The 55673-nt window shown below is 73.9% G+C and carries 54 protein-coding genes (1 of these 54 cut by a window edge); 26 read left to right on the top strand and 28 right to left on the bottom strand.

All coding sequences use genetic code 11. The features are described from left to right. Positions 1–166 precede the first annotated feature (166 nt). From ACWEFJ_RS21625 to gabT, 4 genes are all read right to left on the bottom strand, one after another. Positions 167–1057, bottom strand: coding sequence for a DUF4231 domain-containing protein (locus ACWEFJ_RS21625; protein ID WP_378089798.1), 891 nt, complete (start codon positions 1055–1057; stop codon positions 167–169). Continuing rightward, positions 1054–1689 carry a hypothetical protein gene (locus ACWEFJ_RS21630; protein ID WP_378089796.1) on the bottom strand — a complete coding sequence of 212 codons (636 nt, stop codon included), beginning with the start codon at positions 1687–1689 and terminating at the stop codon, positions 1054–1056. The genes ACWEFJ_RS21625 and ACWEFJ_RS21630 overlap by 4 nt, the downstream gene beginning before the upstream one ends. A 141-nt stretch (positions 1690–1830) precedes the next feature. Beyond that, positions 1831–3261 (bottom strand): aldehyde dehydrogenase family protein, encoded by a 1431-nt coding sequence (locus ACWEFJ_RS21635; RefSeq protein ID WP_378089794.1) that lies wholly within the window; start codon positions 3259–3261, stop codon positions 1831–1833. Continuing rightward, the gene (gabT, locus tag ACWEFJ_RS21640) at positions 3258–4517 is read right to left on the bottom strand and encodes a 4-aminobutyrate--2-oxoglutarate transaminase (protein WP_449714814.1); all 1260 of its coding nucleotides are present in this window, start codon (positions 4515–4517) and stop codon (positions 3258–3260) included. The genes ACWEFJ_RS21635 and gabT overlap by 4 nt, the downstream gene beginning before the upstream one ends. A gap of 81 nt (positions 4518–4598) precedes the next feature. Here gabT and ACWEFJ_RS21645 point away from each other — a divergent pair, with 81 nt between their 5' ends. The 4 genes from ACWEFJ_RS21645 to ACWEFJ_RS21660 all read left to right on the top strand — a co-directional run bounded on the left by ACWEFJ_RS21645 (position 4599) and on the right by ACWEFJ_RS21660 (position 8608). Beyond that, the gene (locus ACWEFJ_RS21645) at positions 4599–5873 is read left to right on the top strand and encodes a PucR family transcriptional regulator (protein ID WP_449714815.1); all 1275 of its coding nucleotides are present in this window, start codon (positions 4599–4601) and stop codon (positions 5871–5873) included. Between the two features lie 55 nt (positions 5874–5928). Then, positions 5929–6390, top strand: a complete 462-nt coding sequence (locus ACWEFJ_RS21650) for a hypothetical protein (protein ID WP_378089788.1) — start codon at positions 5929–5931, stop codon at positions 6388–6390. A 64-nt stretch (positions 6391–6454) separates the two neighbouring features. Beyond that, the gene (locus ACWEFJ_RS21655) at positions 6455–6940 is read left to right on the top strand and encodes a hypothetical protein (protein WP_449714816.1); all 486 of its coding nucleotides are present in this window, start codon (positions 6455–6457) and stop codon (positions 6938–6940) included. Between the two features lie 285 nt (positions 6941–7225). Continuing rightward, positions 7226–8608 (top strand): protein kinase domain-containing protein, encoded by a 1383-nt coding sequence (locus ACWEFJ_RS21660; RefSeq protein WP_449714817.1) that lies wholly within the window; start codon positions 7226–7228, stop codon positions 8606–8608. Between the two features lie 199 nt (positions 8609–8807). On the opposite strand, the gene ACWEFJ_RS21665 is transcribed toward ACWEFJ_RS21660, so the two are convergent. From ACWEFJ_RS21665 to ACWEFJ_RS21690, 6 genes are all read right to left on the bottom strand, one after another. Then, complete coding sequence (locus ACWEFJ_RS21665; protein ID WP_449714818.1) at positions 8808–9764, bottom strand: LLM class F420-dependent oxidoreductase; 957 nt, start codon at positions 9762–9764, stop codon at positions 8808–8810. Between the two features lie 8 nt (positions 9765–9772). Then, positions 9773–10420, bottom strand: a complete 648-nt coding sequence (locus tag ACWEFJ_RS21670) for an HAD family hydrolase (protein WP_378089780.1) — start codon at positions 10418–10420, stop codon at positions 9773–9775. A gap of 387 nt (positions 10421–10807) precedes the next feature. Next, positions 10808–11542 (bottom strand): alpha/beta fold hydrolase, encoded by a 735-nt coding sequence (locus ACWEFJ_RS21675; protein ID WP_449714819.1) that lies wholly within the window; start codon positions 11540–11542, stop codon positions 10808–10810. Positions 11543–11619: 77 nt separating this feature from the next. After that, positions 11620–12540 (bottom strand): anti-sigma factor RsbA family regulatory protein, encoded by a 921-nt coding sequence (locus tag ACWEFJ_RS21680; protein ID WP_378089777.1) that lies wholly within the window; start codon positions 12538–12540, stop codon positions 11620–11622. Between the two features lie 66 nt (positions 12541–12606). Continuing rightward, entirely contained in the window at positions 12607–13092 is a 486-nt protein-coding gene (locus ACWEFJ_RS21685; RefSeq protein ID WP_449714820.1) for a GNAT family N-acetyltransferase, read from the bottom strand. A gap of 10 nt (positions 13093–13102) precedes the next feature. Further along, positions 13103–13474 carry a hypothetical protein gene (locus ACWEFJ_RS21690; RefSeq protein WP_378089773.1) on the bottom strand — a complete coding sequence of 124 codons (372 nt, stop codon included), beginning with the start codon at positions 13472–13474 and terminating at the stop codon, positions 13103–13105. A 49-nt stretch (positions 13475–13523) separates the two neighbouring features. Here ACWEFJ_RS21690 and ACWEFJ_RS21695 point away from each other — a divergent pair, with 49 nt between their 5' ends. Then, on the top strand, positions 13524–13688 hold the full coding sequence (locus ACWEFJ_RS21695; RefSeq protein WP_378089771.1) for a hypothetical protein: 165 nt from the start codon (positions 13524–13526) through the stop codon (positions 13686–13688). Positions 13689–13940: 252 nt separating this feature from the next. Here the strand turns inward: ACWEFJ_RS21695 and ACWEFJ_RS21700 are convergent, their stop codons facing one another. After that, positions 13941–14735: an SDR family NAD(P)-dependent oxidoreductase gene (locus tag ACWEFJ_RS21700; RefSeq protein ID WP_378089770.1), complete on the bottom strand. Its 795-nt coding sequence runs from the start codon at positions 14733–14735 to the stop codon at positions 13941–13943. 100 nt (positions 14736–14835) lie between these two features. On the opposite strand from ACWEFJ_RS21700, the gene ACWEFJ_RS21705 reads away from it, so the two are divergent. From ACWEFJ_RS21705 to ACWEFJ_RS21730, 6 genes are all read left to right on the top strand, one after another. Further along, on the top strand, positions 14836–15765 hold the full coding sequence (locus tag ACWEFJ_RS21705; RefSeq protein ID WP_449714821.1) for a Ppx/GppA phosphatase family protein: 930 nt from the start codon (positions 14836–14838) through the stop codon (positions 15763–15765). 11 nt (positions 15766–15776) lie between these two features. Beyond that, entirely contained in the window at positions 15777–16424 is a 648-nt protein-coding gene (locus ACWEFJ_RS21710) for an STAS domain-containing protein (RefSeq protein WP_449714822.1), read from the top strand. 47 nt (positions 16425–16471) lie between these two features. Continuing rightward, positions 16472–16912, top strand: a complete 441-nt coding sequence (locus ACWEFJ_RS21715) for a DUF4383 domain-containing protein (RefSeq protein WP_378089764.1) — start codon at positions 16472–16474, stop codon at positions 16910–16912. After that, positions 16896–17534 (top strand): hypothetical protein, encoded by a 639-nt coding sequence (locus ACWEFJ_RS21720; RefSeq protein ID WP_449714823.1) that lies wholly within the window; start codon positions 16896–16898, stop codon positions 17532–17534. The genes ACWEFJ_RS21715 and ACWEFJ_RS21720 overlap by 17 nt, the downstream gene beginning before the upstream one ends. A 172-nt stretch (positions 17535–17706) precedes the next feature. Then, positions 17707–19272 (top strand): S8 family serine peptidase, encoded by a 1566-nt coding sequence (locus ACWEFJ_RS21725; RefSeq protein ID WP_449714824.1) that lies wholly within the window; start codon positions 17707–17709, stop codon positions 19270–19272. Between the two features lie 84 nt (positions 19273–19356). After that, positions 19357–20883 carry a S8 family serine peptidase gene (locus ACWEFJ_RS21730; protein WP_449714825.1) on the top strand — a complete coding sequence of 509 codons (1527 nt, stop codon included), beginning with the start codon at positions 19357–19359 and terminating at the stop codon, positions 20881–20883. Between the two features lie 16 nt (positions 20884–20899). Here the strand turns inward: ACWEFJ_RS21730 and ACWEFJ_RS21735 are convergent, their stop codons facing one another. The 7 genes from ACWEFJ_RS21735 to ACWEFJ_RS21765 all read right to left on the bottom strand — a co-directional run bounded on the left by ACWEFJ_RS21735 (position 20900) and on the right by ACWEFJ_RS21765 (position 28877). Continuing rightward, complete coding sequence (locus ACWEFJ_RS21735) at positions 20900–21259, bottom strand: DUF2203 domain-containing protein (RefSeq protein ID WP_378089756.1); 360 nt, start codon at positions 21257–21259, stop codon at positions 20900–20902. Positions 21260–21415: 156 nt separating this feature from the next. Continuing rightward, positions 21416–22579 (bottom strand): glycoside hydrolase family 6 protein, encoded by a 1164-nt coding sequence (locus ACWEFJ_RS21740; RefSeq protein ID WP_449714826.1) that lies wholly within the window; start codon positions 22577–22579, stop codon positions 21416–21418. A 215-nt stretch (positions 22580–22794) separates the two neighbouring features. Then, positions 22795–23685 carry an aminotransferase class I/II-fold pyridoxal phosphate-dependent enzyme gene (locus ACWEFJ_RS21745; RefSeq protein ID WP_449714827.1) on the bottom strand — a complete coding sequence of 297 codons (891 nt, stop codon included), beginning with the start codon at positions 23683–23685 and terminating at the stop codon, positions 22795–22797. 121 nt (positions 23686–23806) lie between these two features. Beyond that, positions 23807–24406, bottom strand: coding sequence for a hypothetical protein (locus ACWEFJ_RS21750; protein WP_449714828.1), 600 nt, complete (start codon positions 24404–24406; stop codon positions 23807–23809). Further along, positions 24403–26994 carry a tyrosine-type recombinase/integrase gene (locus tag ACWEFJ_RS21755; protein WP_449714829.1) on the bottom strand — a complete coding sequence of 864 codons (2592 nt, stop codon included), beginning with the start codon at positions 26992–26994 and terminating at the stop codon, positions 24403–24405. The genes ACWEFJ_RS21750 and ACWEFJ_RS21755 overlap by 4 nt, the downstream gene beginning before the upstream one ends. Continuing rightward, positions 26991–28214, bottom strand: a complete 1224-nt coding sequence (locus tag ACWEFJ_RS21760) for a tyrosine-type recombinase/integrase (protein ID WP_449714830.1) — start codon at positions 28212–28214, stop codon at positions 26991–26993. The genes ACWEFJ_RS21755 and ACWEFJ_RS21760 overlap by 4 nt, the downstream gene beginning before the upstream one ends. A gap of 48 nt (positions 28215–28262) precedes the next feature. After that, positions 28263–28877 (bottom strand): hypothetical protein, encoded by a 615-nt coding sequence (locus ACWEFJ_RS21765; RefSeq protein WP_449714831.1) that lies wholly within the window; start codon positions 28875–28877, stop codon positions 28263–28265. Between the two features lie 108 nt (positions 28878–28985). Here ACWEFJ_RS21765 and ACWEFJ_RS21770 point away from each other — a divergent pair, with 108 nt between their 5' ends. Continuing rightward, complete coding sequence (locus ACWEFJ_RS21770; RefSeq protein WP_378089750.1) at positions 28986–29552, top strand: Rho termination factor N-terminal domain-containing protein; 567 nt, start codon at positions 28986–28988, stop codon at positions 29550–29552. Positions 29553–29642: 90 nt separating this feature from the next. Here ACWEFJ_RS21770 and ACWEFJ_RS21775 read toward each other — a convergent pair whose 3' ends face one another. Continuing rightward, positions 29643–30689 (bottom strand): cellulose-binding protein, encoded by a 1047-nt coding sequence (locus tag ACWEFJ_RS21775; RefSeq protein ID WP_449714832.1) that lies wholly within the window; start codon positions 30687–30689, stop codon positions 29643–29645. 130 nt (positions 30690–30819) lie between these two features. Here ACWEFJ_RS21775 and ACWEFJ_RS21780 point away from each other — a divergent pair, with 130 nt between their 5' ends. Beyond that, positions 30820–32040, top strand: a complete 1221-nt coding sequence (locus ACWEFJ_RS21780; RefSeq protein ID WP_449714833.1) for a glycosyltransferase family 4 protein — start codon at positions 30820–30822, stop codon at positions 32038–32040. Further along, positions 32037–34157, top strand: a complete 2121-nt coding sequence (locus ACWEFJ_RS21785; protein ID WP_449714834.1) for an amylo-alpha-1,6-glucosidase — start codon at positions 32037–32039, stop codon at positions 34155–34157. Before ACWEFJ_RS21780 ends, ACWEFJ_RS21785 begins: the two co-directional genes overlap by 4 nt. A gap of 299 nt (positions 34158–34456) precedes the next feature. Here the strand turns inward: ACWEFJ_RS21785 and ACWEFJ_RS21790 are convergent, their stop codons facing one another. Beyond that, positions 34457–34786 (bottom strand): MerR family transcriptional regulator, encoded by a 330-nt coding sequence (locus ACWEFJ_RS21790; protein WP_449714835.1) that lies wholly within the window; start codon positions 34784–34786, stop codon positions 34457–34459. A gap of 619 nt (positions 34787–35405) precedes the next feature. Here ACWEFJ_RS21790 and ACWEFJ_RS21795 point away from each other — a divergent pair. Then, the gene (locus tag ACWEFJ_RS21795; RefSeq protein WP_449714836.1) at positions 35406–35621 is read left to right on the top strand and encodes a hypothetical protein; all 216 of its coding nucleotides are present in this window, start codon (positions 35406–35408) and stop codon (positions 35619–35621) included. Positions 35622–35625: 4 nt separating this feature from the next. Here the strand turns inward: ACWEFJ_RS21795 and ACWEFJ_RS21800 are convergent, their stop codons facing one another. From ACWEFJ_RS21800 to ACWEFJ_RS21815, 4 genes are all read right to left on the bottom strand, one after another. Then, on the bottom strand, positions 35626–36429 hold the full coding sequence (locus tag ACWEFJ_RS21800) for an alpha/beta hydrolase (RefSeq protein WP_449714837.1): 804 nt from the start codon (positions 36427–36429) through the stop codon (positions 35626–35628). 189 nt (positions 36430–36618) lie between these two features. Beyond that, positions 36619–36825 (bottom strand): hypothetical protein, encoded by a 207-nt coding sequence (locus tag ACWEFJ_RS21805; RefSeq protein WP_378091352.1) that lies wholly within the window; start codon positions 36823–36825, stop codon positions 36619–36621. Between the two features lie 16 nt (positions 36826–36841). Beyond that, positions 36842–38203: a HAMP domain-containing sensor histidine kinase gene (locus ACWEFJ_RS21810; RefSeq protein WP_378091350.1), complete on the bottom strand. Its 1362-nt coding sequence runs from the start codon at positions 38201–38203 to the stop codon at positions 36842–36844. Continuing rightward, positions 38203–38880, bottom strand: coding sequence for a response regulator (locus ACWEFJ_RS21815; RefSeq protein ID WP_378091348.1), 678 nt, complete (start codon positions 38878–38880; stop codon positions 38203–38205). The genes ACWEFJ_RS21810 and ACWEFJ_RS21815 overlap by 1 nt, the downstream gene beginning before the upstream one ends. A gap of 630 nt (positions 38881–39510) precedes the next feature. On the opposite strand from ACWEFJ_RS21815, the gene ACWEFJ_RS21820 reads away from it, so the two are divergent. The 4 genes from ACWEFJ_RS21820 (at position 39511) to ACWEFJ_RS21835 (ending at position 43383) form a co-directional block, all read left to right on the top strand. Beyond that, entirely contained in the window at positions 39511–39792 is a 282-nt protein-coding gene (locus tag ACWEFJ_RS21820) for a metal-sensitive transcriptional regulator (RefSeq protein WP_378091346.1), read from the top strand. Positions 39793–39820: 28 nt separating this feature from the next. Then, positions 39821–40027: a heavy-metal-associated domain-containing protein gene (locus ACWEFJ_RS21825; RefSeq protein WP_378091344.1), complete on the top strand. Its 207-nt coding sequence runs from the start codon at positions 39821–39823 to the stop codon at positions 40025–40027. 139 nt (positions 40028–40166) lie between these two features. Next, positions 40167–41102, top strand: a complete 936-nt coding sequence (locus tag ACWEFJ_RS21830) for a hypothetical protein (protein WP_378091342.1) — start codon at positions 40167–40169, stop codon at positions 41100–41102. Further along, a complete protein-coding gene (locus ACWEFJ_RS21835; RefSeq protein WP_449714838.1) occupies positions 41095–43383 on the top strand; it encodes a heavy metal translocating P-type ATPase in 2289 nt (762 codons plus the stop codon). The genes ACWEFJ_RS21830 and ACWEFJ_RS21835 overlap by 8 nt, the downstream gene beginning before the upstream one ends. Before the next feature lie 73 nt (positions 43384–43456). On the opposite strand, the gene ACWEFJ_RS21840 is transcribed toward ACWEFJ_RS21835, so the two are convergent. Next, a complete protein-coding gene (locus ACWEFJ_RS21840; RefSeq protein ID WP_449714839.1) occupies positions 43457–43981 on the bottom strand; it encodes a hypothetical protein in 525 nt (174 codons plus the stop codon). 524 nt (positions 43982–44505) lie between these two features. On the opposite strand from ACWEFJ_RS21840, the gene ACWEFJ_RS21845 reads away from it, so the two are divergent. Both ACWEFJ_RS21845 and ACWEFJ_RS21850 read left to right on the top strand, forming a co-directional pair. After that, the gene (locus tag ACWEFJ_RS21845) at positions 44506–44871 is read left to right on the top strand and encodes a hypothetical protein (RefSeq protein ID WP_449714840.1); all 366 of its coding nucleotides are present in this window, start codon (positions 44506–44508) and stop codon (positions 44869–44871) included. A gap of 79 nt (positions 44872–44950) precedes the next feature. Then, the gene (locus ACWEFJ_RS21850) at positions 44951–45808 is read left to right on the top strand and encodes a hypothetical protein (RefSeq protein WP_378091334.1); all 858 of its coding nucleotides are present in this window, start codon (positions 44951–44953) and stop codon (positions 45806–45808) included. 214 nt (positions 45809–46022) lie between these two features. Here the strand turns inward: ACWEFJ_RS21850 and ACWEFJ_RS21855 are convergent, their stop codons facing one another. Next, positions 46023–46568 carry a hypothetical protein gene (locus ACWEFJ_RS21855; RefSeq protein WP_378091330.1) on the bottom strand — a complete coding sequence of 182 codons (546 nt, stop codon included), beginning with the start codon at positions 46566–46568 and terminating at the stop codon, positions 46023–46025. A 234-nt stretch (positions 46569–46802) separates the two neighbouring features. Between ACWEFJ_RS21855 and ACWEFJ_RS21860 the strand changes: the two genes are divergently transcribed. From ACWEFJ_RS21860 to ACWEFJ_RS21875, 4 genes are all read left to right on the top strand, one after another. After that, a complete protein-coding gene (locus ACWEFJ_RS21860) occupies positions 46803–48809 on the top strand; it encodes a GTP-binding protein (RefSeq protein WP_449714841.1) in 2007 nt (668 codons plus the stop codon). Positions 48810–48841: 32 nt separating this feature from the next. Then, the gene (locus ACWEFJ_RS21865; RefSeq protein WP_378091326.1) at positions 48842–49282 is read left to right on the top strand and encodes a MarR family winged helix-turn-helix transcriptional regulator; all 441 of its coding nucleotides are present in this window, start codon (positions 48842–48844) and stop codon (positions 49280–49282) included. A gap of 189 nt (positions 49283–49471) precedes the next feature. Beyond that, the gene (locus tag ACWEFJ_RS21870) at positions 49472–49615 is read left to right on the top strand and encodes a hypothetical protein (protein ID WP_378091324.1); all 144 of its coding nucleotides are present in this window, start codon (positions 49472–49474) and stop codon (positions 49613–49615) included. Positions 49616–49617: 2 nt separating this feature from the next. Beyond that, a complete protein-coding gene (locus ACWEFJ_RS21875) occupies positions 49618–50634 on the top strand; it encodes a TerC/Alx family metal homeostasis membrane protein (protein WP_378091357.1) in 1017 nt (338 codons plus the stop codon). 28 nt (positions 50635–50662) lie between these two features. Here the strand turns inward: ACWEFJ_RS21875 and ACWEFJ_RS21880 are convergent, their stop codons facing one another. Continuing rightward, positions 50663–51529, bottom strand: a complete 867-nt coding sequence (locus ACWEFJ_RS21880; protein WP_449714842.1) for an alpha/beta fold hydrolase — start codon at positions 51527–51529, stop codon at positions 50663–50665. Between the two features lie 96 nt (positions 51530–51625). Here ACWEFJ_RS21880 and ACWEFJ_RS21885 point away from each other — a divergent pair, with 96 nt between their 5' ends. Continuing rightward, positions 51626–55108 carry a BTAD domain-containing putative transcriptional regulator gene (locus tag ACWEFJ_RS21885; protein ID WP_449714843.1) on the top strand — a complete coding sequence of 1161 codons (3483 nt, stop codon included), beginning with the start codon at positions 51626–51628 and terminating at the stop codon, positions 55106–55108. A 144-nt stretch (positions 55109–55252) separates the two neighbouring features. On the opposite strand, the gene ACWEFJ_RS21890 is transcribed toward ACWEFJ_RS21885, so the two are convergent. Continuing rightward, a protein-coding gene (locus ACWEFJ_RS21890) for a response regulator (RefSeq protein WP_378091318.1) crosses the window boundary here: on the bottom strand, positions 55253–55673 show its 3' portion. The gene runs 251 nt beyond the window's last position; only the last 421 of its 672 coding nucleotides appear in the window; its start codon lies off the right edge, out of view; its stop codon occupies positions 55253–55255.

Genomic DNA, 55673 nt, shown 5'->3' on the forward strand with positions numbered 1-55673 from the left:
CCAGTTGTCCGGACCTAGTTGGCGGACCGCAGGTCAGCGATGCCCCGACCCGCCAAGTTTCGCCGGACAGGACAGCTTGTCCCGTTCCGGGCACGGCGTGCGGGTTCGCGCACGCCGACGAAGGCGGTAGCCGGGTCGGCGTGGAACCTGTCGGCCGGACCGGGTGTCAGGTCGACGGCCGGGTGCGGGACGCCCGCCACATCGTGTGCTCGCGGCTCACGGCCTCCTCCGCGTCGGCCACCTCGCTGGCCCACGCCGCCTCGTCCTCGACCAGCTCCAGCCGGCTGCGCACGATCGCCAGCTCGTTGGCCGCGAACGTGTAGGCCCGCGCGAGCGTGGACAGCTGGCGCAGGCTGATCCACGCCGTGCCGGCCGCGATCACCGCCGCCACCACGCCCGCCAGGTCGAACCGCACCGCGCCGACCGCCTTCGCCAACGCCGCGCAGATGCCGACGACCTCGATCGTCAGCAGCCCGGCCCGCCACCACCCGGCCAGCCGCTCGTTGCGCGCCGCCTTGTCGGTGTACCAGTGCTGCTGGTCCGCGATGCGCGCCTCCAGGTAGGCGGCCTTGCGCTCGGCGAACGGCGCGGCCCGCAGCGCGCGCATCCCGTCGGTGACCACGGGCCGCTCCGACGGCCGGATGCTGGTCGCCGGGGCGTCCTCCAGCAGCTTGTGCATCTGGAGGATGAACCGGCGCTCGTTCTCGTGCTCGTCGCCGACCCGCTCGAACGGCAGGCCGCCCACGCTGTACTTCCACGCCAGGCTCTTGGCCGACTCGGCCAACGCCCGCCCGTCGTACCAGCGGTCCTCGGGGCGCGCGGACTTCAGGTTCAGCTCCGTGACCGACACCGCGGCCAGCGCGACGGCGGTGCCGATCGCGGCCACGTCGATCCGGCCCACCAGGAACGACACCGCGCCGCTCGCGGCGGCGAGCACGGCCAGCACCAGCCGCAACCGCACGGCCCGGACGTAGCGGCGCTGGCCGTCCAGCGACGCGCTGTCCGCCGCCTCGAACAACCCCGGCAGGTCGTCGTTCCCCAGGCCCCTCGCCGTCATCGCCGGCCCTCCGGTAGGAGCACCCGTTCGACGTGCGCGCGCAGCTCGTCCGCGCCCAGCACGGTGGTGAGCGGCGAGGTGGCGATCGCGGTGGAGCGCTCGTCGGCCGACTCGGCGATGGCGTCCGCGGTGCGGCCGCTGCCTCGCAGCACCACCAGCGGCCGGTTGCGGCCCAGGCTGTGCTCGGCGTCGTCGAACGTGATCGGGCCGCCGTTGACCAGCACCGTCAACGACGGCAGCGGCCCGGCGACCAGGTCGGCCACGTCGGCCAGCCACGGCGACTCGTCGCCCCACGCGCCGCCGGGCACCAGCACCAGGTGGGTGTGGTTGGGCTCGAACGCGGCCACGTCCACGGCGACCTCGGCGGCCACGCCGATCAGCGGGAACGCCCCGTGCGCCGCCGCCCGCGCCCGGCCCACCGCGCGCATCACGCCGACGTCCGTGCCGCCGTCCACCACCACCGCGCCGCACTCGTCCAGCACCGGCACCAGCCCGCGCAGCACCGCGACCAACGCCTCCTGGTCCGCGCCGCCCATCCCGCCCGCACCGCCGACCAGCACCAGCACCGGCCGGCCGAGCGGCAGCCCGATCCGGCGCAGCTCGGCCTTCGACGTCACCCGCACCCTGTCCACGATGGGCGAACCTACCGGCGCACGGCACGCGGCACCGCACCCCGGCACGTCGGAGTGCCGCCCCGCCACGGCACCCCGCCACGGCGGCTCGGCTCGGCTCGGCTCGGCGTCCGGCCGATCCGGCGCGGGGCCGACGACGCGCTACAACTCCAGGTCCGTCAGCACGAGCACGCGCTGCTCGGTCAGGTCCTCCATGGCCGCGCGGACGCCCTCGCGGCCGGTGCCCGACTCCTTGACCCCGCCGTAGGGCATCTGGTCGGCGCGGAAGCTCGGCACGTCGCCCACGATCACCCCGCCGACCGCCAGCCGCTTGGCCGCCCGGAACGCCAGCCGCACGTCGTGCGTGAACAGGCCCGCCTGCAAGCCGAACCGGGACGCGTTGACCCGGTCGAACGCCTCGTCCGCCGACGCCACCGGCTCCAGCACCACCACCGGGCCGAAGACCTCCTCGTCCACCACCTTGCACGCGGCCGGCACGTCGGCCAGCACGGTCGGCTCGTAGACCGCGCCGGACCGCCGGCCGCCCGTCAGCACCCGCGCGCCCGCCGCCACGGCCTCGTCCACCCACGCCTCGACCCGCCGCGCGGCCGCCTCGTTGATCAGCGGGCCGACGTCGGTGGCCGGGTCCGCCGGGTCGCCCGTGCCGAGCTTGCGCACGTGCGACACCACCGCGTCCGCCAGCGCCGGGTACACGTCCTCGTGGGCGTACACGCGCTGCACGGAGATGCACGACTGGCCGCCCTGGTACATCGCGAACGTGGCGATCCGCTGCGCCGCCCGGTCCAGGTCCGTCCAATCGGGACAGACCACGGCCGCCGCGTTGCCGCCCAGCTCCAGCACGACGTGCTTGCGCGGCACCCGGTCCAGGATCGAGTAGCCCACCGGGCCGGACCCCGTGAACGACACCACCGGCAGCCTCGGGTCCTCGGCCAGCGCGCCCGCCACCTCGTTCGGCACCGGCAGCACCGACCACGACCCGGCCGGCAGGTCGGTCTCGGCGAGCAGCCCGCCCAGCAGCGACGCCACCAGCGGGGTCGCCGGCGCGGGCTTGACCACGATCGGCGCGCCCACCGCCACCGCGGGCGCGACCTTGTGCGCCACCAGGTTCAGCGGGAAGTTGAACGGCGCGATGCCCAGCACCGGGCCGCGCGGCGCGCGGCGCACCAGCGCCAGCCTGCCGTTCGCCGCCGGGTCGGTGTCCAGCCGCTGCAACTCGCCGGAGAACCGGCGCGCCTCCTCGGCGGCCCAGCGGAACGTGGACACCGCGCGCGTCACCTCGATCCGCGACCACTTCACCGGCTTGCCCGACTCGGCGGTGATCAGCGCGGCCACCTCGTCGGCGCGCTCGGCGAGCCGGCGGGACACGTGGTCCAGCGCCGCTGCCCGCGCGTGCGCGGGCAGGTCGGCGAACTCGCCCGCCACGGCGTGCGCGGCGGCGACGGCGCGTTCCACGTCCTCCGCCGAGGCGTGGGAGGTCACGCCCGCCACCGCGCCGTCGTGCGGGGTGCGGATCTCCACCAGGTCGTCGCTCGTCGCGGGCTGCCCCGCGACCCAGTACGGCGTCGTCGTCACTCGATGGCTCCTTCAAGCACGTCCAGGCCCTCGGCCAGCAGCTCGTCCGGGATGACGAGCGGCGGCAGCAGGCGGATCACGTTCCCACGGGTACCGCAGGTCAGCACGACCACGCCCGCGGCGTGGCAGGTGGCCGCGACCCGGGCCGCCACCTCGGCCGAGGTCAGCTCCACGGCCAGCATCGCGCCCCGTCCGCGCACCTCGACCACGGTGCCCGGCGACAGGGCGCGCAGCCGGGGCAGCACGGCCGCCTCGATGCGCCGGGCGGCGGCGTCGAGCCGCAGGTCCCGCATGGTGTCGAAGGCGGCGAGCGCGGCGGCGCAGGCGATCGGGTTGCCGCCGTACGTGCCGCCGAGGCCGCCGGGGTGCACGGCGTCCACCACGTCGGCCCGGCCGGTCACGGCGGCCAGCGGCAGGCCGCCCGCGATGCCCTTCGCCGTGGTGACCAGGTCGGGCACGACGCCCTCGTGGTCGCACGCGAACCAGTCGCCGGTGCGGCAGAACCCGGTCTGGACCTCGTCGGCGACCAGCAGCACGCCGTGCGCCCGGCACCAGTCGGCGAGGGCGGGCAGGAACCCCGGCGCGGGCACGACGAACCCGCCCTCGCCCTGGATCGGCTCGACCACCACGCACGCGACGTCCTCGGGCCGGTCGATCGCGGCGACGGCGCGCCGGGCCGCCTCCTCGCCGGTCAGGCCGTCGTGCAGCGGGTAGGAGCCGGGGACGCGGAGCACGCCGGGGGTGAACGGGCCGAAGCCGTGCTTGTAGGGCATGTCCTTGGCGGTCAACGCCATGGTGAGGTTGGTGCGGCCGTGGTAGGCGTGGTCGAGCGCCACGACCCCCGGCCGCCCGGTGGCGTACCGGGCGATCTTGACCGCGTTCTCCACCGCCTCCGCGCCGGAGTTGAGCAGGACCGAGCGCTTGTCGTGCCGGCCGGGGGTCAGCTCGGCCAGCCGCTCGCACACGTCCAGGTAGCCCTCGTACGGCGTGACCATGAAGCAGGTGTGGGTGAACCGGTCCACCTGCTCGCGCACGGCCCGTGCGACGCGGGGCGCGGGGTTGCCGACGCCGGTCACCGCGATGCCCGAGCCCAGGTCGATCAGCCGGTTGCCGTCCACGTCCACCAGCAGCCCCGGTTCGGCGTGGTCCACGTACACCGGCAGCGTCGAGCCGACGCCCGCCGCCACCGCGCCCTTGCGCCGCGCGGTCAGCTCGCGGGAACGGGGGCCGGGGATCTCGGTGCGCAGTCGGGCCATGGCTCCAGCATCGACCCGTCGGCGCGCCGGGGACAGTGTCCGCAGTGGCGTGCCGGGGCGCGCGGGCGGTACACAGTGTCCATGGCGTTGACGGTCGGGGCGCTGGCCCGGGAGGTCGGGTTGGCGGTGCTCGTGGACGCCGGGCTGGACCGGGTGGTGACGTGGGTGCACAGCACCGAGCTGGCCGACCCGACGCCGTTCCTGGAGGGCGGCGAGCTGCTGCTGACCACCGGCATCGCGCTCGGGCCCCACGAGGAGTACGTGCGGCGGCTGGTGGCGGCGCGGGTGGTGGGCCTCGGGTTCGGCGTCGGCCTGAGCCACGACCGGGTGCCGGACGACCTGGTCCGCGCGGCCCGCGACGCCGGGCTCGCGGTGCTGGAGGTGCCCCGGGAGACGCCGTTCATCGCGATCACCAAGGCGGTGTCGCGGGCCGTGGCGGCGGACGAGTACGCGGCGCTGGCGCGCACCGGCGCGGCGCAGCGGGCGTTGACCCGGGCGGCGGTCGGCGACGGGCCGCCGGGCGTGGTGCGGCGGCTGGCCCGGCTCCTCGACGGCGCGGCGGCGCTGCTGGACCCGCACGGCGCGCCGGTGCACACGGTGGGCCCGCTGCCGGACCTGGCCGGGCACGTGCGGCGGCTCGCGGCGTCGGGCGGGCCGGCGGGGGCGGCGTGGCAGGAGGGCGGGCGGCACGTCGCGATGCAGGTGCTGGGCCGGCGCGGCTACCTGGCCGTCGCGGCGGGCCGGCCGCTGGACGCGGGCGTGGTCAACACCGCCGCGTCGCTGCTCACCGTGGCGCTGGCGCGGTCGGACGAGGTCGACGCGGTGCGGCGGGAGCTGCGCGCGGCGCGGTTCCGGCTGGCGCTCGCGGGCGAGCCGGTGGAGGGCGTGCCGGACGGGCCGTTCCGGGTGTTCCTGCTGCGCGACCGCGAGCCCGCCGAGCCGACCGGGTTCTGGGCGGAGGTGGACGGGCGGGTGGTCGTGCTGGCCCCGTCGGTGGACGTGCCCGCCGCGGCGTCCTCCCCGGTGGACGCGACGAGCGTGGCCCGCGGTTACCGGGAGGCGTCGCGGGCGTGGGAGGCGGGCGTGGCCACGTTCGAGGAGGTCGCCGGCGCGGGGCTGCTCGCGCCCGACGCGGCCGAGTTCGCCGCCGCCCTCCTCGCGCCGCTGGACGACGTGCTGCGGGAGACGTTGCGGGTGTGGCTGGCGTGCCACGGCCAGGCCGAGCCCGCCGCGGCCCGGCTGGGCGTGCACCGGCACACCGTGCGCCACCGCGTCCAGCGGGCGGAGCGGCTGCTGGGCCGTTCGCTGGACCCCGCAGGCACGCGCGCCGAACTCTGGTTCGCGCTGCACGCCTGACCGTACGCTGGACCGACACCGCCACCGAACACTCCTTGACTTCGAGGGGGATCCTTTGGCGCGCTACCGATTGCTGGCCCACGCGGCGGCGGTCGTCACCGTCACCGCGGCCTTGCTCACCGGCGTCTTCATCAGCCCCGCGGGGGCGTGCACCTGCATGCCCGCCAACGAGGCGCTGCGCTACCAGCAGGCGACCTACGTGTTCTCCGGGGTGGTGGTGCACGAGAAGGTCGAGGAGTCCGTGTACCGCTACACGGTCGACGTCGACACCGAGTACAAGGGCGACGTGCCGCACCGCGTGTACGTGCTGACGCAGCGGAACAACTCCTGCGGCATCCGGCTCACCGTCAACGCCGCGTACGTCGTGTTCGCCAAGGGCGACGTGGCCGACCGGCGGGTGGAGACCGACTACTGCAGCGGCACCCGCTCGGCCGCGGCCGGGCCGCCGACGACCACCTCGCCGTGGTCGGGCACCTCCACCCCGCCCACCACGCCCTGCGCGACGCCCGCGCCGTGACGACCAGTCCGCCCGCCGCCGACCGCCGCACCACGCGGTCGGCGGCCCCCACGAAGGGAAACCGATGAGGGGCTTGAGGTTCCTGGCGCACGCGGCCGGTGTCGTCACCGTCACCGCGGCCCTGCTCACCGCCGTGTTCACCGGTCCCGCGAACGCTTGCAGCTGCCTGCCCAGCACCGAGGGCCAGCGCTTCCAGCAGGCGACCTACGTCTTCGACGGGCTCGTGCTGAGCGAGACCCTGGAGCCCGGCGACCCGGCCGTGACCTACGACGACAAGTACCGGTACGCCGTCTCGGTCGGCCGGATCTACAAGGCCACCCTGCCCGCGCAGGTCGACGTCATCACGTCGACCAGCGGCGCGATGTGCGGCATCAGGCTCCAGCCCGGTGTGGCGTACGTCGTGTTCGCGCACGGCGACGCGTCCGACGGACGGGTGGAGTCGCACTGGTGCAGCGGCACCCGGCCCGCCTCGGCCGGCCCGCCGGTGACCACGGTGCCCACGACGACGACCACCCCGCCCACGACGACCTGCGCGACCGCCGCGCCCTGACGCGCCGGCCGCACGTGCCGGACGACCGGACGCCGGAGACTCCCCCGTAAGGGTGATCTTCGGCGTTCCGTCGTTCGGCCTAGTCCCGTTGGGGCAATCGGCTCGTAGGCTTCCTCCAGGGGGTTCGCACGGCATCTTCGGGAAGCCGAAGAAGTTGCCGGTTTATGGCGGGAGTGTTTCGGGTACGCAGCCGCGACCCGGCAATCCGGGTGGAGGGCCGTGCCGCGCGGCCGGTAACTTCCGGCGTCCGGGCCGACGTCGTCGACACAGCGGAGGTTCGACCGGATGTGGGACGGTGAGCTGACGGGCGAGCTGGTCGACGAGAGGTACGCGCTCGGCGACCTGTACGGCACGGGCGGCATGGCCGAGGTGTACCGGGCGGTGGACACCAGGCTGGACCGCAAGGTCGCGATCAAGTTCTTCCAGGGCGGGGACTCCGGCGAGGACCGGATCCGGCTCGACCGCGAGGCCCGGGTGCTGGGCGGCCTGCGCTGCCCCGGCCTGGTCGAGGTGTACGGCACCGGCACGTTCCGCGGCCGCCCGTACTTCGTGATGCAGGCGGTCGAGGGCGGCACGCTGCGCCGCCGGATGCGGGGCGCGATGTCGCCCGAGGTGGTCGCCTCGGTCGGGGCGCAGATCGCCGAGGTGCTGGCGCACGTGCACGCCAACGACGTGGTGCACCGGGACGTGAAGCCCTCGAACATCCTGCTCGACACCGCCGGGCGGCGGGCCTACCTCGCCGACTTCGGGCTGGCGCTGCAGGGCCAGGTCACCCGGGTGACGCGGTCGGGCGTCCTGGTCGGCACGGCCGGTTACCTCGCGCCCGAGCAGGTGCGCGGCGGTGACGTGCAGCCGTCCGTCGACGTCTACGCGCTGGGCCTGGTGCTGCTGGAGTGCCTGACCGGGCGGCCCGAGTACCCCGGAGGCGACACGGAGGCGGCGTTGGCGCGCCTGCACCGCGCGCCGCGGGTGCCCGCCACCCTGCCCGCGCCGTGGGTCGAGGTGCTGACCGCGATGACCGCGACCGACCCGGCCGCGCGGCCGTCGGCGGCGGAGTCGGCGGAGCTGCTGGCGCAGGCGCGGCGGGCCAGCGCCGGCCTGCCGCCGTTGGCGGAGGCGGCGGAGGCGGGGGCGGCGTCCGGGGCGGCGGACCGCGACGCCGTGGCCGCCGGGTCGGAGGAGCCGGGCAACCGGGCGATGCTGGTCGGCGCGGGCGCCGCCGCGGTGGTGTTGACGCTGATCGGGTTCCTGGTGTTCGGCGACCGGACCGCGACGGAGCCCGGCGAGCGGGCGGGCCGGTCGGCGACGAGCACGGCGGCCGCGCCGGACGGCCCGGCCGATCCGGCCGACCCCGTGGCCGAGCAGGCGTCGCGCACGGGCGTGGTGCTGCCCGGCCAGCCGCCGGCGTCGACGGTGACCGTGGTCGAGGGCGCGCCGGCGCAGCAGCCGCAGCAGCCGCAGGCCGGCCCGACCGGCGGCACGTCCCACGGCACGACCGAGGCCCGTCCGGTGGAAGGCTTCCCGACCACGGTGGTGACGGAGCCGCCACCCGGCACGCCGGTGCGCCAGCCGCCGACGACGCCCGTGGTGGTGATCCCGGATCCCGGTCCGCCGACGGACATCGGCCCGCCCACGGGAAAACGCGGCCCCCCGACGCGCCAGGGCTGAGCTTTCGCCACGGTGAAGGGCCGGCCGGGGCCGAGCGCCCCGTCGTGGTTGAGGGCGGATGAGGGCTGTGCGACTTGTCGTGGTCGCGGGCCGGGGCCGGGTGTCCTGTCGTGTCCGAGGGGCGGCCGAGTGGGGTGGCCGGCCGGGGTCGGTTGACGTGAGCGGTCCGGCCGGGAGCGGGCCCGGCCGGACGGTGGCCTCAGCGCAGCGCGGGCAGCAGCTCGCCCTTCGCGAAGTCCAGGAACTCCTGCTGGTGGTCGCCGCCGATCTGCACCAGCGCCAGGTCGGTGAACCCGGCCTCGCGGAACTTCGCCACCGCCTCCACGACCGGGCCGACGTCCGGGCCGCACGGGATCTGGGCGGCCACGTCCTCCGGGCGCACGAACTGCGTCGCGCCGGCGAAACCGGCCGTGCCGGGCAGCTCCGAGTTGACCTTCCACCCGCCCGCGAACCACCGGAACTGCTCGTGCGCCCGTTCGACCGCCGCGTCCCGGTCGGGGTCCCAGCAGATCGGCAGCTGGCCGATCTTGCGCGACGTCCCGCCCTGGAAGACGTCCCACTCCTGGCTCAGCGACGCGTCCGGCTCGGTCGCCACCATCGCGTCGGCCAGGGGCGCGAACGTGCGCACCGACTGCGCGCCGGACACCGCGACCGCGATCGGCACCCGCTGCTCGGGCAGGTCCCACAGCTTCGCCGAGTCCACCCGGAAGTGCTGGCCGGAGTAGTTGACGTACCCGCCGTCGAACAACTGCGAGATGATCTCCACGGCCTCGCGGAGCAGCTCGTGCCGCACGTTCACCGGCGGCCACCCGCGGCCGACCACGTGCTCGTTCAGGTTCTCGCCCGCGCCGATGCCCAACGTGAACCGGTTCCCGGACAGCAGTTGCACGGTCGCGGCCTTCTGCGCCACCACCGCCGGGTGGTACCGCACGGTCGGGCACGTCACGTAGGTCATCAGCTCGACGCGCTCGGTCGCCTGCGTGACCGCGCCGAGCACGCTCCACGCGTACGGCGCGTGCCCCTGCTCGTCCAGCCAGGGCGAGTAGTGGTCGCTCATGACCTCGAAGTCGAACCCGGCCTGCTCGGCCAGGCCGGCGTGCCGCACCAGCTCGCGCGGGCCGGCCTGCTCGGTCATCAGGGTGTAGCCGATCCGCACGCTTCCTCCTAGGCCATGGGCAGGTCGGTCAGGTCCGCCCGCAACTGGTCGAGCTCCTCGTAGACTGCCGACGCGCCGGCGTCCCGCAACTCGGCTTCGCCGAAACCACCCGTGCGAAGGCACACCACGGGCAGCCCGGCCCGCCGCGCGGCCTCGCAGTCCCAGACCGAGTCGCCGATCACCGCCGCCCGGCCGCTGCCGTCCACGTGTCGCAGCGCCGCCTCGACCAGGTCCGGCGCGGGTTTGCTCTCCTCCACGTCGTCCGACGAGGTGGACGGCACGCCGGAGGCGTCGATCAGCTTGAGGTAGTGGTCGACGTGGTGGCGCTTGCCCGAACTGGCCAGCACCACGGCGAAGTCCGCCTCCAGGGCCGCCGCGACCAGGCGGTGCGCGCCCTCCAGCGGCCGGATCTCGGACAGCATCGGCTCGAACGCCGCCTCCCACGCCTTGCGCAGGTCGTCACCGCGTTCGCGCTCCACGTGCTCGCCGGCGACGGCGGCCACGAGCTTGTCGCCACCCATCCCGATGGCCCGGTGCAGCCGCCAGGTCGGCACGGTGATGTCGAAGCGGCGGAACGCGCGGAACCAGGCGACGGCGTGGTGGTAGTTGGTGTCCACCAGCGTCCCGTCGACGTCCAGGACGAGAGTGTTGGTCATGCGGCCTGGTTAGCCGCGCCGGCCGGACCGCAAACCGGCGGACCCGCCCGAACCGGCGGCTCGGGCGGGTCGGGGACGTGCGTGGTCGGCCGGCTCGCTCCGGTCGGGCACGGCTCGGCGGCGCGATCGTCGCGGCGGGGCAGGTGGGGTCGGCCCGGCTCGGCTCGGCCTGGCCTGGCTCGGCGCGGCCTGGCCTGGCTTGGCTTGGCCTGGCTTGGCTCGGCGCGGCCTGGCTTGGCCCGGCTTGGCCCGGCCCGGCCCGGCTTGGCTTGGCTTGGCGAGGTCGGCTTGGCTCGGCGCGCCCGGCGCGGTCGGCTTGGCCCGCGCCGGCCCGGCCGGCTTGGCTCGACGCGGCGCGGTCGGACGTGCGCGGTGCCGTGCGGGCGGTCAGTTGCGGACCGAGTCCAGGAAGTCCTCGACCAGGCCGGCCCACTCGGCCGGGGCCTCGACCGCGGGGGAGTGGCCGCAGTCCAGCTCCGCCCACCGCGCGCCCGGGATCAGGTCGGCCAGCTCGCGGGTCGTGCCGGGCGTGATGAGCCGGTCGTGCTTGGCCCCGATCACCAGCGTCGGCACGGTCACCGACGACAGCTCCTCCCGCAGGTCGATCCGCCGCACCAGGTCGACCTGCTCCGGGGAGCCGGGCGGGACGGTGAGCGAGATCAGCTCCAGGAACCCGTCGGTCTGCTCGGCGGTCAACCGGCGCAGGAACGGCTCGCCCAACGCGGTCGTCAGCAGGTAGCGGGCCAGTTCGGCGCGGTCGCCGTCCAGCAGCAGCCGCCAGCGCCGCATCCGCTCGTCGGTCTCGTCGTCGATCCGCGCGAACCCGGCGGTCAGCACCAGGGCCGTCACCCGCTCCGGGTGCCGTTGCGCCGCGCGCACCGCGACCGCGCACCCCATCGAGTAGCCGACGACCGCGAACCGCTCCTCGCCGTCGGCGGCGGCCACCAGCCGGTCGGCCAGGTCGTCCAGGTCCAGGGCCGTGCCCGCGCGCGGGGTGGTCCCGGAGCCCGGGAAGTCCACCGCGTGCACCTTGCGCTTGCGCGACAGCCGCGGGATGAGCGGGCTGAAGTTCGCGCGGACCGTGCCACCGGCCCCGTGGGCGAGCAGAAGTGCGGGAGTCACGAAGCCGATTCTGCCGGTAGCCGCCGCCGCGCCGGTGGAGATCCCGAACACGGCTCACGTCGCTTCGGTGCGCCTCGTCAGCCGACGTACACGCGGATGGCCGTGCCGTCCTCGCCGGTGTGCACGCGGACGAGGTCGCACAGCAGGTTCACCAGCATCACGCCGTACCCGCCGCCCGGGCTCACGCCGGGGTTCCGCCTGCCGACCATGGGGCTCGGGATCCGGCCCGCGTCGCGCACCTCGCACACCACCGAGCCGGCCTCGCGCCACAGCAGCAGCGTGCCCGCGCCGCCCGCGTGCACCACGCTGTTGGTGGTCAGCTCGTTGACCGCGAGCACCAGGTCCTCCACCTGGTCGGCGGTCAGGCCGACGTCGGCGGCGAACCGGGCGACCAGTCGCCGCACGGCGGCCAGCGCGTCGAGGTCGAACCGGCGGGTCAGGGCGTCCGGCGGCGGCGCGGGCAGCGGGCGGTTGAACTCCTCGGCGACCAGGAACGGCTCGCGGTAGTCGACGCTGGGCCTGCGCCGCGTGCCCTCGACCACCACCGGGTGCGTGGTCTCGGCGTCGCGCAGCGCGGCGGGCGTGAGGTTCGCCGTGTCGTAGGGGCACAGGATCCAGGCGGGCCGGTCCTCGAACGCGGTGTTGACCAGCGCCTCGTGCTGCACGCACGCCGGGTACTCGAGTTCGGTGCGCTCCGGCCAGATCGGCTCGCCGACGATCCGCACCCGGCCGTTGGCGGCGGCGTTGTTGTCGGTGAACGCGGTCAGCACGCCGGGGATGATGCGGCCCGGGTTGCGCCCGGCGCGCCGGATGTCCAGGAACTCGACGTGCTCGGCCTGCCCGCCCAACGCCCGCCGCAGCAGGTCGATGCCGCGCTGCGGCACCGCGACCAACACCGGTTCACCGGCGGCGAGGCCGTCCCGCACGAACGGCAGCGTTCCCGCGAGGTACTGCTCGTCGTCGCGGTAGAGCAGTGCCTCGTGCACGAAATCGACCACCTTGATGAACCTCCGGACGGGTGTGCTGGAGGAGGTCTACCCGTTCAGTATCGCTCGCGAACGGCGTCACGGCGTCGGCCGGCGCAGGCACACGCGGCCGGCCGGGTCCAGCCCCCGCGCGGCCTCGGCCGCCACGACGGCCGCGAGCCCCGGCGACGGCTCCGCCACCTCGTCGAACCCGAGCCGCCGGTAGTACGGGGCGTTCCACGGCACGTCGCGGAACGTGGTGAGGGTCAGCGCGGTCAGCCCCCGTGCCGCGGCCCAGCGCCCGACGTGGTCGAGCAGCGCCGCCCCGATGCCGCGCCGGGCGTGGCCGGGGTGCACGCTGATCTGCTCCACGTGCGCCGCGCCGTCCAGCTCCCGCACCGCCGCCCAGGCGACCGGGTGCGGGTCGGCGGCGACCCAGACGTGCAGGCGGCGCAGCGCGTCCAGCGGCATCGGGTCGTCGTCGGCGATCTCCGGCATGCCGATGTCGCGGAACGGCTCGCCGGACGCGCGCTCGATCGGGGGCAGCAGCGGCAGGTCGTCGGGGCGGGCGGTGCGGATCTCCACCCGGGCATGATCAGCCGGCGGCGAGGTCGCGTTCAACCTCGTTCGCCAGGGCTTCGAGCATCCGCGCGGGCAGCTGGTCGTCCGCGCAGTCGTCCACCCGCAGCTCGGCGACGCTGCCGGCCGCGCCCGCCAACGAGACCCGCAGCTCGCCGCGGCACCCGTGCCCGGCCAGCGGGGTCCAGGTCAGCAGCAGCAGGTCGTAGTCGGCGGCGAGGGCGACCTGGAGCGGTTCGTCGTGCTTGCGCAGGATCAGCACGTCGTCCGAGCGGCCCACGACCTCGTACGGGTCGGGCAGCCAGGACGCCAGCCGGGCCGGGTCGGCCGCGGCGGCGAACACGAGGTCGGGCAGGGCGGGGACGTCTCGTCTCGCGTGGATGGTCACGTCGGTGGTTACCCCGTTCGAGCAGGCGCACACGGGGTAACCAGCCGCCATGACGGCAGCAGAGCAGCCCGCGGGCGACCAGGCCGAGCCGGTCGACCCGGACGAGATCGCCGAAGAGGCCCCGATCGACCCCACGCCGCAGGAGGTCGACGAGTACCGCACGCTGATCGGGGACGAGGTGCCCGAACCGGACGACGACAGCCCCGCGCTCTGACCCGGGACCCGCGGCCGGAGGGCCGATCCGATCCGCGGCGGCAGGGGCGGGCGGGGGTTCGGGTCGGTCGGGTCCGTGGTGCGGTCGGCGGGGCGGGAGGTCCGGCGCGGGAGCGGGGCCGCGAGGTTCGGCCGGCGGCTGCGAGGTTCGGCCGGCGGCTGCGAGGTCTGGTCGGCCCGCCGGGGAGGTCTGGTCGGCCCGCCGGGGTCGCGTGGTGTGGTCGGCGGGCGGCCGTCGTGCGCCGGGGCTCGGCTACTTGCCGGAGCCCGGTTCGGTCATCCCGCGCATCGCCCGCGCCTTGACGGGGTCGGGCACGACCCGGCCCGCGACCGCCTGCGCCTTGTTCCGCAGCCCGGTCACCACGTGGTCGTCCCCGGCCATCAGCGCCCGGAACCCCGCCCGCGCCACGTCGGCCGGGTCGTCCTTCGGGCCCGTCGCCACCTTCGTGTCGGTCATCCCCGCCCGGCGGAAGAAGTCGGTGTCGGTCGGGCCCGGCATCAGCGCCGTCACGGTCACCCCGCTGTCGCGCAGCTCCTCCCGCAACGCCTGCGAGAACGACGCCAGGAACGCCTTCGACGCCGCGTACACCGAGTGGAACGGGCCGGGTGCGGTCGCCGCCACCGACGACGTGAACAGCACGCGCCCCGCGCCGCGTTCCACCATCGCGGGCAGCAGGCGCTTCGCCAGGTGCACGGCCGAGGAGATGTTGAGGTCCACCACCCGCAGGTGTGACCGCAGGTCGCTGTCGTCCACGAAGTCGCCGCCGATCCCGATGCCCGCGTTGACCGCCAGCGCGTCCACGGGCCGCCCGGTCGCCTCGACCACCGCGACCAGGTCCTCGTTGCCGTCGAAGGTGGCCAGGTCGGCCCGCACCGGGTCGACCCGCGCGCCACCGGCGGCCAGCTCGCGCGCGACGTCGTGCACCGCGTCGTTCTCCGCGGCCACGACCAGGTCGAACCCGTGCTCGACGAACACCTTCGCGAGTTCGAGCCCGATCCCGCCGGACGCGCCGGTCACCACCGCCAGCGGCCTTTCCGAAGCAGTCATGCCCGTGAACTACCCGGAGCCGGCTCACCCAATCCGGTTTCACCCGATCCCCGGCCGGGCATCCCTGCCGGTACCTCAGGTTCGCGGATGGTGGTGACGTATGTCCGGAAGACCGGGTCCGGTCGGTGTGCTCGACGTCGGCTGCTTCAGCGCCCACCTCGTCGTCGTGGCCGACTCGCCGCTGCACCCGGTGCTCTCGCACAAGACGCGCCTGCGGCTCGACAAAGCCCTCGACCGGGACAACCGGCTGGGCCCGGAAGGCGTCGAACAAGTCGTGCACGCCGTCCGCACCGCACGCCGGGTCGCCGACCGCGCCGGCGTGCCCACGATCGTCCCGTTCGCCACGTCCGTGATCCGCGACGCGGTCAACGCCGACCAGGTCATCGCCGAGGTCGCCCGCCGCGCGGGCACGCGGCTGCGCGTGCTGCCCGGCCAGGAGGAGGCGCGGCTCGCCTACCGGGCCGCGCGGCACTGGTACGGCTGGCGGGCCGGTCCGCTGCTGGTGCTCGACGTCGGCGGCGGCACGGTCGAGTTGGCGGCGGGCGCGGACCTGGAGCCGTCGTTCGCGCGGTCGTTCCCGTTCGGCGCGCGCACCATGACCCGACGGCTCGCGCTGGACCGGTCCGGGGCGACCACCGTCGTGCACGACCGGGTGAAGACCGCGCTGAAGGGCGTGGCGGTGCGTGATCACCGGGCGGTCGGCTGCTCGAAGGTGTTCCAGCAGTTGGCGCGGTTGACCGGGGCGCGGCCCCAGCACGACGGGCCGTTCGCGCCGCGTCGGCTGCGCCTGGACGACCTGCGGGGCTGGATCCCCAAGCTGGCCAGGATGCCCGCGCCCCGCCGCGCCCGGCTGCCCGGCATCTCCCCGCACCGCGCGGAGCAGTCGCTGGCCGGCGCGCTGGTCGCGGAGGCGCTGATGGCCGCGACCGGGCACGACGAGGTGGACATCTGCCCGTGGTCCACGCGCGAGGGGTTGCTGCTGGGCCTGCTCGGGGCGGGCGACGACGACGAGTCATACCGGGTGGCGTGAAGGGGTCGGGGATGCTGGCGCTGTCGGTCGAGGCCCACCGGACGGGGTGCGCGGTGGTCGTGGCGACCGGGGAGTTGGACCTGGCGGGTGCGCGCCGGGTGTTGGACCGGATGGACCGCCTGGTGAGCGAGGGGCGCGACCGGATCGTGCTCGACATGTCCGGGGTGGCGTTCTGCGGCGCGCAGGCGATGAGCGCGCTGGTGCGGACCAGGGCGAGGGCGCAGCGGTCGGGCGGGTGGCTGCGGCTGGCCGCCGTGCCGCCGCACGTGCGGCGGGTGTTCGAGCGCACGGACCTGGACCGGCTGTTCCCCCGCTACCCGGACGTGGCGTCGGCGGCGACCGGGCGTGCGGTGCCCGGCGGTGTCGCGGGTGTCACGGGCGTCGTCGGCGAAGCGCGCGGTGCGGCGGCCGGCGGTGGCGCGCGGACGGCGGGCGTCGGCGGGCGGCGGGTGGTCTCGCGCGGCGGTGGTCGGGCGGTGTCGGGTGGCGACGGGCGGGCGGCCGGTGGCGACGGGCGGCCCGGCTCGCGGGACACCGCATCGGCTCCCGGTGGTGCGCGGTCGGGTTCGCGGGACGTCGAGGCCGATGCCGGAGGGGCGCGGTCCGTGGCGGAGGACACCTCGCCCGAGGGTGACGGCCGGGGTCGTTTCGAGCGGTGATCGCGGGGTAGCCGAGCGGGACCACCGTCACGGGCGAGGTGATCCGCATGAGTGCCACCACGCGTCTGCCGCACCCGGTCCGCGCGGCGGCCATGGGGGTCGCCGTGGTGTTCCTCGTGGTCGGCGTGCTCGGGTTCGTGCCGGGCATCACCGCCGACCTCGACCGCATCGCCTTCGCCGGTACCGGCTCGGGCGCGCACCTGCTCGGCGTGTTCCACGTGTCCGTCCTGCACAACCTGGTGCACCTGCTCTTCGGCGCGGTGGGCCTGGCGATGGCGCGCACGGCCTCGGGCGGCCGGGCGTTCCTGCTCGGCGGCGGCGCGGTGTACCTCGTGCTGTGGCTGTACGGGCTGGTGGTGGACAAGTCCGGCCCGGCGAACTTCGTGCCGGTCAACGACGCCGACGACTGGCTGCACCTGGGCCTCGGCCTCGGCATGGTCGCGCTGGCCCTGGCGCTCAAGGGGAACCCGAATGCCCGCAGTGCCTGATCTCGTCGAGCCCGCCTTCCGCGCGCTGGCGGGCGTGCGCGACGCCAAGGCGTTCCACCCGCGCGGCCGGTGGTTCGAGGGCGTGCTGACCACGACGTTCGACCCCGCCCTGCCGCTGCCGGTCGGCGCGACGGAGGTGTGCGGGCGGCTGTCCAAGGGCGTGGGCACGCCGGGCGGCCTGCCCGACGTGCTCGGGTTGGCGTTCCGGCTGCCGGGGCCCTGGGACGTGCTGCTGTCGACGTGCTTCGCCCGCGTGCTGCCCCGCCCCGCGCGCACGTGGACCAGCGCCCGGTACGGCAGCGTCACGCCGTTCCGCTGGCGGGGCCGGCTGGTGTGGCTCTCGGCCGTCCCCGACGCCCACGCCACCCCGTCGGCGGCGCTCGCCGACCTGCCGGGCGAACTCGGGTTCACGCTGGAGGTCGGCGGACCGTGGCGGCCGGTCGGCCGGCTCGTGGTCCGGCCGCTGGACGTCGACCGCGACCTGCCCGCGCTCGACCCGGTGCGGCACCGACCGGCCGGCCTGGAGCTGGCGCCGGCGGTGCTGGCCCGCGTCCGGGAGAGGGCCTATCGGGGTAGCCGACGCGGCCGTTCGCCCGATCCGGTGACTGCCCCGGAAGCATGAACGCGCCCCGGCTCGGGTAGTCGAGGACCATGACGAGGCCGTCGAGGCACCGCGCGTTACCCCGTGCGCTCCGGGTAGTTCGGCGTTCCCCGTCACCGGAGGGTGGTTCCACGTGACCGCCTGTCTTCACGAACACCCCTGCTCGGCGGTCTAGTGGAACGGAGAACGACCGATGCGACACGAGCGCTCGACCCGGCGACGGGTCGTCACGGCCTGTCTCGCGGCGGCTTCGCTGTTGTCGGTGAGCGCCGGCCACGGCTCCGCCGTCGGGCGGCAACCCGAGGGCGAGGTGCTCGGCGCGGGCGGGCCGGGCACGGTGGAGGGCAGCTACATCGTCGCCCTGAAGGAGACCGCGGTGACCGTGGAGCAGACGGCCGCCACGGCGCAGGCGCTGGTCGACCGGTACGGCGGCGAGGTCAGGCTGACCTACACCGCCGCGCTGCGCGGCTTCTGGGCCGCCATGGACGCGCAGCAGGCGCGCCGGCTCGCCGCCGACCCGACGGTCGAGTACGTCGAGCAGGACGGGCTCGCGCACGCCACCGAGACCCAGGCGAACCCGACCTGGGGCCTGGACCGGATCGACCAGAAGAACCTGCCGCTGGACCAGAAGTACACCTACCAGGCCACCGGCGCGGGCGTCACCGCGTACGTGGTCGACACGGGCATCCAGAAGGAGCACCCCGACTTCGGCGGTCGCGCCGCGGACGGCCACGACTTCATCGACAACGACGAGGTGGCGCAGGACTGCCACGGCCACGGCACGCACGTGGCGGGCACGATCGGGTCCACCACCTACGGCGTGGCCAAGGGCGTGAAGCTGGTCGGCGTGCGGGTGCTCAACTGCCAGGGCTCGGGCCAGTGGTCGCAGATCGTCGGCGGCCTGGACTGGGTCGCCCAGCACGCGGCCAAGCCCGCCGTGGCCAACATGAGCCTCGGCGGCTCGGCCAACACGTCGGTCGACAACGCGGTGAAGAAGACCGTCCAGGCCGGGATCACGATCGCCGTGGCGTCGGGCAACGACGGCCGCGACGCGTGCACCACCTCGCCGGCCCGCACGCCGGAGGCGATCACGGTCAACGCGACCGACAACACCGACAACCGGGCGTCGTTCTCCAACTTCGGCCGGTGCACCGACCTGTTCGCGCCCGGCGCGAACATCACGTCCACCTGGAACAACGGCGGCACCCGCACGATCAGCGGCACGTCGATGGCGTCGCCGCACGTGGCGGGGGCGGCCGCGCTGTACCTGAGCGCGGCGACCACCGCCGCGCCCGCCGACGTGGCCAAGGCCCTGACCGACAACGCCACGCCGGAGGTGGTCAAGAAGGCGGGCGCGGAGTCGCCCAACAAGCTGCTGTTCACCGGGTTCATCGGCGGGGAGAAGCCGGCCTGCGCGGGTGGTTCGAGCACGGAGGACGTGGCGATCCCGGACGCGGGCGACGCGGTCACCTCCGACATCGTGGTGTCCGACTGCGACGGTCGCGGCACGGCGACGACGTCGGTGAAGGTGGACATCATCCATCCGTACACGGCCGACCTGGCGATTGATCTGGTCGGTCCGAGCGGCGCCGTGTTCGCGTTGCGGGCGGCCGGTGGCGAGAACTCGGCGGACGGCATCCACGAGACGTACAAGGTGGACACATCCGCGGAGAACAAGAACGGCACGTGGAAGCTGCGCGTGAAGGACTCGTTCGCCTACGACACCGGGACCCTCGACGCCTGGTCCATCACCTTCTGACCCCCTCCGATCCCCGTCGACCCGCGGCGCGCGTGCCCCACGCGCGCCGCGGGCGTGACGATCCCGCGCCCGTGGAGGAAACCCATGGCACACCGACCGGTGGCCGCCGCGGTCGTCGCCGCGCTGGCCGCCCTCGGCCTGACCGCGCCCGCGCAGGCCCAGGCCGACTTCGTGCCCGCGTCGCGGCCCGTGGCGGGCAGCTTCCTGGTGTCGCTGCGGGACGGCGCGGGACTCGCGCAGACCGCGTCGCAAGCGCTGACCGACCGGTACGGCGGTCGCGTCCGGACCGTGTTCACCGCCGCCATGCACGGGTTCCTGGCCGCGGACCTGACCGACGAGCAGGCCCGCCGGCTCGCCGCCGACCCGGCCGTCCGACGCGTCTACCAGGACGGCACGGCCCGGGTCGCGGACACCCAGCCCGACGCGACCTACGGCATCGACCGGGTGGACCAGCGCACGTTGCCGCTGGACGGCAAGTACACCTACCGCACCACCGCGGCCGGCGTCACCGCGTACGTGCTGGACACCGGCATCCGCAAGTCGCACACCGAGTTCGGCGGCCGGGCGGGCGACGGCTACGACTTCGTGGACGACGACCCGGTCGCGCAGGACTGCCACGGGCACGGCACGCACGTGTCCGGCACGATCGGCGGCCGGACGTGGGGCGTGGCCAAGGAGGTCAAGCTGGTGGCGGTGCGCATCCTGGGCTGCGGCGGCAGCGCACCGGACTCCGCCGGCGTCCAGGGGATCGAGTGGATCGCCCGCCACGCGGCGAAACCGGCCGTCGTCAACGGCAGCTTCACCTTCGACACCCCGGGCATCGGCGACGAGGCCATCTCCCGCCTCACCGGCGCAGGCATCACGTTCGTGGTGGCGGCGGGCAACAACTCGGCCGACGCGTGCGGCGCGGGCCCCGCGCGCAACCCCGAGGTGATCGCGGTCGGCGCGACGGACAAGGGCGACAAGCGGGCGTCGTTCTCCAACTACGGCTCGTGCGTGGACCTGTTCGCGCCCGGCAGCGGCATCACGTCCGCGTCGCACACCGGTGACACGGGGCGCGCGACGATGAGCGGGACCTCCATGGCGTCGCCGCACGTGGCGGGCGGGGCGGCGCTGTTCCTGGCGGGCGACCCCACCGCCGGCCCGGCGCGGGTCGCCGAGGCCCTGACCGGCGCGGCGACCCCGGACGTGGTCCGCAACGCGGGCAACGGCTCGCCGAACCGGCTGCTGCACACGGCGTCGTTCGGCGGGGAGAAGCCCGCTTGCGCGGGTGGTTCGAGCACGGAGGACGTGGCGATCCCGGACGCGGGCGAGGCCGTGACGTCGGAGATCGTGGTGTCCGAGTGCGACGGTCGCGGCACGGCGGCGACGTCGGTGAAGGTGGACATCATCCATCCGTACACGGCGGATTTGGCGATTGATCTGGTCGGTCCGAGTGGTGCGGTGTTCGCGTTGCGGGCGGCCGGTGGTGAGAACTCGGCGGACGGCGTCCACGAGACGTACAAGGTGGACACGTCGGCGGAGAACAGGAACGGCACGTGGAAGCTGCGGGTGAAGGACTCGTTCGCCTACGACGCCGGGACCCTCGACGCCTGGTCCATCACCTTCTGACCTCGGCGGACAGCGGTCAGGCCAGCGGGCGTCGGCCGGCGAAGCCGAGGTCCGCCCGGTGGTACCAGTCCAGGCCCCGGTCGCCTTCCAACCAGCACAGCAGCACCGGCACGCCGTCCAGCTCGGCCGGGAAGTCGACCAGCAGGGGAGCGAAGCCCTTCAGCTCGGCCCCGGTCGCCTGCACGGCGGTCATCAGGTCGTCCAGCCGGGCCTGGGCCGCCTTCAGCTCGGGCAGCCCGCCGAGGTCGGTCGGCTCGCCGCCGTTGAGGGAGGCGGCCAGCTCGGCCGCGTCGGCCCGCAGCGCGACGATCTCGGTGAGCACCGGCAGCAACCGGGCCAGCTCCTCGCGTGCCTCCGGCACGGTGAACACTGCCACCCCCACTCCGCGGCGCTCCACTCGTCGCCGCACAGGCTACCCGCGCGGCGGTCGGGTCGCGGCAGCGCTGCGCCGAGCAGCCGTTCGACGGGGGCACTTCGTCGTGCCGAGGGGACGGGGTCGGGGCCGCCCGGCGATCGGGCGGCCCCGACGGGGTCAGCGCAGCGGCGGCGAGGCGAGCTTCGCCAGCTCCAGCGCCTGCTCCGGCCACCAGCGGCCGGCGGCGGGCCCGCCCTGGCACTCGCCGTCCGACTCGCCCGGGCGCTTGATCCACAGGAACGCGTCCACGAGCGGGATGCCGGTGTTCGCGGTGGGCCGCTCGCCCAGGCCGCGGCCCGGCGGGTTGCACCAGTCGGTCTCGCCCTCGCCGGGCGTGTAGTGGCCGCGGCCGTTGCGGCTGGTGTCGAGCACGAAGTGCGTCATCTTCGACTTGCGCACCGGCATCGCGTCCAGCTCCTCGTCGGACGGGCACGTGGTGACGCCCTCCTGCGTGCGCAGGTAGAGGCACTTCGACACGCGCGTGCCGTACCGCACGAGGTCTTCGGTGAACCGGTAGTTGGACGTGTTGAGCGCGAACCCGTCCGCCCTGGTCACACCGCCCTTCAGCAGCCGGTTGACGATGCCGAGCTGCTGCCGCGGCTCGCCGTAGCCCGCGTCGTAGTCGTCGAGCGGCTGCCACGCGGAGTGGCCGGCGTCGAGGTAGACGCGGGTGTGCTTGCCGCGCTTGAGCACGTCCACCGCGTGGTTGATCTCGCGGAACCGCTGCGGCACCAGCTCCTCGTCCGGCCCGATCGTGCACCACGGCTCGCTGGTCAGCAGCGCCAGGCCGTCCGGCTCGACCACCACGACCGCCTTCTCGTCACCGATGCCGGCGGCGAAGGCCTCGATCCACTCCTTGTACTCCTGCTCGCTGCGCGCGCCGCCCGCGGACCACTGCGAGCAGTCCCGGTAGGGCACGAAGTACGCCACCAGCACGGGCACCTGGTCCTTCGCCCGCGCGGCCCGCACCACGTCGCGCACGGCGCGGCGCACCTGCTCGGCGCCCGCGGTCGTGAACCAGATCGCGGTCGGCTGCGCGGCCAGGGCCTGCATCAGCGCGGCGTCGGCGTCCCGGCCCTCGGCCCGCCACTGCGCGGCCTGCCGGGCGGCGTTGCCGTCCGGTTCGACGTAGAACGACGTGCCCTTGGGCAGGTGCGGCGGTCCCGATGCGCCCATCCGCGTCCCGACCTCCGCTCCGGCGCTGCTCGCGCCGATCAACGCGCTCACCAAGGCGATGCCGAGGACCAGTCCCGCGCGTCGCCGTCTCGCTCCGTTGTCCACTCGTCCGCTCCTCACGGGGCGCTTCCGGGAGCGCTCCCATAGGGACGACAGCATGGTTCGTCATGAGCTGGATCACAACCCCCGGACGCCCACGGGTCGGGATGGCGTGCCCCGCGGAGCGCGACGACCGAGTGGTCGGGCTGCCGGCGGGTCGTGTGGCACCACCTCGCACGACCGGCCGAGCGCCGCCCGCCCCCGGACCCGTCCGGGCCGGGTCACCGCTCCCGGACGACCACGCGGACGGACTTCAGCTCCGGGTCGCCGGGGTCGGGCAGCTGCATCCCGGCCGCCAGGCCGCTGCGCAGGTAGTCCAGCACCTCCTCGGTGATGACCTCGCCGGGCAGCACGGCGGGCGCGCCGGGCGGGTACGGGGTGATCATCTCGGCCGAGACGCGACCGACCGCCTGGCCCACGTCGACCTGCTCGACCTGCGCGAAGAACGCGTCACGCGGCAGCATCGCCGTCTCCAGCTGCAGCTCGTCCGGCGACGGCAGGTCGACCGGCTTCGGCGTGGGCAGCCCGTCGGCGGCGCGGACCAGCGCCTCCAGCGCGTCGAGCAGCGCCGTGGCGGTGCGCTCGTCGTCGGCGTAGGTGAACTGGGCGACGACGCGCCGGTGGTCGGACAGCCCGACCGTGACGCGCCGGTGCTCGCGCAGCCAGTCCGCCGCCTGGTAGCCGCTGATGCCCAGGCCGGACACGTCCACCACGATCTTGAGCGGGTCGAGGGACTGCGCCAGGCCCGGCCCGGTGAACTCGGCGTCGCCCATGACCGCCAGTCCGGGCAGCCCGTCGATCGCGGCGCGGGTGGTCCGGGCCAGCGCCAGCACGGCGGTGAGCAGGTCCTTGCCGTGTTCGACCATCTGCCGGCGCCAGCCGTCCAGCGTGGCGTAGACCAGGGAGGTCGGGCTGGTGGTGCCCAGCAGGTCCTCGCGGGCCTTGAGCACCGCCGGGTCCACCAGGTCGCCCTGGAGGTGGAACACCGAACTCTGCTCGACCGCCGAACCGGACTTGTGCACGCTCGTCACGACCACGTCCGCGTCGGCGTCCATGCCCCACGGCGGCAGGTCCGGGTGGAACGGCAGGTGCGCGCCCCACGCCTCGTCCACTTTACCGACCACAGCAGGGCAGAGATCGGCCTGACCTGCGCTTTCGCGACGATTGCATGTGTGTGTCGTGACCGACGACCACAGGCCCGAGCGAGTCGAACATCACCCGTTTGGAGGTCAGTCAGCGGCGAGGCTTGCCGATCGACAGCCGGTCGGCGAGTTCGGCCTCCAACTCGGCGACCCGCTTGTCTAGGAAGCGGTTGTTGTCGCGGGCGCCTTGCAGCCGCTCGGCCAGGCGTTGGCTGTCCTGGGTGATCTTGCGTATTTCCCGTTTGAGCGTGCTGTTCTCCGTGAGCAGCCGCTGGACACTGTCCACGGGCAGGTCGTGTTCCAGGTCGCGGATCTTCCCAAGAAGTTGGCCGATGTTGTTGCGCTGCAAGGAAATCTCTGTGTGAGCGTCCTTGAGCGCGGCCTCGGCGTTGAGCGCGCGTTGCCGCCAAGTCGCTTCGATGTGAGCTGCCTGCCCGGCTTCGTCGCGCGATCGCTGATCACTGGCCGCGGCCGTGCCCGCCGCGATGAGCGCGCGAGCCTCGACGTTCTGATAGAGAAACGTGCGAGAGACCTCAGCTCGACGAGCCACAGCGGCGATGGTCACACGGGCGCGCTCGCGCCGTATGTGCCGTAGCGCATCACGTACTCGTTCCAGCATCATCTCGGTGTTGGAGCGGCGGGCTTGGATGGCGGCCGTTGTCCGGCGTGAGGAGGCCATGCTGGTGCTCATTCGGCCTTCTCCGCAGCAGGCTCTGACTGGCCACTGCCGGCAGCCAGCCCGGCCAAGTCGTTGGCGTGGAACCCGGTGCTCCAGATGCGGTGGAAGTAGTCTTGGGGTCGACGCAGGTCCATGGTCAGGGCTTCCTCTAGCAACCCGAGGCCGGCGAGCGCCTTCTCTAGCCCTTCGATCGCGCGAGCGGTGGGTTCGAACACTTGATGTAGGTAGTCGGCTGTGGCGTCGTCAGGCGCACGTTCGGCGATGGACCGCCACTGCTCCTGTTTGCGCCGCCAGTAAAGCAGGTCCGCTCCCGACAGCACGAACTTGTCGCAGTTCTCGCAGTCAAGCTTCCAGGGGCACGCAGCACCGTCCACTACGGACTGGAAGGTGCAAAACCCACCTTGGGTCGGGGTACTGCGGCGCGACACGTCTACAGCCAGGGCCATCGCTTCTTCACGAGTGAGGGGTGTGCGATCACCGGATAGCAGTTCGCCAGGAGCAGGGGCGCCTGGTCCCGCAACCCACACGGTTTGCAGTACGTCTTCCAAGTCGGAATGCGTGACTTTCACGTAATGTTCGGCCATACGGTCGCTAACCTGACCAAGGTAGCGGCGAATGTGGGTCAAGCTCGCGCCTGCCCGTAGCAGGTTAGTGGCGAGTGTATGCCGCGCCTGGTGAGCAACAGCGTGTCCGAGATCGAGTTCGGTTACCCAACTCTTGAAGCTCTCACTGAAGTAGGCATACGAGATGGATTCGTCCTCGTTCGGGTTAAGAGTATTGGTGGGAAATAGGGCTATAGTCGCCCTTTCGGCGCCTGTGGGCATCCGCGCATGACGCTGTTCGAACCGAATCAGGGTCTTGCGGCGGCGTTCATCGAGTCGCATGTAAAGAGGCTCGGGGATGCGAATGGCATCGTCGTAGTTGCCAACCTTGGTCTGGTCATGCCATAGCATCGGCGGCCCGCGATAGCGACCTATGCAGTCGAGTCGCAGCTTCAGCACTTCGCTACTTCTGCGTCCGGTGTGGACAATCGTTTCCCATACGTCGCGCAAACCTCGATCGCGGGAATCGTATTGATCACTGAACTTCTGCAAGTTGGCTTCATCGGTCAAAATCCTGGCAGCCTCGTCAGTGAATGGAGCGCGCGATCGCCTAACTGCGGGTTCCCCATGGGGCAGGCTAGCGATGAAGCTCCTGCCGAGGCCGATGCGCTCAGTTCCGCCGGTCATGAGCGCATCATGAAAGAGCTTGCGACTATTGTTCAATACGAGTTGCCGAGTCAGATCGGTAACGATGGACGGCTTGCCATCCTTGCGAAATATACCTAGTGATGGCATATCGTGTCGCGCTCGATGCCTCTGGTCGGCGACAAATCGTTGTGCGTGCTCCTTGCCTAGCAGACTTGGCTCATGGCCACCCTTGGGCGCGTCAACCTCAAGAAATGCACTCAGCTCGACGACGGCACGACGCATGTTGTCAAATGGGCCTCGCGACCGGGGGCACTTGACGGACTCCAGCGCGGCGGCCATGTAATCCCAAAGCATGTCCCGCAACCATCGCTGGGTCACGCCGGTCAGATCATAGGTGCTCTCGACATAAGGAAACCGCCGGCCAAAATGATCAGTCTCGATAAAACCCGCCTCCTTCGTGTCCTGCCGGCTGTAGTAGATGCAAACCAGCCCATCGTTGATCTCCTTCCAAATTACGCGCGGCTTCCTCCCGACGAGTTTCGTACCTTGAGTTTCATCGCTGTAGTCGACATCGAGATCAAAGAGGGATGCGGCACGACGGTGACGAAGGTAATTGATCAGCTTTTGAAGGGCGTAGAGGTCCCAGGGCGACCGCCTCTTGACCTGAGTATGCGCGTAGAGGCCCCACTGGATTTCAGTCCTAACCAGTGGCTGAAGCCCTGTCAGGTTGACCACGCCAGGCCGACTGATCGGGTTCGCGCTCCTGCACCATCGGCAAAATTCGTGCTCGTCATCGTAATGGACGGAAGAAGGCGGGTCTTCGCGGTGTGGCGACTTCGGCACCACACCGCCTCCCGGTCGCCCCTGCTCGTTGTAATACGCTCGGTGCTGGTAACACAAACCCAGCGGTGACGCTGCCAACTCGACGCAAACGGTGACCTTGCAGGCGCCATAACCGGGAAATGGGATCTGCTCAATCAGCCAGTCATCGAACCTGTCCACCCCTTTGACGGCTTGCGCCTTCCATCGAAGGAAATGCCGGCGACAGAGTTGTGTAGATACGTCTCGGGCGGGACGATCGGGGCAGATACGACAACTTCTCATGCCCTCAAATGAACGGGGCAATGACTGGGCGGTGCGCAGGAAATCCGCGCGGCTCCTGTTTGCCTTCTTTGCGCTCCGCCACTGCTCCTCGTGAGCGGTGCAGATGTCCTGCGGATTTCGACGCACCCTTTCGCAGTCTTTCACAATGCATTGCCAAGCGTAAACCGGATGCAGTGGCGGAAAGTTGATTACATCCGCCCGGTACAGCACGTCAATTTTCGGACCGTTAATCAGTGCGGTAAGTAGCTCCAGGCGGTCGCGCTTGATTCTACTACTGTCATTGGAGAGAATTTTCAGCGGGATCAAGCCTGGCCCTCCCACACCTTAGTCAACGCCGCCGCGAACGCCCTATCGTGGACATCCACGTGGCCATAGATTTCATCGACCGTAGTGGCCGAGGCCCAGCCGCCAGCCTCTCTGGCAATCACGGCGTTGCCACCCGATGCGTCCAGTACGTTGGTCGCGAATCCATGACGAAAGGAGTGGGGACGAAGCTTGCCTAGACCCAGGCGGACCCCTGCTCGATGTAGCATCCCTCGCGCCGCCGAGGTAGCCCAAGGCTGGCCGCGGCGGAGGCCATGAAGCTGAACCAAGAACATGCCGTGTTCGACACTCTGCGGGTACTCGGTCGTCATGTAGGCGAAGTAGGTATGGATCATTGCCGGACTGGCCCTGCGGATCGTGCCGCCAAACACCGTGCCATCCTCGATTGCCCAAGGGGCTTTTGTTTTTACGCGAGCACGGTTGGCGTTGGTTTCCCGATGACAGATGTGCACATGTGGCGACACGCACTCTCCACAAGCGGCATTCTCGCGGAGGTGGAGGTCGACCAGGTGTAGCCCGCACAATTCGCCGATGCGGAATCCGCCGTCAGCTAGCCATGTGGCAACTAGCCGGTCGCGGGCAGTCGGCAGACTCTTCACCAGCTCCTGACGCGCTCCCTCGGGTGGCATTTTCGGATGGCGTCGCCGAACTGCCTTGGTAGGCGTGAGCGGGTTGGCGGGCATCTTCCCGCGGGCATGTCCAAGAAACGACCGTCGACGATCGGCCTTCGTAGGTAGCCGCTCGCGCGTGAACTCATCCGCCAAACTCTGGCGGATACCTTGTGAGCCTTGATATAGGTAGAAACTCTTCAGGCACGCAGCCGTGGTCTCCAGACTGCGTTGCCCATAAGCGCGCTTGCCCTGTCGCCATGACTGTCCGTACGGGCCAGCGAACTCAGCTCCGAGGGCGCCCATGTAGCGCTGCAAGTCTCGCATGGTGGCCGTCTCAGAACTCAGGCCCTCGAACTCCAGCCACCGTAGGTGATCGACCAACAGGTACGCGTAGGTGCGGGCCGTACCACCCTCGTGGGTACGCAGGAACCCGTCCGGCATCCAGGAGACCTGGCCGTCCGCCAAGACGACTGTGTAGGTGCGCCGCCCGTCGCCGCGCACCACCTCCTGGACCCGGATGTCGCCTACGACGACCCGACCACCCATGTGCTTCTCCAGCTCGCTTGCGGACGTCCCAGACAACGCGATCAAGATCGGTTAGGGCGCACGCTATGCGATGAGGAGGTAGATCAACAAACGTCACAGACACGTGGTGGCTAGGTCGGTTAAGTCCACGATCAGCGGCTTGCCGAACTCGTGGCACACCGCGGCGACGGCCCGGATGTCGCCGCACGTGCCGTAGTCGGTCGGGGTGACCAGCAGCATCCCCTTGGCCTCCGGCTCGGCCTCGAACAGCTCGCGCACCTGGTCCGGGCCGGGCGGGTGCGCCAGGTGCCGCTCGGCGTCCCAGTGCGGCGAGACCCACACCGGCGCGACGCCGCTCAGGATCAGCCCCGAGACGACGGACTTGTGCGCGTGCCGGGGCACGATCAGCTTCTCGTGCGGCCCGGCGACCGACAGCATGGCGCTCTTGACCGACAGCGAGCTGCCGCAGGTGGAGAAGAACGCGTGCTCGGCGTGCACGGCGTCGGCCATCAGCTCCTGGGCGTGCTGGATCACGCCCTGGCTCATCCGGCGGTCGTCCAGGCCGTTGAGCGAGATGACGTCGGAGGCGAACACCGCCTCGCCGACCACGTCGAGCACCCGCGGGTCCACGCCCCGGCCCTGCCGGTGCCCGGGAGGGGTGAACGAGAGGTAACCGCGTTCGTGGAACGCCTGGAGCGCTTCGAGCACCGGGGCTTTGCTGTGGTCCATGACCGGGGAGTAACCCGAACGGCCCGCCCTTGAACCGGCCCGCCATGGGCTCGGCGGACGAATCGTTGAGCCGTTCGGGGGTAGCCCTCCTGGCGAGAGGAGGACGATATGGCCAAGCAGCAGGTGAAGGGCAAGAAGGCCGGTGACCTGGCCGACCTGACCGTGGCCGAGCTCCGGCACAAGGCGTCCGAACTGGGTGTGGGCGGCGCTCACGGCATGCACAAGGACGAGCTGGTGCGCGCCGTCGCCGAGGCGATGGGCGGGCGCGGCGCGCCGCGCCCGCGCAGCGAGGACGACGCGGGCGGCGGCATCCGGGGCGGCAAGAAGTCGTCCAAGAGCCTGAAGTACGCCCAGGAGGTCACCTCGACCGACGACGAGCCCGAGCGCGCGGGCCGCAGCCTCGCCACCACCAAGCACGACGTCATCCGCAAGTGGGCCGAGGAGCGGGACGCCTCGCCGGCGACCGTGCCGGGGACCGGGCACGGCGACCACCTCGGCGTGCTGCGGTTCGACTTCCCCGGCTACGGCGGCGACAAGCTGCGCCACGTCAGCTGGGACGAGTGGTTCGACACGTTCGACCGGCGCGGGTTGAACTTCATCTACCAGGAGAAGCGCTCCGACGGTTCGCCGAGCAACTTCTTCCGCCTGGAGAACCCCGACCGCGAAGACGCCTGACCCCGAAGACCTCGCGCGCGGCCGGCGAGCCCCTCCCGGGGACGCCGGCCGCCGTTCCGCCGGTGTCCGGGGAGTCGGCGCGGGCCGGGGTCACACGGGCTCCACCGCGCCTCCCCGCACCGCCGCCCGGTCGAGCACCGCGCCCGTCAGCACCGCCGTGCTCTCCCGCACCGCGTTCCCCAGCACCGCGTCCGCCGGTGGCGTCGCGCCCTCCCGCACCGCGTCTTCCAGCGTCACCGCCTCTTCGAGCACCACCGCGGTGTCGAGCGCCGCCACCGCGCCGTCCGGTGCGGGGCCGTCCGCCGCGGGGCCGGTGCGCTGCGCCGGGATGTCCTCCAGCGGCGCGTGCAGCAGCGGGTCCGCCTCGGCCAGCAGCTCGCGCGCGCCCCGCAGCCCGGCGGCGATGCGGTCGCGCCGGTCGCGCAGCTCGTCCACCCGCTGCCGCGCCTCGGCCACGATCCGCCGCGCGTGCTCCTGGGCCTCGCGCACCAGCCGGTCCGCCCGCGCCCGGGCGGCGGCCTCCTCCGCGGCCATCGCCTCCAGCGACTCGGCCCGCCGCGCGTTCATCGCCAGCTCGAAGTCGACCCGGACCTCCTCGCGCAACGCCGCCGCCCGCTCGTCCAGCTCACGCCGCCGCTGCTCGGCCTGCCGCGTCGCGGCCAGCAGCCGCTCGCCGGCCTCCCGCATGAGCGTCCGGTGCTCGGCCTCGGCCTCCCGCCGCCGGGCGTCCAGCTCGGCGACGAGCCGTTCCGACCGCTCGCGCACCCGCGTCGCGGCCCGTTCCGCCGTGGCCCAGTGGCTGTCGGCGACGGCCCGCGCCCGCGCGGTGATCTCGGCCGCCTCCTCGTTCGCCAGCTCGGCCATCCGCCGCAGCCGCGCGGTCAGCGCTTCGGGGTCGATCGGCGTGCGGCTGATCCGGTCGATGTGCTCGCGCAGCACGCGGATCTCCGCGCGGGCGGTCTCGAGCTGGCGGGCCAGGTCGTCGGCGCGGGCCTCGGCCGCGTCGCGGTCGACCGCCAGCACGCGCAGCTCGCCCTCGGCGCCCTCCACGTAGCGCCGCACCTGGGCGCGGTCGTAACCCCGCCACACCACGTCGAAATCGGACCGCAAGGGCACCAGGTCCCCGTCCACCGCCATTGCCCGCAGCACCTCCCGTGATCGAAGTCATGTTCGTCGCGGCGGATGTTGCGCACCGCCCACGATCTTTGTTAGCACTCTGGGGCGAAGAGTGCCAACAGTCGTCAGCCCTGCCCGATCGGAGGTCGACTTGAGCAGCTTGCCTTCCGCCGCAACGCTTTCCCGCCAGGCCGTCCGCGACCGGTTGCGCGTCGCGCTCGTGGTCCCACCGTACTTCGACGTCCCGCCCAAGGCGTACGGCGGTGTGGAGGCCGTCGTCGCGGACCTCGCCGACTCGCTCGTGGCCCGCGGCCACTCGGTGACCCTGCTGGGCGCGGGGGAGCCCGGCACCAAGGCCGCCTTCGTCCCCGTGTGGGACCGCACGGTCCCCGAACGCCTCGGCGAGCCGTTCCCCGAAGTCGTGCACGCCGCCGCGGTCCGCCGGGAGGTCGAGCGGCTCGTGGCCGCGGGCGGGCTGGACGTCGTGCACGACCACACCCTCGCCGGGCCGCTCAACGCGCCCGCGTACGCCGCGCTGGGCGTGCCGACCGTGGCCACCGTGCACGGGCCCGTCGACACCGACATGCGCCGCTACTACCGGGAACTCGGCCGGGACGTCGGCCTGGTCGCGATCAGCGACCGGCAGCGCGAGCTGGCCCCCGAGCTGAACTGGGTCGGCACCGTGCACAACGCGCTGCGCCTGCGCGACTGGCCGTTCCGCGCGCGCAAGGAGGACTACGCGCTGTTCCTCGGCCGCTTCCACCCGGACAAGGCCCCGCACCTGGCGCTGGAGGCCGCGCACGCCGCCGGCGTCCCGCTCGTGCTGGCGGGCAAGTGCTCCGAGCCGATCGAGAAGGAGTACTTCGAGGCCGAGGTCCGGCCCCGGCTGACCGAGCACGACCACGTCTTCGGCGTCGCCGACGCGACCGAAAAGCGCAAGCTGCTGTCCGCCGCCCGGTGTCTTCTGTTCCCGATCCGTTGGGAAGAGCCCTTCGGCATGGTGATGATCGAGGCGATGGCCTGCGGCACGCCGGTGGTGGCGTTGCGCGCCGGAGCGGTGCCGGAGGTGGTGGTGGACGGCGTGACCGGGTTGGTGCGGGACGACCCCGAGGAGCTGGTGGCCGCGCTGCACGACGTGCGCGGACTGGACCCGGCGGCCTGCCGGGCGCACGTCGCCGCCCACTTCGACGTGGACGCCCTGGGCGAGGGCTACGAGGCCGCCTACCGCGAGGTCGTCGCCGGCGCGTCCGCCGACGGCTCGCTCACCGCGCTGCGCCGCGACTACGCCGCGCTGGACTCGGCGCTCGACCGGGTCTACGAGCGCAACGTCGACGGCGGGCCCGCCCTGCACGCCTCGGGGGACCGCGCGTGACCGCCGAGCTGCCACCGGACCCGCTCAACTCGGGCGAACCGGCGTTCGCGGGCGACGTCGGCGGCACCACGACCCTGGTCGAGGGCAGCACGTTCTGCCTGTCCACCGGCACCGGCGACATCGAGCCGGGCACACCGCACGGGCTGTTCTTCCGCGACGCGCGCGTGCTGTCGCGGTGGCAGCTCCGGCTGGACGGCCGCGCGCCGCACCCGCTGTCGGTGTCGCACCCCGAGGCGTTCGCGGCGCGGTTCGTGCTGCGCCGCCCGCCGGCGCCGGGCCTGGCCGACAGCACCCTGCTGCTGGTGCGCGAACGGCTCGTCGGCGACGGCATGCGCGAGACGATCACCGTCGACAACCTCGGCCGCGAGGCCACCGCCGTGCGGCTGGAGCTGCACGTGGACGCCGACTTCGCCGACCTGTTCGCGGTCAAGGAGGGCCGGACCGCGCACGGCGGCTCCGACGCCACCGCCACCGGCCCCGAACTCGTGCTGCGGGACCGCAAGGACGGCTCGCGCGGGGTGTCGTTCACCGCCACCTCGGAACCCGTGGTCCTGCCCGGCGCGCTGAGCTGGCACGTGGTCGTGCCCGCGGGCGGCCGGTGGTCCACGGAGGTGGTCGTGCAGCCCACCGTGGCGGGCCGGCCGGTGCAGCCGCAGTTCCACCGGGGCGAGCGGATCGAGGCCAGCGGGCCGGCGCGCAAGATCCGGGCGTGGCGCGCGGCCAGCACGCTGGTCACCGCGAGCGACCCGGTGCTGACGGGGGTGCTGCGCCGCACGGAGGGCGACCTCGGCGCGCTCCAGATCCACGACCCGGCCCGCGACGGCAGGCCGTTCGTCGCCGCCGGCGCGCCGTGGTTCATGACCCTGTTCGGCCGCGACAGCCTGCTCACCGCGTGGATGGCGCTGCCGCTGGACGTCGGCCTGGCGCTGGGCACGTTGCAGACCCTGGCCGAGACGCAGGGCAAGGTGGTCGACCCGCTGACCGAGGAGGAGCCCGGACGCGTCCTGCACGAACTGCGGCTCGGCCCGGACAGCACGGCCGTGCTGGGCGGCAACCACTACTACGGCACGGTCGACGCCACGCCGCTGTTCGTGATGCTGCTGGCCGAGTGCTGGCGGTGGGGCGCGGACCCGGCCGTGGTGCGCTCGCTGCTGCCCGCCGCCGACGCCGCGCTCGCGTGGGTCGACCGGTACGGCGACCGCGACGGCGACGGGTTCGTGGAGTACCGCCGCGCCACCGACCGCGGCCTGGTCAACCAGGGCTGGAAGGACAGCTTCGACGGCGTCAACGACGCGTCCGGCCGCCCCGCCCTCCCGTCGATCGCGTTGTGCGAGGTCCAGGGGTACGTGTACGCGGCGTTCCTGGCGCGGGCCGAGCTGGCCGAGGGCTTCGGCGACGAGGCGACCGCCGCCCGCCTGCGCGCCCGCGCCGAGGAGCTGCGGCAGCGGTTCGCCGAGGCGTTCTGGCTGCCCGACCGCGGCTGGTACGCCGTCGCGCTCGACGGGCGCAAGGAGCGGGTGGACGCGCTGACCAGCAACACCGCCCACTGCCTGTGGACCGGGATCGCCACCGACGAGCACGCGGCCGTGCTGATCCGGCGGCTGGCCGAGCCCGACATGGACACCGGGTACGGCCTGCGCACGCTCGCGTCCTCGATGGGCGCGTACAACCCGATGAGCTACCACAACGGGTCCGTGTGGCCGCACGACACCGCCATCGCGGTGGCCGGGCTGCTCCGCTACGCCCACCTGCCGGGCGCGGTGGACCTCGCGCACCGGCTGGCGGACGGCCTGCTGGACGCCGCCGCCTCGTTCGGCGGACGCCTCCCTGAGCTGTACTGCGGCTTCGCGCGCGACGACTTCAGCCCGCCCGTGCCCTACCCGACGTCGTGCTCGCCGCAGGCGTGGGCCAGCGCGTCGCCGCTGCTGCTGGTCCGGGCGTGCCTCGGGCTGGAGCCGCACGTGCCCCGGCGGACGTTGACCACCCGGCCGCACCTGCCCTCGCGGTGGGGCGAGCTGACGTTGACCGACCTGCGGCTCGGCGACGAGACCGCGCACATCAGCGCGACGGGGGAGAAGGTCGCGGTGTCCGGCCTGTCCGCCGACTGGACCACCTGACGCCCGGCCCCGGTCCTCGGGGTGGTGCGCGGACGCCGTGCCGCTCGGCGCGAGGGGCACGGCGTCCGGTCCGTTCGGGGAGGGCGGCTCGTCCGGCGGGGGCGGTCCGTCCGGCGAGGCGTGTCCACCTCGTCTGGCGTGTCCGCCTGGTCCGGCGAGGGCGGCTGGTTCGGCGGGGCGTGTCCGCCTGGTCCGGCGAGGGTGGCTCGTCCGGCGGGGCGTGTCCGCTCAGCCCGGCGAGCGGGGTGTCCGGTTCGGCGAGCGGGCCGCCCGACACGTGGCCGTGCGATCGGGCGGCGTCACGCCGGCGCGGCGGGTTTGCCGCACGCGTCCAGCCGGCTCCTGAGCCGGTCCACCTCGGCGCGTGCGGCGGCCAGCGCGTCCTCCAGCTCCAGGATGCGCGTGGTCGCGGCCAGGGAGTGGCCCTGGTCGAACAGCGCCCGCGCCCGGTGCGCGAGTTCGAGCTGCCGGCGGCTGTAGCGGCGGTGCCCGGCCGAGGAGCGGTGCGGGCGGACCAGCTCGGCGGTGTCCAGGCTGCGCAGGAACGCCTGCCGCACGCCGAGCAGGTCGGCCGCCTGGCCGATCGAGTAAGCCGGGAAGTCCACGTCGTCGAGTTCGTGCAGGGCCACGACGGGCGACTCCGTTCTCTGGTAGTGACTGCTTGACACAACTTACAGTGGCGGCTATAAGAAAGATATATCGGTCAATGACCTGGTGAACGTGGCCCGGGAGTGATCGACGTGAACGGTGTGCTCGGCGCGGTCGGCTTCGCCGACCTGGTCCTGGCGGACCAGGGCTGGGTCGAGGCCGAGTTCGACGCGATCGTGGCCGCCAACTTCGGCGTCGCGGACCGTCCCCGGCCGGCGGCGCGGCGGCCGCCGCGGGAGCGCGGCGTCCCCGACCGGCTCGCCGGCCGCGACACCGGCCGCCCGGCCCCGCCGCCGCACCGGGTGCACCCCCGCGAGCGGTCTCCTCCGCCGTGCCGCGTGGTCGGTGTGGCAGTTCGGACTCGACAGGGAGGTGACCCGCGACGGGGGTTCGACCCGTTCGGCGAGGTGGCTCGCCCCCACCGGTTTCCGGGTGACGATCGACCCCGGCCCGCGCCTCGTGGCGCGATCGGGCGAGCACCACGGGTTTGAGCCCCCGATGGTGTGTGAATCCACTCCTGAACGTCGTACCCGTCCGCCCGCTGCGACGCTTGTCGCAGCGGGCGTCGTCCTGCCCGCGCCGTTGTGGAGGATCACGCTGATGAGCCTGGAGAAGCCCTGGAACGACGTCCCGGACCAGTTGCGCCCCGCCGAGCCGGAGACCGACGCCGGGGTCGTCGACGAGGAGGCCGCGGTGGGCCGGGCGCGGCCCGAGCCGGAGCCGGAGGTGCCCGAGGCGGACCCGGCGGACGTGGCCGACCAGCACCGGGTCGTGCCGCTGCCCGACGACGGGCCGACGTCGGACGACGTCTGGTAGCCGTTCAGCCGGAGAGGTCGGTGACCGCGTCGAGGAGGGCGGGGCCGTCGAGCAGCACGCGGTCGTTGTGGTCGGCCCCGGGCACCTCGACGGCCCGCCCGCCCGCCGCCCGCGCCACCGCGCGGCTCTGCTCGGGCGGGACGATCGAGTCGGCGGTGCCGTAGACGACGGTGACCGGCGCGTCCACCCGCGCCACGTGCCGCTCGGTGGCGAACTCGTCCAGCAGCAGCCACCGGACGGGCAGGAACGGGTAGTGCCGCGCGCCCACGGCCGCGAGGTCCGTGAACGGCGAGCGGAGCACGAGGCCCGCCGGCGGGTGCTCGGCGGCCAGCTCCGCGACGACCGCCGAGCCGAGGCTCTCCCCGAGGTACAGCAGCCGGTCGGGCGGCACGCCCGCGTCCCGGACCAGGAACTCGCGGGCCGCGCGCACGTCCAGCGCCAGGCCGGCCTCCGTCGGGTCGCCGGGGTTGCCGCCGTAGCCGCGGTAGTCCAGCAGCAGGACGGACAGGCCGCGGGCGGTGAGGGCGCGGGCGAGCGGGGCGCGGAGCAGGCGGTTCCCGGCGTTGCCGGGCGCGACGAGCACGGTGGCGCGCGACCGGTCGACCGGGAAGTGCCAGGCGGCCAGCCGCAGCCCGTCGCCGGTGGTCACCGTGACGTCCCGGCCGCCGTCGAGCACCTCCGACGCGGCCGGCAGCGGACCGCCGGAGGGCAGGAACACCAGCTTGCGCTGGAACGCGAACGCGCCGCCGAACACCACGACCACGATGATGGCGACCACCGCGAGCCCCGACAACACGCGCCTGCGCACCCGACCATCATGCGCGCCCGTGCCGCTGCCGCGACGCTCCGGGCGGTCGGTCAGGTGTGCCGTGGCGAGGTCGCCCGTTCGGCGTTGCGGGCGTGGGCGGGCGGTCGGTCAGGTGCGCCGTGGCGAGGTCGCCCGTTCGGCGTTGCGGGCGCGGGCGGGCGATCGGCCCCCGGCGGCCCGGCGCAGGGGTCAGGGCGAGGTGGTCGGCGTCGGCCCGGTGGTGGTCGAGGGCGTGTCGGCGGACGAGGACGTGGTCGGGTCCGGCCGTTGGGTGAGCGTCGGCGTCGGCACCGGGTTGGCGGTGGACGTGACCAACGGCTGCGGTTCGTCCTGGGTCGTCACGCCGCACGCGCTCACCAGGAGCGACACCGCCAGCAACACCGCCACGACCTTCATCGCGCACCCTCCGGCTTCATCGCGCGCCCTCCGGCACCTCGACCACGAACCGCGCGCCGCCGCCCGGCCGGTCCTCCACCCACACCGCGCCCCCGTGCCGCTGCACGTGCTGCGCGACCAGCGCCAACCCCAGCCCGCTGCCGGTGTCCGCGCCCCGCCGCCCGGCCCGCGCGCCGCGCGCGAAGCGGTCGAAGACGCGCTCCCGCAGCTCCGGCGGCACCCCCGGGCCGGCGTCGTCCACCTCGATCCGCGCCTTGCCGCCCTGCGAGAACACCCCGATGCGGACCACCCCGCCCGCGTGCCGCTCGGCGTTGTCGAGCAGGTTGTCGACGACCCGGTCCAGCCGCCGCCGGTCGCCCAGCACCTGCGGCGGCGGGGAGCCGGTCTCCAGCGGCACGGGGCCGCCCGGTCGGGCCGCCACCACGTTGCGCACCAACGCGACCAGGTCGATCGTCTCCAGCGTGGGGTCGTCGACCTGCTGGTCGGTGCGGGAGATCTCCAGCAGGTCCACCACCATCCGCGCGAACCGGTCCACTTCGGACGTCAGCAGGTCCAGCGCCTGCCCGGCGGTCCCGGGCACCTCGGCGCGCCGCCGGCGCAGCACCTCGGCGGCGTTGACCATGGTGGTCAACGGCGAGCGCAGCTCGTGGCTCACGTCGCCCGCGAACCGCGCGTCGCGCCGCACCCGCTGCTCCAACGCGTCCGCGGTCGCGTTGAACGTCCTCGCCAACGACGTCAGGTCGGGGTCGGTCTGGGTGGGCAGCCGCGCGCCCAGGTCGCCGCCCGCGATCCGGGACGCGGCCTTGGTCAGCGCGGTCAACGGGCGCAGCGCCCGCCGGCTCGCCCACGAGCCCAACGCGACCCCGAGCAGGCCGCTGGCCACGGTGACCGCCACCAGCAGGGCGCTGAGGAACCGGAACGTGCGGTCCAGCTGCGCCAGCGGCGCCAGCTCGACGTACGCGCCGTCGGTCGAGCCGATCGGCAGCGTCACGGCCAGCACCGGGATGCCGTCCGCGACGAGCCGCTGCGCGGCGGGCGTGCCCGCGCGGCCCAGGTCGACCAGCCGCCGGGGCAGCACCCGCGCGTCCACCTGCCGCCCGCTGGTGAGCACCTGGCCGCCGTGGAACAGCAGCACGGTGGAGTCCGGGCCGGTGGTCAGGCCGGTCAGCAGCCCGGTCAGCCCGTCCGAGCCGGCCCCGAGCGCCGCGTCGACCAGCCGGACGTTGACCTCGGCCTGCCGCACCGCGCTCTGCTCCCGCTGGCGCAGCATGTACCCGGAGGTGAGGTTCCAGATCGCCGCGGCGACCGCGCTGGTCAGCAGCACCGAGCCCAGCCCCATGACCAGCGCGACCCGCCAGCGCAGCGAGAACCGCGGCATCACGGGTCCATCCGGTAGCCCGCCCCGCGCACGGTCACCACCAGCGTCGGCTCGTCGGGGTTCGCCTCGACCTTGCGGCGCAGCCTGCGGATGTGCACGTCGAGCAGCCGCGTGTCGCCGAAGTAGTCGTAACCCCACACGCGCTGCAGGAGCTGCTCCCGGGTCACGATCCGGCCCTGCGCGGACGCCAGCTCCACCAGCAGCCGGAACTCGGTGCGCGTCAGGTGGACCTCGCGCCCGCCGCGCTGCACCGTGCCCACGTCCGGCCGGATCTCCAGCTCGCCGATGCGGATCACCTCGGTCTGCCGGGCCCCGCCGCGCCGCCGCAGCAACGCCCGGATCCGGGCCGCGAGCACGCTCGCCACCAGCGGCTTGGTCACGTAGTCGTCCGCGCCCGCCTCCAGGCCCTCGATCACGTCCGCGTCGTCCGCCCGCGCGGTCACGATGATGATCGGCAGGTCGCCGCGCGCCCGGAGGGTGCGGCACACCTCCAGGCCGTCCACGCCGGGGAGCATGAGGTCCAGCAGCACCACGTCGAACGTGGCGGTCTCCAGCAGGTCGAGCGCTTCCTCGCCCGACATCACGCCGCTGACCGCGAAGCCCTCGTCGTCCAGGGCCAGTCCCAGCGCCTGGCGGATGTGCTCGTCGTCCTCGACCAGCAGTACGGACAAGTCCATCGGTTCGGGATCCTCGTGTCGGGGTGGCACCCAGACTGCCCGACCGCCACCCCCCGCGCAGGTTTCGCAAGATGATCGCAAGGTTCGGCGCGGTGGTTCCGGGCCGCCCCGGCGCGGGTCGCCACCACAATCGCCGGGTGCACGACCCACCGGCCTCCCGCGGCCGGCGGCGCCCCGCCCCGACGAGGAAAGTCGGTACCCGCGCTGTGACGGCCATCCCCGGTGACCACGACGTGTCCCAGCTCGTCCTCATCTGCGACCACTGCGGACGTGCGCACGACCGGACCGACGCGACGTGGAGACCGCTGTGGGCCGACGCGGTCGCCGCCGGGTGGCGGGGTTTGGCCCGGCCCGTCGGGCCCCATTCCTGCTTCCGCTGCGCCGACTGACCGACCGCGGTCCGCCACCAGGCGAAACGGCACCGTTCCGTCCTGTCCGGACGACCTTCCGGCGGCGTCGCCGCGCCCCGGCTCCGATACAGTACGGGGGTAGGGTGCGGCCACCGTCCCGTCGGCACGTGATCGCCGTCACCCGGCCCGGCCCCCCGGTTGACTCGGGTACCCCCTGGGGGTATGAATACCGGTGACGGCGCCACGCCGGGACGCGGCGAGCGGCCGAAGGGAGTGGGACATGCGGGGGTACACCTCGGACAAGGACGACGTCCTCAAGCGCCTGCGCCGGGTCGAGGGCCAGGTCCGCGGGTTGCAGCGGATGGTGGCGGACGACGAGTACTGCATCGACGTCCTGACCCAGATCGCGGCGGCCACGAAGGCCCTGCAGGCGGTCTCCCTGGGCCTGCTCGACGGCCACCTCCGCCACTGCGTCGCCGACGCGCTCGCGGAGGGCGGCGAGGGCGCCGACGCCAAGGTCCGCGAGGCGAGCGACGCGATCGCCCGCCTGGTGCGGTCCTGAAACCGACCGACGAACGAGGAGCACCACGATGGCCGAGTCCACTTTCACCGTCACCGGCATGACCTGCGGGCACTGCGTGGCGTCCGTGACCGAGGAGGTCACCAAGATCGACGGCGTGACCGGTGTGGACGTCGACCTGCCGACCGGCGCGGTCAAGGTGACCAGCGACACCCCGGTCGCCGAGGCGGACGTGCGCGCGGCCGTCGAAGAGGCGGGTTACGCGCTCGCCGGCTGAACCGGCCGCCGGGGAACGACACGGCACGGCACGACCGCGGCACCACCGGCGGTACCCGGTGGCGTCGCACGAGCACCAACGGCACAGCGGCCGAACCGGAGCCCGCCGCGAGGCGGGCTCCACCAGTCTCGAGGACCTGATGAACACAGCAGCGAAGCTCTCCGCCTACGGTGCGGTGGTGGCCCTGGTCGCCGGTGGCGCCTGGGCCGCCGGTGGCGCTGTCGGTCCCTTCGCCGTCCCGACCGCCGCGAGCGGTCACGACGGCGCGCCCGGCGCCGAGGACGCCGGGCACGGGGACGACCACAGCGGCGCCGTCGCGGGGAACGCGCAGGACCAGCCCGCGGGGCTGGCGTCGTCCAGGGGCGGTTACACCCTCGCGCCCACCGACACGACGCTGACCGCGGGGACCAACTCCTTCTCCTTCCGCGTCCTGGGGCCCGACGGCGCGGCGGTCACCGCCTTCGACGTCGAGCACGACCGGCGCATGCACCTGATCGCGGTCCGCCGCGACACGTCCGGCTACCGGCACGTCCACCCGGAGATGGCGCCGGACGGCACGTGGACGACGTCGCTCGACGTCGCCGGAGCGGGCTCCTACCGGGTGTTCGCCGACTTCACGCCGACCGGTGGCGAGGCGACCACGCTCGGTGTCGACGTCGAGGCGGCCGGCGCGTACGAACCGCGCACGCACCCGTTGTCGCGGGAAGCCGAAGTCGACGGCTACCGCGTGCGACTGGACGGTGACCTGGTGCCCGGTCGCAGCTCGCCGGTGCGGTTGACGGTGAGCAAGGACGGCGCGCCGGTGACGGACCTGGAGCCGCACCTGTCGGCGTACGGTCACCTGGTGGCGTTGCGCCAGGGCGACCTGGCCTACCTCCACGTGCACCCCGAGGGCGCTCCAGGCGACGGGCGGACGCCCGCCGGACCGGAGATCGCGTTCGTCGCCGAGGTGCCGTCGGCGGGCGGCTACCGGCTGTTCCTGGACTTCCGGCACGACGGGGTCGTGCGCACGGCCGAGTTCACCGTCGCCACCGCGGCGGACCACGACGACGAGGAAGGGCACGGTCATGGCTGACGCGCAGGTCGAACTGGCGATCACGGGCATGACGTGCGCCTCGTGCGCGGCGCGCATCGAGCGCAAGCTGAACAAGCTCGACGGCGTGACCGCGACGGTGAACTACGCGACCGAGAAGGCGCGCGTCACGTTCCCGGCGGACGTGGATCCCCGGACCCTGGTGGAGACCGTGGAGGCCGCCGGCTACCAGGCCGCGCTGCCCGCGGTCGAGACGGCGGACCCGGAGCCCGAGTCCGAAGTGGACCCGACCGCGGCGCTGCGGCAGCGGCTCGTCGTCTCGGCGGCGCTGTCCGTGCCGGTGGTGCTGCTCGCGATGGTCCCGGCGCTCCAGTTCACCTACTGGCAGTGGATCTCGCTGGCGCTGGCCGCGCCGGTGCTGGTGTGGGGCGCGTGGCCGTTCCACCGGGCCGCGTGGACGAACCTGCGGCACGGCGCGGCCACCATGGACACGTTGATCTCGATGGGCACGATCGCGGCGTTCGCGTGGTCGTTGTACGCGCTGCTGTTCGGCACGGCGGGCGTGCCGGGCATGACGCACCCGTTCGAGCTGACCATCTCCCGCACCGACGGCGCGGGCGCGATCTACCTGGAGGTCGCGGCCGGGGTGACGACGTTCATCCTGGCGGGCCGCTACTTCGAGGCGAGGTCCAAGCGGCGGGCCGGCGCGGCGCTGCGGGCGCTGCTGGAGCTGGGCGCGAAGGACGTCGCCGTGCTGCGGAACGGCCGCGAGGTCCGCGTCCCGGTGGGCGAGCTGGCGGTCGGCGACCGGTTCGTGGTGCGGCCGGGCGAGAAGATCGCCACCGACGGCGTGGTGGCCGAGGGCAGCTCGGCGGTCGACGCGAGCATGCTGACCGGCGAGTCCGTGCCGGTCGAGGTCGGCCCCGGGGACGCGGTGGTCGGCGCGACGGTCAACGCGGGCGGCCGGCTGGTCGTGCGGGCGACCCGGGTCGGGGCGGACACGCAGCTCGCGCAGATGGCCAAGCTGGTCGAGGACGCGCAGAGCGGCAAGGCGGAGGCGCAGCGGCTGGCGGACCGGATCTCGGCGGTGTTCGTGCCGATCGTGATCGCGCTGGCCGTGGGCACGCTGGCGTTCTGGCTCGGCGCGGGCGGCGGGGTGTCGGCGGCGTTCACGGCGGCGGTCGCGGTGCTGATCATCGCGTGCCCGTGCGCGTTGGGGCTGGCCACGCCGACGGCGTTGCTGGTCGGCACCGGGCGCGGCGCGCAGCTCGGCATCCTGATCAAGGGGCCGGAGGTGCTGGAGTCGACCCGCCGGGTGGACACCGTGGTGCTGGACAAGACCGGCACCGTGACCACGGGGCGGATGGGCCTGGTGTCCGCGCACGTCGCGGCCGGCGTCACCGAGGACGAGGCGTTGCGGCTGGCCGGGGCGCTGGAGCACGCGTCGGAGCACCCGATCGCCAAGGCGGTCGCGGCCGGCGCGGCGGAGCGGGTCGGCGACCTGCCCGACGTGGAGGACTTCCGCAACCTGGAAGGGCTCGGCGTGCAGGGCGTGGTCGACGGGCACGCGGTCGTCGTCGGGCGGGAGCGGCTGCTGGCCGAGTGGGGCGTGCACCTGGACGGCCCGCTGGCCGAGGCCAAGCGCGCGGCCGAGGAGCAGGGCCGCACGGCGGTCCTGGTCGCCTGGGACGGCGAGGCGCGGGCGGTCCTGGTCGTCGCGGACACCGTGAAGCCGACGTCGGCGGAGGCCGTTCGGCAGTTGCGCGGCCTGGGGTTGACGCCGGTGCTGCTGACCGGTGACAACGAGGCGGCGGCCCGCGCGGTCGCGGCGGAGGTCGGGATCACCGAGGTGATCGCCGAGGTGCTGCCGCGCGACAAGGTGGACGTCGTCGCCCGCCTCCAGGGCGAGGGCAAGGTCGTCGCGATGGTGGGCGACGGCGTGAACGACGCCGCGGCCCTGGCCAAGGCGGACCTGGGGCTCGCCATGGGCACCGGGACCGACGCGGCGATCGAGGCGAGCGACCTGACGCTGGTGCGGGGCGACCTGCGTGCGGCGGCGGACGCGATCCGGTTGTCGCGGCGCACGTTGGCGACCATCAAGGGCAACCTGTTCTGGGCGTTCGCCTACAACGTGGCCGCGCTGCCGCTGGCGGCGGCCGGGCTGCTCAACCCGATGATCGCGGGCGCGGCGATGGCGTTCTCGTCGGTCTTCGTGGTGTCGAACAGCCTGCGGCTGCGCGGTTTCCGCGGCACCGCGACCACGACTCACCCGACCGACGCCGCCGGGTCCACTCGCGACAAGGTCCCCGCCACCCTCTCCTGACCACGAGAGTCCAACGTTCGCGTCACGAGAGTCCAACGCTCACGGCACCCGAATTCAACGCTCGGCGTTGAACTCACGGCTCGTGAACGTTGGACTCTCGCGCGGTGAACGTTGGACTCTCGCGCGGTGGGCGTTGGACTCGGCCGGCACGCGGTGCGGCGCGGTAGGTCCGCGGCCCGGTGATGTGGCCGATGTGCTTGCGCCGCAACGACACCAGGTGCTCGACCGCGAGCCGCGCGCCGCCCTCGTCGTCGGCGATCACGGACAGGTCGGCCGGGTCGCTGGACTCGCAGTGGACGTAGACGACCGGCACCGGGATGTCGCGGGTCGGCGACGGCCGCACGTCGTTGTCGTCGCCCAGGACGATGAACCCGTCGACCTGCCGGGCCGGCAGCGTGCCGATGTAGTGCCGGCGGCGGATCGCGTCACCGCGCGCGTCGCACAGCAGCACCGACATCCGCTCGTCGGCCAACGCGTTCTCCACGCCCGGCAGGATCGGGATCGCGAACCGGCCGCCCAGTTCGTCGGTGAGCAGCCCGACGGTGCGGGTGCGCCCCGAGATCAGGCCGCGGGCCAGGGCGTTGGGCTGGAACGACAACTCCGCCGCAGCACGCGTTCCCGCGTGGCGGGCGCGACCTGGTCCCGAACGTTGACGGCCTTGGACGCCGTGGAGATCGACACCCCGGCCGGCCGAGGGGCACCGCATCGGGTCGCCGCCTGTCCATTGAAAGCCTTTCGAAACGTTTGTCGAACGTCGAATCGACTGTAGTAGCTCGTCAACACCGGGTTAGCCATGGTGGCGCACGGCTTCGGGCGTCCACAAGGACGATTGCCGAAAAGGTTTTCGGCTGCCAGAGTGCTGACTGGGCACACCGACCGCGGGGAGGCACGCAGATGACGGTGACGTCGCCGGGCACCACGGCTGTCGGGGGACGCCCGCTCGTGCCGTCACGCGGGAGGCTGCTCGGCCGGGACGAGGTGCGCGTCACCTGGTCACCGTGGCCCGCCGGGTCGCGGACCACGTGTGCGAGACGTCCGGCCCGGACGGCACGTCCGCCGTGTGCGGCCACCCCGGGTTCGAGGCGGCTTCGGTGGAGCAGGCGCGCGTCACGGGGGAGCGGCATGCCGGCCTGGCGGCTGCTGCCGGCCACCGGCGACGGCCGGTACGACGAGGTGATCGAGCGAATCCTCCACAACGTGGTCGTCACCCGAGGCCGCCGTCAGGTGCCGGGCGGCGACATCGTCGTGTGCCGGGCGTTCGCGGTCGGCGAGGAGGTCCGGCTGGAGTTGCCCGCGCGGCCCCGCTTCACCGCCGCCGACCCGAGGATCGACGCCACGCGCGGCTGCGTGGCCGTCGAGCGCGGGCCGCTGGTGTGCTGCGCCGGGGCGCTCGCCGACCGCCGGACCGCGCCGCTGCGCCTCGTGCCCTGCCACCGCTGGGCCCGCCGGGGCCCGTCCACCATGCGGGTCCGGTTGCCGACCGCCTGACCGGGCCGCCCGCTCCCCGATCTCCGCCGCCATGCAACGCAGTCACGTCGGAGCAACGGCAACCGGAAGGAGGATCGCAGTGTCGCGGTCCTGGAAGAGAGCAGTGCTGGGCGGGCTGGTGCTCGCCCTGGCGTTCGGCGGCGCGGGCGTCGCGCAGGCCGGGCAGTCGCGGGACGTCGCGGTCGCCGCCAACCCGGCGACCTGGAGCCCGCCGGCGAACCTGGTGACCCCGCTGAACCAGGTGTGGTCGCACCAGGAGAGCACCTACGGCAACCTGTACGGGTTCCGCAACTACGGCTGGGACCAGGTGTTCGTCAACGGCGGCTACCTGAACTTCTGCGTGCGGTGGGACTCGTCCGCGCCGGTCAGCGCCTCGCTGCGCGACCGCGTCCACGCCAAGCTCGCCGAGCAGTACGGGAAGTGGATGGACCTCATGGTGGGCCACAACAACTGGCCCTACGCCGAGGTGCCGGTCAGGGTGGTCGGCTGGGCGGTCCGCGACCGCGCCACGTTGCAGTGGACGGACAACTCGGTCGACATCTACGTCAACAACATCCGGGAGAACGCGCCGCAGTGCGCCGAGCCGTGCGGCCGGTTCTTCGTCCGCGACGGCCAGTACCGCAACTGCCCGGGCGGCGTGGCGCGGCACTACGACCAGTCGCTGTGGCTGACCGCCGGGATGGGCGGCGGCGCGGGCGGCGACTGGGGCCAGCGCCTCGGCAGCGAGTACTTCGTGAACAACCTGGGCTCGCCGAACGTGCACATCCTGCTGCACGAGATCGGCCACACCTTCGGGCTGGACGACTTCTACGACTGGACGCCGTCCGGTGTGGGCGGCTTCCTCATGAAGGCGGGCAGCGCGAGCACGATCACGGAGTTCGACGCCTGGATGTTCCGCGACTGGTGGCGGCACCTGAAGAGCCGCTACGGCCGCTGATCGCCGACGACCGGTGCCCCGCGCCCTTCCCGCGCGGGGACACCGGTCCCGCCGCACGCGTTCCCGCCGGCGGCCGGACCTTCCCGGTCCCAGTAGAGGTAGGACTGGCCGTCGTCGTCGGACGACGCGGACCCGGTCGGCCTGCCGGGGGTGCGGGTCTTCGGGTGACGAACGGGGGACCGGCCGCGGCCGGTCCCCCGTTCCCGCGGCGGTGTCAGCAGCCGCCGCAGTTGTAGTAGGTGACGTCCCAGTGGTTGCTCTCCAGGTAGTAGACGTTCCCGGAGCCGGACTGCCACTTGTTGCCACCGATGTAGCCGAACGTGCCGCGGATGTAGTTGCCCAGGCAGGTCGACAGGCTGAAGTCGAGCTTGTAGCCGTTCCAGTGGCTGTAGGTGCCGCTGGCGTGCCCGGTCTCGGTGCCGCCGGTGATGTTCAGGGCGCAGCCGGTGGCCCGCTTGAGCGTCTCCGCGCCCTGCACCGTGGTCAGGTTGATCTGCTCGAACGACGTGCAGGTGGAGTTGTTGCGGTCGCTGCACCCACCGCTGGACGACCACGTGATGCCCGCGGTGCGGAAGCGGGACGCGGCCTGCGAGTGGCTGAGCTTGGTGACCAGCGCCGTGACCGGGGTGTCGGCGGCGGGGGCGAAGACGGTGTCCTCGACGGCCTGGGCGGGCGCCGCCGCGGCCGTCGTCGCGCCGGTGACGGCGAGCAGTGCGGTGGCCGCGGCCACGAGTGCGGCGCGGAATCGTCCGGTGCGCATGGGGGAGGTCCTTTCGACGGCAGGGATCGTCGGATTCGCAGCTTAGGTGTCCGCTTGTCACCGCACAGCGGCCAAGTGGGAGATTTTCCGACAGAACAGGCCGTGGTATGGGAGTTCGCCGGGAAACCCGTTCGGCGGGAGGCGCCCGTCCGCCCTACCCTGACGCCGTCCGCGCGGGAATCCGGCTCCGAGGAGGAAGTGAGATGCGGCGACTCGACGGTGTGCTCCGTCCCGATGCCACTGCTCACACCTCCGAGGTCCGCCATTCCCGCCCGAACCCTCAACCTGGGCGTGCTCGCGCACGTCGACGCCGGTAAGACCAGCCTCACCGAGCGGCTGCTGTTCGACCACGGGAGGATCCCGCGGCTGGGCAGCGTCGACGCCGGTGACACGCAGACCGACAGCGGCGAGCTGGAACGCCGCCGCGGCATCACGATCCGCTCCGCCGTGGCGTGGTTCGCGCTGACCGACCCCGTCCTGGGCGACCTCCAGGTGAACCTGGTGGACACGCCGGGGCACCCCGACTTCATCGCCGAGGTGGAACGCGCCCTGTCCGTGCTCGACGGCGTGGTGCTCGTGCTCTCGGCGGTGGAGGGGGTGCAGGCGCAGACCAGGGTGCTGATGCGGACGCTGGCGCGGCTGCGCCTGCCGACGCTGCTGTTCGTCAACAAGGTGGACCGCGCGGGCGCGCGGCACGACGACCTGCTCGCCGAGATCCGGCGCCGGCTCACCCCCGCCGTCGTGCCGATGGCGCGGGTGGACCGGCTGGGCGCGCGGGACGCGGCCGTCGTGCCCCGGTCGTTCGCCGACCCCGGGTTCGCCGCGGAGGTGGCCGAGCTGTTGGCCGACCACGACCTGCGGGTGCTGGACCGGGTGCTCGCGGGCGACGTGCCGGACGACCTGCCCGCGCTGCTGCGCGACCAGACGTGCCGGGGGCTGGTGCACCCGGTGTTCTTCGGCTCCGCGCTGTCGGGCGCGGGCACGGCGGGGCTGGTCGACGGGGTGCGCCGGTTCCTCGCGCCGCGCCCCGCGCCGCCGGGGGAGCCGCGCGGCACGGTGTTCGCCGTCGAACGCGCCGCCAACGGCGAGAAGGTCGCCTACCTGCGCCTGTTCTCCGGCACGGTGCGCGCCCGGCAGCGGGTGGCGTTCCGGCGGCGCGACGACTCGGGCGCGGTCGAGGAGCACCGGGGGCGCGTGGCCGGGCTGGAGGTGGTCGGCGGTGGCGCCGGGCCGCTCGTCGCGGGCGGCATCGGCAGGCTGCGCGGCCTGCCGCGGGTGCGCGTGGGCGACCGGCTCGGCCCGGACGACGACGGCCCGCGCCGGCACTTCTCGCCGCCGGTCCTGGAGTCGGTGGTGCGGCCCGCGCGACCCGGCCGGGAGTCCGAGCTGCACGCCGCGCTCACCCGGCTGGCCGACGAGGACCCGCTGATCCGGACCAGGGCGGTGGGCGACGGCTCGACGTCCGTCCTGCTGTACGGCGCGGTGCAGCGGGAGGTGCTCGCCGAGCGGCTGGCGGCGGAGTTCGGCGTCGAGGCGGTGTTCGAGCAGGCCCGGCCGGTGTACTTCGAACGGCCCGCCGGCCGCGGCGAGGCCCGGCACGAGTTCGTCCCGCGCGGGCCCAACGACTTCTGGCAGACGGTGGGCATCCGGGTCGAGCCGCGGCCGCCCGGCGCCGGCAACCGGGTGGTCCGGGAGGCGCAGCTCGGCCTGCTGCCGAAGTCCTACCACCGGGCCATCGAGGACGCGGTGACCGCGACGCTGCGGCAGGGCCTGCACGGCTGGGAGGTGACCGACTGCGCGGTGACGATCACGCACGTCGGCTGCGAAGCGCCGATGACCACCGCCGCCGACTTCCGCGATCTCACGCCCATGGTGGTGCTGGAGGCGTTGCGCCGGGCGGGCAGCGTGGTCCACGAGCCCGGCCACCGGGTCGAGGTGGAGGCGCCGGAGGACGCGCTGGGCGCCGTCACGGGCCTGCTGCTCTCGCTGGGCGCGACGCTCGGCCCGCCGGTGGCGTCGGGAACGGGATGGCTCGTGCCCGGCGACCTGCCGGCCCGCTCGCTGCACGACCTGGTGTCCGCGCTGCCCGGCCTGACCCGCGGCGAGGGGAGCGCGTGGCACGAGCCCGGCCCGGCCCGACCGGTCCGGGGCCCCGCGCCGACCAGGGCCCGGACCGACGGCAACCCGCTCGACCGCGACGAGTACCTGCGGTTCCTGTCCAACCGGGACCTCGGTTTTTGACAGGTACCTGTCAATCTGGGAGGTTGTCCGGCGTGACCGAGTTGTCCGATCGCGGCCGGGAGTTCTCGCACCTGCTGGTCGAGGTGTTCCGGGTGAACGGCCTGCTGCTCGCGGCCGGCGACGGGCTGGCCGGGCCGTCCGGCCTGACCAGCGCGCGCTGGCAGGTGCTCGGGGTGGTCGACCACGGGCCGTGCACGATCGCCCGGGTGGCCCGGACCATGGGGTTGACCAGGCAGGCGGTGCGGCAGACCGCGGCCGGGCTGGTGCGCGACGGGATGGCGGTGTTCCGGGACAACCCGGACGACCGGCGGGCCAGGCTGCTGGCCCCGACCCCGCGCGGCCGGGCGGCGTTGCGGGAGGTCGAGGCGCGGCAGGCGGCGTGGGCGAACGACCTGGGCGGCCGGCTGCCCCTGGCCGAGCTGCGCGCCGCCACCGGCACGCTGCGCGACCTCGGCGACCTGCTGGAGGAGTAGCGCGTCCGGGCGGGCCGTTCGCCCGCGCCCGAGGGCTGCGGCCCGGACGCCGGCGGGCGGCCGGGAGGTGTCGGCGAGCGTCGGTCAACCTTGCCGTCGAGGCCGGCCGTCCGGGCGGGTGGCGAGGTGGCCGGGTGGCGTTACCGGGTCCGCGCGGCGGGGTACCCACCCGGCCGTGAGGAGCGACCCATGACCGCCCGGGACCACGCACCGGACCCGCCGGACCCGCAGGCGCCGGACCCCGTCGTCCCGCGCCGGCCGCAGCCCGCCGGCCCCGAGCCGGTGCCGCCGCGGCCGTTGCCCCCGCCGCAGCCGCCGACCTCCGGCCGGTGACCGTGGCCGGGATCAGCGGGCTCACCTGGGGGATCACCATCGGCCTGGTCGTCGCGCTGCTCGCGGTGGACCTGGCGCTGGCCGCGCTGCGGCCGCACCGGGTCGGCATCCGCGAGGCGACCGCCTGGTCGGTGTTCTACGTGCTGTTCGCGGTGGCGTTCGGGGTGTGGTTCACGCTGCGGCACGGCGGCGACGCGGGCACCGAGTTCTTCGTCGGCTACCTGGTCGAGAAGAGCCTGTCGGTCGACAACCTGTTCGTGTTCGTGATCATCATGTCCACGTTCGCCGTGCCGGAGGAGCACCAGCACAAGGTGCTGACGTTCGGCATCGTGCTGGCGCTGGCCCTGCGGGCGGTGTTCATCGCCGTCGGCGCGACGCTGCTGTCGATGTTCTCGTTCGTCTTCCTCCTGTTCGGACTGCTGCTGCTCTACACCGCCGTGCAGCTGTTCCGGCACCGCGACGAGGAGCCCGACGTCGAGGACAACGTCGTGGTGAAGACCGCGCGCCGGGTGCTGCCCTTCGCCGACGACTACGACGACGGGAAGCTGTTCAGCCGGACCGGGGGACGGCGGGTCGCCACGCCGCTGTTCCTCGTGCTGCTCGCGATCGGCAGCATCGACGTGCTGTTCGCGCTGGACTCCATCCCCGCGGTCTTCGGCATCACCTCCGAGCCCTACGTCGTGTTCGTCGCCAACGCGTTCGCGCTGCTCGGCCTGCGGGCGTTGTTCTTCCTGGTCAAGGGCCTGCTGGACCGGTTGGTGTACCTGTCGACCGGGTTGTCGCTGATCCTCGCGTTCATCGGGGTGAAGCTGGTGCTGCACTGGGCGCACGAGGACGTGGACCCGCGCGTGCCGCAGGTGCCGACGCTGCTCAGCCTCGGGGTGATCGTGGTCGTGCTGGCGGTCGTGACGGTGGCGAGCCTGGTCCGGACCCGGCGCGACCCCTCGGTGAAGGCGCGCCCGGGTTCGCTGCGGGCCCGGCGGGCCGCCGAGTCGTCCGACCGGCGGTCCGCCGGCTGAGGGCGTCCCCCGCGTCTTCCCGGGCCGGTCAGCGCCGGAGCAGGTCGCGCAGCGCCCCGACCACCTCACCGGGCGCTTCCTCGGCCATGAAGTGGCCGCAGGACACGGTCCGGTGCTCCAGGTCCGGGGCCCACGCGCGCCACCGGGCGGCGGCGTCGAAGCCCAGCGCCGCGCCCCAGTCCTGCTGGAGCACGGTCACCGGCATGCGCAGCCGGTTGCCGGCCTCCCGGTCGGCCAGGTCGTCCGCCACGTCCGCGGTGGCGGAGGCGCGGTAGTCGGCCACGATCGACGGGACCGCCTCGCGCGACGCCTCCAGGTACGCGGCGCGGACGTCGGCCGGGATCGCGGCCGGGTCGGTCGCCCACAGGTCGAGGAAGTGGCCGAAGAACGCGTCCGCCGAGGCGGCGATCATGGCCTCCGGCAGGCTGGGCGGCTGCGCCATCAGGTACAGGTGGAAGCCGACGGCGGCGCTCGTGCCGTGCAGGACGTCCCACATGTCCAGGGTCGGCAGCACGTCCAGCGACGCCAGGTGGGTGACCACGTCCGGGTGGTCGAGGCCCGCCCGGATGGCCACCAGCGCGCCCCGGTCGTGGCCCGCCAGCGCGAAGCGGTCGTGCCCGAGCGCGCGGGCGAGGGCGACGACGTCGGCGGCCATCGTGCGCTTGGCGTAGGTCCGGCCGTCGTCGGCCGGCTTGTCGCTGGCGCCGTACCCGCGCAGGTCGGGGCAGATGACGGTGTGGTCGGCGGCCAGGTCGGCGGCGACGTGCCGCCACATCAGGTGGGTCTGCGGGAACCCGTGCAGCAGCACGACGGGGCTGCCCGACCCTCCCACGGCGACGTTGAGCGCCACGCCGTCGGCGACGGTGACGCGCTGCCGGGTGAACTCGCTGATCATGCTCGCTCCTCGGTGGTTCGGCTTGCCCCACCACCCTCGGCGAGGCCGATCAGCGGCCGATCAGCGTCGGCTCAGCACGGGGGTACGTTGTCGGCGATGGTGCTTTTCCGGGTGTTGGGGCCGCTGGAGGCCGTGGGCGACCGCGGGCCGGTCGACCTCAAGGGCCCGCGGCACCGGGCCGTGCTGGCGCGGCTCCTCGTCGCCAAGGGGCGGGTGGTGCCGGTCACCCGGCTGATCGACGACCTGTGGGAGGGCGACGCGCCGGACCGCGCGCAGGGCGCGGTGCAGACGTTCGTGGGCGCGCTGCGGAAGGCCCTCGAACCGGACCGCCCACCCCGGACCCCGGCCCGGCTGCTGGTGACCGTGCCGCCGGGGTACGCGCTGCGGGCGGACGAGGTGGACGCGTGGCGGTTCGAGGCGGCGGTCGCCGGGGCGGCGCGGTCGCTCGCCGAGGGGCGGCCCGGGGAGGTCCGGACGGCGCTGGGGGAGGCGCTGGGGCTCTGGCGCGGTCCCGCCTACGCGGAGTTCGCCGACCGGCCGTGGGCGCGGGGCGAGGCCGCGCGGCTGGACGAGCTGCGGCTGCTGGCGGTGGAGCGGCGGGCCGAGGCGGCGTTGGCGCTCGGCGAGGCGGGGGAGTCGGTGCCGGACCTGCGCGACCACGTCGCCGCGCACCCGCTGCGCGAGGACGGCCGCCGGCTGCTGGCCCTGGCGCTGTACCGGACCGGGCGGCAGGGGGAGGCGCTGGCCACGCTGCGCCAGGCCCGCGACATGCTGCGCGCCGAACTGGGCGTCGACCCGGCCCCGGCCCTGCGCCGCCTGGAGTCGGCCATCCTCGCCCACGACCCGGCCCTCACCGCCCCCGCCCCCGCGGCCCCACGACCGGTCGACCCCGCCTCACCTGCCACCTCCCCACCCGCTGCCGGGCCACCCGCTGCCGGGTCGCCTGCCACCGGGTTGCCCGCCCCCGCCTCGCCCGCCGCCCCCGCACAACCGGTCCACCCCACCTCGCCTGCCACCTCCCCACCTGCCCCCACCCCGCCCGCCGTCTCGCCCGCCGCCGTCCCGCCGGCCGGCGGCGCGGACCCGACCGCCGCCGGGTCGCCGTCCGCTCCGCCGTCGGCCGCCGCGCCCAGCGCCCGGACCCCGGTCGACGCTCCGGCCGCCGCCGCTGCGCCCTCGCCCGTCGTCCCGGCGGTGCCCCCGACCTCGCCCGCCGCGCCGCTCGACCTCCCCCCGGCCGCGCCGCACCCGTTCGTCGGCCGGGACGCCGAGCTGGCGCAGCTCGACCAGGCCGCGCGCGAGGCCCGGTTGGTGCTGGTGTCCGGCACCGCGGGCGTCGGCAAGACGGCGCTGGTCAGGGTGTTCGCCGACCGGCTCGCCGCCGCCGGCTGGACGACCGCCTGGGCCACCTGCCCCGAGGGCGCGCCCACCGCCTGGCCGTGGACCCGGATCCAGCAGACCCTCGCCGCCGCCGGGCACCCTCCCCCGCCGACCCCCGCCGCGCGCTTCGAACGACACCGCGCCATCGCCTCCTACCTGGCCGGCATCCCCCACCCGGTCCTGCTCGTCTTCGACGACGTGCACCTGGCCGACGAGGACACCCTCGACCTGCTCACGTCCCTGGCCCACCCCGACACCGGACGCCTGCTCGTCGTCGCCACCTACCGCTCCACCGAGATCACCCCGGCCCTGACCGCGGCCCTGGCCCGCGCCGCCCGCGCCGAGCCCGCCCGCGTCTACCCGGGCGGCCTGCCCGAGGCCCGGGTGCGGGAGCTGGTCGAGACCCTCACCGGCCGCGAGCCGACCCCGGCCGACGTCCGCGCGATCCACGGCCGCAGCGCGGGCAACCCGTTCTTCGTCCGCGAGCTGACCCGCCTGTGGGAGGCGGACCCGGAGCTGCGCAGCGTCCCCGCCGGCGTCCGCGACGTCCTGCGCCACCGCCTCGCCCGGCTCACCGACACCGCCCGCACCCACCTGCGGCAGGCGTCGGTCCTCGGCCGCGACGTCGACCTCGACGTGCTGGTCGCCCTGGCCGGCGACGAGGACGCGGTGCTGGACTCCGTCGAGTCGGCGTTGCGCGCGGGCTTCCTGGTCGAGCCCGCCCCGGACCGCCTGCGGTTCGCCCACGCGCTCGTCCAGGAGACCCTGTACGAGGACATCGCCCACGCCCGCCGCGCCCGGTGGCACGCCGAGGCCGCCGACGTCCTGGAGCGGACCCGGCCCGACGACGTGGACGCCCTCGCCCACCACCTCCTGCGCGCCGGGCGCCGCGTCGCCGACGCCCGCACCGCCCGCTACACCCGGGCCGCCGCCGAACGGGCCGAACGCCGGTTCGCGCCCCACCAGGCGGCGGCGCTGTGGCGGGAGACGCTCGACCGGTCCGCGCCGGCCGACCGGCCGGCCGCCGTGGCGGGCCTGGTGCGCGCGCTGGCCGTGACCGGCGACCTGGAGCAGGCCCGCCGCCACCGCGCGGAGGCCATCCCGGAGGTCGAGGACGACCCGGTGCTGACCGCCCGCACGATCGGCTCGTTCGACGTGCCCGCCCTGTGGACCACCAACGACGACGAAGCCCTGTCCGCCCGCCTGGTCCACGCGGCCGAACGCGCGCTGCGCGCCCTACCCCCGGGGCACGACGCCGACCGCGCCCGCCTGCTGGTCACGATCGCGATGGAACGCCGCGCCGACCCGGGCCGGCGCGGTCTGGCCGCGGCCCTGGAGGCGGAGGCCATCGCCCGCCGCCTGGACGACCCGCCACTGCTCGCACTGGCGCTCAACGGCCGGTTCCTCCAGACGTGCCACCGCGCCGGCCTGGCACCCGACCGGGCCCGGCTCGGCGACGAACTGCTCGACCTGTCCGCCCGCCACGGCCTGGTGACGTTCGAGGTCCTCGGCCACCTGATCGCCGTCCAGGCCCGGACCGCGCTCGCCGACCTGCCCGCCGCCGACCGCCACGCCGCCGCGGCCGACGCCCTCGCCGACCGCCACGACCTGCCGCTGGTCGGCGTGTTCACGACCTGGTACGCCGCGCTGCGCCTCGCCGTGACGGGTCGCCGTGCCGAGGCGGCGGCCGCCTACCGGGCCGCCGCGTCCCGCCTGACCGGCGCGGGCATGCCCGGTGTGGAGCGGGGCATCCTCCCGTTGGCCCTGCTGAGCCTGGGGGAGGTCGTCCCGGACGCCGACTGGGGCCCGTACGAGCCGTGGGCGCGCCCCATCACCCTGCTGGCACAGGGGAAGCGGGCCGAAGCGCTCGCCGCCGTCGTCCCCGATTCACCGCACGACCTGCTGTTCGAGGCCAGGACGTGCCTGCACGCCGCGCTCGCCGTCGAAGCGGGCGACCGGCCGACCGCGGCCCGCCTCTACCACGCCCTCCTGCCCGCCGCCGACGAGCTGGCCGGCGCGGGCAGCGGCCTGGTCTCGTTCGGACCGACCGCCCACCACCTCGGCACGCTGGCCGCCCTGCTCGGCCGCCACGACGAAGCCGCCGCCCACCACCGCCGGGCACGCGAGCTGGCCGACCGGCTCGGCGCTCCACAGTGGACACCACCGCGCCCGGCCGCGCCACCGCCCGCCCGATCGTGACCCCGCCCGCCAGCTCGACCGCGTTCCCGCCTGCTTGTCCTCGCCCGCCGCGTGCTCGACCGCGTCACCGCCTGCTCGACCGCGTCACCGCGCGCTGCCGCCCGCTTGACCGCCTTCCCGCGCCACCGCGCGAACGGAAGCGGCTCACCCCTCCGCGCCGGGCGTGACCAGACCCGTCTCGTAGGCGACCACCACCGCCTGCACCCGGTCGCGCAACCCGAGCTTGGCCAGGATGCGCGCCACGTGCGTCTTCACGGTCGCCTCGGACAGGTGCAGCCGGCCCGCCAGCTCGGCGTTGCTCAACCCCCGCGCCAACAGCCGCAGCACCTCCAGCTCCCGCGGCGTCAACGCGGCCAGGTCGCGGTGCACCGCGGCGGTCTCCCCGCCCCGGTGCGCGAACCGCTCCACCAGCCGGCGCGTGATCGCGGGCGCGAGCAACGCGTCACCCGAGCGCACCATCCGGACCGCGGCGACCAGGTGCTCCGGCGTGACGTCCTTGAGCAGGAACCCGCTCGCGCCCGCCGACAACGCCGCGTACACGTAGTGGTCGAGGTCGAACGTGGTC

The organism is Actinosynnema sp. NPDC004786 (genome assembly GCF_053601135.1).

What these genes read in the sequence shown, in the direction of transcription:
- ACWEFJ_RS21625 (WP_378089798.1), bottom strand. Translation starts at nt 1,057, where the DNA reads ATGACGGCGAGGGGCCTGGGGAACGACGACCTGCCGGGGTTGTTCGAG.
- gabT (WP_449714814.1), bottom strand. Translation starts at nt 4,517, where the DNA reads ATGGCCCGACTGCGCACCGAGATCCCCGGCCCCCGTTCCCGCGAGCTG.
- ACWEFJ_RS21645 (WP_449714815.1), top strand. Translation starts at nt 4,599, where the DNA reads ATGGCGTTGACGGTCGGGGCGCTGGCCCGGGAGGTCGGGTTGGCGGTG.
- ACWEFJ_RS21655 (WP_449714816.1), top strand. Translation starts at nt 6,455, where the DNA reads ATGAGGGGCTTGAGGTTCCTGGCGCACGCGGCCGGTGTCGTCACCGTC.
- ACWEFJ_RS21660 (WP_449714817.1), top strand. Translation starts at nt 7,226, where the DNA reads ATGTGGGACGGTGAGCTGACGGGCGAGCTGGTCGACGAGAGGTACGCG.
- ACWEFJ_RS21670 (WP_378089780.1), bottom strand. Translation starts at nt 10,420, where the DNA reads ATGACCAACACTCTCGTCCTGGACGTCGACGGGACGCTGGTGGACACC.
- ACWEFJ_RS21695 (WP_378089771.1), top strand. Translation starts at nt 13,524, where the DNA reads ATGACGGCAGCAGAGCAGCCCGCGGGCGACCAGGCCGAGCCGGTCGAC.
- ACWEFJ_RS21700 (WP_378089770.1), bottom strand. Translation starts at nt 14,735, where the DNA reads ATGACTGCTTCGGAAAGGCCGCTGGCGGTGGTGACCGGCGCGTCCGGC.
- ACWEFJ_RS21705 (WP_449714821.1), top strand. Translation starts at nt 14,836, where the DNA reads ATGTCCGGAAGACCGGGTCCGGTCGGTGTGCTCGACGTCGGCTGCTTC.
- ACWEFJ_RS21710 (WP_449714822.1), top strand. Translation starts at nt 15,777, where the DNA reads ATGCTGGCGCTGTCGGTCGAGGCCCACCGGACGGGGTGCGCGGTGGTC.
- ACWEFJ_RS21715 (WP_378089764.1), top strand. Translation starts at nt 16,472, where the DNA reads ATGAGTGCCACCACGCGTCTGCCGCACCCGGTCCGCGCGGCGGCCATG.
- ACWEFJ_RS21720 (WP_449714823.1), top strand. Translation starts at nt 16,896, where the DNA reads ATGCCCGCAGTGCCTGATCTCGTCGAGCCCGCCTTCCGCGCGCTGGCG.
- ACWEFJ_RS21725 (WP_449714824.1), top strand. Translation starts at nt 17,707, where the DNA reads ATGCGACACGAGCGCTCGACCCGGCGACGGGTCGTCACGGCCTGTCTC.
- ACWEFJ_RS21730 (WP_449714825.1), top strand. Translation starts at nt 19,357, where the DNA reads ATGGCACACCGACCGGTGGCCGCCGCGGTCGTCGCCGCGCTGGCCGCC.
- ACWEFJ_RS21750 (WP_449714828.1), bottom strand. Translation starts at nt 24,406, where the DNA reads ATGAGCACCAGCATGGCCTCCTCACGCCGGACAACGGCCGCCATCCAA.
- ACWEFJ_RS21765 (WP_449714831.1), bottom strand. Translation starts at nt 28,877, where the DNA reads ATGGACCACAGCAAAGCCCCGGTGCTCGAAGCGCTCCAGGCGTTCCAC.
- ACWEFJ_RS21770 (WP_378089750.1), top strand. Translation starts at nt 28,986, where the DNA reads ATGGCCAAGCAGCAGGTGAAGGGCAAGAAGGCCGGTGACCTGGCCGAC.
- ACWEFJ_RS21775 (WP_449714832.1), bottom strand. Translation starts at nt 30,689, where the DNA reads ATGGCGGTGGACGGGGACCTGGTGCCCTTGCGGTCCGATTTCGACGTG.
- ACWEFJ_RS21795 (WP_449714836.1), top strand. Translation starts at nt 35,406, where the DNA reads ATGAGCCTGGAGAAGCCCTGGAACGACGTCCCGGACCAGTTGCGCCCC.
- ACWEFJ_RS21805 (WP_378091352.1), bottom strand. Translation starts at nt 36,825, where the DNA reads ATGAAGGTCGTGGCGGTGTTGCTGGCGGTGTCGCTCCTGGTGAGCGCG.
- ACWEFJ_RS21810 (WP_378091350.1), bottom strand. Translation starts at nt 38,203, where the DNA reads ATGCCGCGGTTCTCGCTGCGCTGGCGGGTCGCGCTGGTCATGGGGCTG.
- ACWEFJ_RS21815 (WP_378091348.1), bottom strand. Translation starts at nt 38,880, where the DNA reads ATGGACTTGTCCGTACTGCTGGTCGAGGACGACGAGCACATCCGCCAG.
- ACWEFJ_RS21820 (WP_378091346.1), top strand. Translation starts at nt 39,511, where the DNA reads ATGCGGGGGTACACCTCGGACAAGGACGACGTCCTCAAGCGCCTGCGC.
- ACWEFJ_RS21825 (WP_378091344.1), top strand. Translation starts at nt 39,821, where the DNA reads ATGGCCGAGTCCACTTTCACCGTCACCGGCATGACCTGCGGGCACTGC.
- ACWEFJ_RS21830 (WP_378091342.1), top strand. Translation starts at nt 40,167, where the DNA reads ATGAACACAGCAGCGAAGCTCTCCGCCTACGGTGCGGTGGTGGCCCTG.
- ACWEFJ_RS21835 (WP_449714838.1), top strand. Translation starts at nt 41,095, where the DNA reads ATGGCTGACGCGCAGGTCGAACTGGCGATCACGGGCATGACGTGCGCC.
- ACWEFJ_RS21845 (WP_449714840.1), top strand. Translation starts at nt 44,506, where the DNA reads ATGCCGGCCTGGCGGCTGCTGCCGGCCACCGGCGACGGCCGGTACGAC.
- ACWEFJ_RS21855 (WP_378091330.1), bottom strand. Translation starts at nt 46,568, where the DNA reads ATGCGCACCGGACGATTCCGCGCCGCACTCGTGGCCGCGGCCACCGCA.
- ACWEFJ_RS21860 (WP_449714841.1), top strand. Translation starts at nt 46,803, where the DNA reads ATGCCACTGCTCACACCTCCGAGGTCCGCCATTCCCGCCCGAACCCTC.
- ACWEFJ_RS21870 (WP_378091324.1), top strand. Translation starts at nt 49,472, where the DNA reads ATGACCGCCCGGGACCACGCACCGGACCCGCCGGACCCGCAGGCGCCG.
- ACWEFJ_RS21880 (WP_449714842.1), bottom strand. Translation starts at nt 51,529, where the DNA reads ATGATCAGCGAGTTCACCCGGCAGCGCGTCACCGTCGCCGACGGCGTG.
- ACWEFJ_RS21885 (WP_449714843.1), top strand. Translation starts at nt 51,626, where the DNA reads ATGGTGCTTTTCCGGGTGTTGGGGCCGCTGGAGGCCGTGGGCGACCGC.